This window comes from Variovorax paradoxus (assembly GCF_902712855.1).
In the GTDB taxonomy this organism is placed as follows: domain Bacteria; phylum Pseudomonadota; class Gammaproteobacteria; order Burkholderiales; family Burkholderiaceae_C; genus Variovorax; species Variovorax paradoxus_Q.
This window is the reverse complement of the sequence record NZ_LR743508.1, coordinates 726,474-781,460: the sequence shown is the minus strand read 5'-3', so window position 1 is coordinate 781,460 and position 54,987 is coordinate 726,474. Positions and strand designations below refer to the sequence as shown.

The 54,987-nt window shown below is 64.0% G+C and carries 53 protein-coding genes, 6 pseudogenes and 1 other annotated feature (2 of these 60 running past the window's edge); of the genes and pseudogenes, 24 read left to right on the top strand and 35 right to left on the bottom strand.

Translation table 11 applies throughout. The annotated features are described in order from the left end of the window. Window positions 1-108: the 5' portion of a helix-turn-helix domain-containing protein gene (locus AACL56_RS30225; protein ID WP_339093726.1), read on the bottom strand. The gene continues 183 nt to the left of window position 1, outside the view; only the first 108 of its 291 coding nucleotides appear in the window; the start codon lies at window positions 106-108; its stop codon lies off the left edge, out of view. Between the two features lie 16 nt (window positions 109-124). Next, complete coding sequence (locus AACL56_RS30220) at window positions 125-1,441, bottom strand: type II toxin-antitoxin system HipA family toxin (RefSeq protein WP_339093724.1); 1,317 nt, start codon at window positions 1,439-1,441, stop codon at window positions 125-127. Window positions 1,442-1,532: 91 nt separating this feature from the next. Between AACL56_RS30220 and AACL56_RS30215 the strand changes: the two genes are divergently transcribed. Further along, complete coding sequence (locus tag AACL56_RS30215) at window positions 1,533-2,228, top strand: hypothetical protein (protein ID WP_339093722.1); 696 nt, start codon at window positions 1,533-1,535, stop codon at window positions 2,226-2,228. A 104-nt stretch (window positions 2,229-2,332) separates the two neighbouring features. Here the strand turns inward: AACL56_RS30215 and AACL56_RS30210 are convergent, their stop codons facing one another. The 4 genes and pseudogenes from AACL56_RS30210 to AACL56_RS30195 form a co-directional block, all read right to left on the bottom strand. Next, complete coding sequence (locus AACL56_RS30210; RefSeq protein WP_339093720.1) at window positions 2,333-2,674, bottom strand: DUF2958 domain-containing protein; 342 nt, start codon at window positions 2,672-2,674, stop codon at window positions 2,333-2,335. Window positions 2,675-3,031: 357 nt separating this feature from the next. Then, window positions 3,032-3,373 (bottom strand): DUF2958 domain-containing protein, encoded by a 342-nt coding sequence (locus AACL56_RS30205; RefSeq protein ID WP_339093718.1) that lies wholly within the window; start codon window positions 3,371-3,373, stop codon window positions 3,032-3,034. A gap of 305 nt (window positions 3,374-3,678) precedes the next feature. Then, complete coding sequence (locus tag AACL56_RS30200; protein ID WP_339095281.1) at window positions 3,679-4,590, bottom strand: zincin-like metallopeptidase domain-containing protein; 912 nt, start codon at window positions 4,588-4,590, stop codon at window positions 3,679-3,681. 604 nt (window positions 4,591-5,194) lie between these two features. After that, window positions 5,195-5,624 (bottom strand): annotated as a pseudogene (locus AACL56_RS30195) (JAB domain-containing protein); the annotation flags it as partial. 576 nt (window positions 5,625-6,200) lie between these two features. On the opposite strand from AACL56_RS30195, the gene AACL56_RS30190 reads away from it, so the two are divergent. Next, complete coding sequence (locus AACL56_RS30190) at window positions 6,201-6,584, top strand: TA system antitoxin ParD family protein (RefSeq protein ID WP_339093716.1); 384 nt, start codon at window positions 6,201-6,203, stop codon at window positions 6,582-6,584. A gap of 851 nt (window positions 6,585-7,435) precedes the next feature. On the opposite strand, the gene AACL56_RS30185 is transcribed toward AACL56_RS30190, so the two are convergent. Both AACL56_RS30185 and AACL56_RS30180 read right to left on the bottom strand, forming a co-directional pair. Next, window positions 7,436-8,056 (bottom strand): zeta toxin family protein, encoded by a 621-nt coding sequence (locus AACL56_RS30185; protein ID WP_339093714.1) that lies wholly within the window; start codon window positions 8,054-8,056, stop codon window positions 7,436-7,438. A 6-nt stretch (window positions 8,057-8,062) separates the two neighbouring features. Beyond that, window positions 8,063-8,470, bottom strand: coding sequence for a hypothetical protein (locus AACL56_RS30180; RefSeq protein WP_339093712.1), 408 nt, complete (start codon window positions 8,468-8,470; stop codon window positions 8,063-8,065). A gap of 712 nt (window positions 8,471-9,182) precedes the next feature. On the opposite strand from AACL56_RS30180, the gene AACL56_RS30175 reads away from it, so the two are divergent. After that, entirely contained in the window at window positions 9,183-9,986 is an 804-nt protein-coding gene (locus tag AACL56_RS30175; RefSeq protein WP_339093711.1) for a hypothetical protein, read from the top strand. A gap of 263 nt (window positions 9,987-10,249) precedes the next feature. Here AACL56_RS30175 and AACL56_RS30170 read toward each other — a convergent pair whose 3' ends face one another. From AACL56_RS30170 to AACL56_RS30155, 4 genes are all read right to left on the bottom strand, one after another. Next, a complete protein-coding gene (locus AACL56_RS30170; RefSeq protein ID WP_339093709.1) occupies window positions 10,250-10,885 on the bottom strand; it encodes a JAB domain-containing protein in 636 nt (211 codons plus the stop codon). Window positions 10,886-11,428: 543 nt separating this feature from the next. Next, window positions 11,429-12,238 (bottom strand): prephenate dehydratase, encoded by an 810-nt coding sequence (locus AACL56_RS30165; RefSeq protein WP_339093708.1) that lies wholly within the window; start codon window positions 12,236-12,238, stop codon window positions 11,429-11,431. A gap of 402 nt (window positions 12,239-12,640) precedes the next feature. Further along, window positions 12,641-13,489 (bottom strand): DUF932 domain-containing protein, encoded by an 849-nt coding sequence (locus AACL56_RS30160; RefSeq protein ID WP_339093707.1) that lies wholly within the window; start codon window positions 13,487-13,489, stop codon window positions 12,641-12,643. A gap of 533 nt (window positions 13,490-14,022) precedes the next feature. Beyond that, window positions 14,023-14,625, bottom strand: coding sequence for a helix-turn-helix domain-containing protein (locus tag AACL56_RS30155; RefSeq protein ID WP_425337094.1), 603 nt, complete (start codon window positions 14,623-14,625; stop codon window positions 14,023-14,025). 153 nt (window positions 14,626-14,778) lie between these two features. Here AACL56_RS30155 and AACL56_RS30150 point away from each other — a divergent pair, with 153 nt between their 5' ends. The 5 genes and pseudogenes from AACL56_RS30150 (at window position 14,779) to AACL56_RS30130 (ending at window position 18,061) form a co-directional block, all read left to right on the top strand. Further along, complete coding sequence (locus AACL56_RS30150; RefSeq protein ID WP_339093706.1) at window positions 14,779-15,108, top strand: helix-turn-helix transcriptional regulator; 330 nt, start codon at window positions 14,779-14,781, stop codon at window positions 15,106-15,108. Window positions 15,109-15,183: 75 nt separating this feature from the next. Further along, window positions 15,184-15,790, top strand: a pseudogene (locus AACL56_RS30145) (IS3 family transposase); the annotation flags it as partial. After that, window positions 15,464-15,580: a sequence feature (AL1L pseudoknot), on the top strand. (Overlaps the previous pseudogene by 117 nt.) A gap of 153 nt (window positions 15,791-15,943) precedes the next feature. Continuing rightward, window positions 15,944-17,075: pseudogene (locus tag AACL56_RS30140) on the top strand (IS3 family transposase). A gap of 40 nt (window positions 17,076-17,115) precedes the next feature. Beyond that, window positions 17,116-17,526, top strand: a pseudogene (locus tag AACL56_RS30135) (transposase); the annotation flags it as partial. Window positions 17,527-17,866: 340 nt separating this feature from the next. Continuing rightward, window positions 17,867-18,061, top strand: coding sequence for a hypothetical protein (locus tag AACL56_RS30130; protein WP_339093705.1), 195 nt, complete (start codon window positions 17,867-17,869; stop codon window positions 18,059-18,061). A 67-nt stretch (window positions 18,062-18,128) separates the two neighbouring features. On the opposite strand, the gene istB is transcribed toward AACL56_RS30130, so the two are convergent. Beyond that, complete coding sequence (gene istB, locus AACL56_RS30125) at window positions 18,129-18,932, bottom strand: IS21-like element helper ATPase IstB (protein WP_339093703.1); 804 nt, start codon at window positions 18,930-18,932, stop codon at window positions 18,129-18,131. Beyond that, window positions 18,922-20,511, bottom strand: a complete 1,590-nt coding sequence (gene istA, locus AACL56_RS30120; protein WP_339093701.1) for an IS21-like element ISVapa3 family transposase — start codon at window positions 20,509-20,511, stop codon at window positions 18,922-18,924. Before istA ends, istB begins: the two co-directional genes overlap by 11 nt. 92 nt (window positions 20,512-20,603) lie before the next feature. Here istA and AACL56_RS30115 point away from each other — a divergent pair, with 92 nt between their 5' ends. The 5 genes from AACL56_RS30115 to AACL56_RS30095 all read left to right on the top strand — a co-directional run bounded on the left by AACL56_RS30115 (window position 20,604) and on the right by AACL56_RS30095 (window position 22,891). Next, window positions 20,604-20,966, top strand: a complete 363-nt coding sequence (locus AACL56_RS30115; RefSeq protein WP_339093699.1) for a hypothetical protein — start codon at window positions 20,604-20,606, stop codon at window positions 20,964-20,966. A gap of 107 nt (window positions 20,967-21,073) precedes the next feature. Then, window positions 21,074-21,253, top strand: coding sequence for a DUF3606 domain-containing protein (locus tag AACL56_RS30110; protein ID WP_339093697.1), 180 nt, complete (start codon window positions 21,074-21,076; stop codon window positions 21,251-21,253). After that, window positions 21,253-21,510, top strand: coding sequence for a hypothetical protein (locus AACL56_RS30105; protein WP_339093695.1), 258 nt, complete (start codon window positions 21,253-21,255; stop codon window positions 21,508-21,510). Before AACL56_RS30110 ends, AACL56_RS30105 begins: the two co-directional genes overlap by 1 nt. A 314-nt stretch (window positions 21,511-21,824) precedes the next feature. After that, a complete protein-coding gene (locus AACL56_RS30100; protein ID WP_339093693.1) occupies window positions 21,825-22,145 on the top strand; it encodes a hypothetical protein in 321 nt (106 codons plus the stop codon). A gap of 296 nt (window positions 22,146-22,441) precedes the next feature. Further along, on the top strand, window positions 22,442-22,891 hold the full coding sequence (locus AACL56_RS30095; RefSeq protein WP_339093691.1) for a hypothetical protein: 450 nt from the start codon (window positions 22,442-22,444) through the stop codon (window positions 22,889-22,891). 97 nt (window positions 22,892-22,988) lie between these two features. On the opposite strand, the gene AACL56_RS30090 is transcribed toward AACL56_RS30095, so the two are convergent. Next, complete coding sequence (locus AACL56_RS30090) at window positions 22,989-23,438, bottom strand: carboxymuconolactone decarboxylase family protein (RefSeq protein ID WP_339093689.1); 450 nt, start codon at window positions 23,436-23,438, stop codon at window positions 22,989-22,991. Between the two features lie 146 nt (window positions 23,439-23,584). Then, window positions 23,585-24,580, bottom strand: a complete 996-nt coding sequence (locus AACL56_RS30085; protein ID WP_339093687.1) for a sigma-70 family RNA polymerase sigma factor — start codon at window positions 24,578-24,580, stop codon at window positions 23,585-23,587. 367 nt (window positions 24,581-24,947) lie between these two features. On the opposite strand from AACL56_RS30085, the gene AACL56_RS30080 reads away from it, so the two are divergent. Beyond that, window positions 24,948-25,214, top strand: a complete 267-nt coding sequence (locus AACL56_RS30080) for a hypothetical protein (protein WP_339093685.1) — start codon at window positions 24,948-24,950, stop codon at window positions 25,212-25,214. 69 nt (window positions 25,215-25,283) lie between these two features. Beyond that, a complete protein-coding gene (locus AACL56_RS30075; RefSeq protein WP_339093683.1) occupies window positions 25,284-25,454 on the top strand; it encodes a hypothetical protein in 171 nt (56 codons plus the stop codon). 266 nt (window positions 25,455-25,720) lie between these two features. Here the strand turns inward: AACL56_RS30075 and AACL56_RS30070 are convergent. Further along, a pseudogene (locus AACL56_RS30070) lies at window positions 25,721-26,116 on the bottom strand (DUF4142 domain-containing protein). Between the two features lie 791 nt (window positions 26,117-26,907). Between AACL56_RS30070 and AACL56_RS34370 the strand changes: the two are divergent. After that, window positions 26,908-28,536 (top strand): alpha/beta fold hydrolase, encoded by a 1,629-nt coding sequence (locus AACL56_RS34370; RefSeq protein WP_425337093.1) that lies wholly within the window; start codon window positions 26,908-26,910, stop codon window positions 28,534-28,536. Between the two features lie 105 nt (window positions 28,537-28,641). On the opposite strand, the gene chrA is transcribed toward AACL56_RS34370, so the two are convergent. Next, on the bottom strand, window positions 28,642-29,895 hold the full coding sequence (gene chrA, locus AACL56_RS30055) for a chromate efflux transporter (RefSeq protein ID WP_339093681.1): 1,254 nt from the start codon (window positions 29,893-29,895) through the stop codon (window positions 28,642-28,644). Window positions 29,896-30,307: 412 nt separating this feature from the next. Between chrA and AACL56_RS30050 the strand changes: the two genes are divergently transcribed. Continuing rightward, on the top strand, window positions 30,308-30,547 hold the full coding sequence (locus tag AACL56_RS30050) for a hypothetical protein (protein ID WP_339093680.1): 240 nt from the start codon (window positions 30,308-30,310) through the stop codon (window positions 30,545-30,547). A 288-nt stretch (window positions 30,548-30,835) separates the two neighbouring features. Here the strand turns inward: AACL56_RS30050 and AACL56_RS30045 are convergent, their stop codons facing one another. The 7 genes from AACL56_RS30045 to AACL56_RS30015 all read right to left on the bottom strand — a co-directional run bounded on the left by AACL56_RS30045 (window position 30,836) and on the right by AACL56_RS30015 (window position 37,275). After that, window positions 30,836-31,207 carry a hypothetical protein gene (locus AACL56_RS30045; RefSeq protein ID WP_339093679.1) on the bottom strand — a complete coding sequence of 124 codons (372 nt, stop codon included), beginning with the start codon at window positions 31,205-31,207 and terminating at the stop codon, window positions 30,836-30,838. Window positions 31,208-31,371: 164 nt separating this feature from the next. Further along, on the bottom strand, window positions 31,372-31,779 hold the full coding sequence (locus AACL56_RS30040) for an Hsp20/alpha crystallin family protein (protein ID WP_339093677.1): 408 nt from the start codon (window positions 31,777-31,779) through the stop codon (window positions 31,372-31,374). 27 nt (window positions 31,780-31,806) lie between these two features. Then, a complete protein-coding gene (locus AACL56_RS30035; RefSeq protein ID WP_339093675.1) occupies window positions 31,807-32,244 on the bottom strand; it encodes an Hsp20/alpha crystallin family protein in 438 nt (145 codons plus the stop codon). A gap of 108 nt (window positions 32,245-32,352) precedes the next feature. Continuing rightward, on the bottom strand, window positions 32,353-32,682 hold the full coding sequence (locus AACL56_RS30030; RefSeq protein ID WP_339093673.1) for a hypothetical protein: 330 nt from the start codon (window positions 32,680-32,682) through the stop codon (window positions 32,353-32,355). A 145-nt stretch (window positions 32,683-32,827) separates the two neighbouring features. After that, window positions 32,828-33,094: a leucine zipper domain-containing protein gene (locus AACL56_RS30025; protein WP_339093671.1), complete on the bottom strand. Its 267-nt coding sequence runs from the start codon at window positions 33,092-33,094 to the stop codon at window positions 32,828-32,830. 606 nt (window positions 33,095-33,700) lie between these two features. Then, a complete protein-coding gene (locus AACL56_RS30020) occupies window positions 33,701-35,623 on the bottom strand; it encodes an ABC transporter ATP-binding protein/permease (RefSeq protein WP_339093669.1) in 1,923 nt (640 codons plus the stop codon). 353 nt (window positions 35,624-35,976) lie between these two features. Beyond that, on the bottom strand, window positions 35,977-37,275 hold the full coding sequence (locus AACL56_RS30015) for a cation:proton antiporter (RefSeq protein ID WP_339093667.1): 1,299 nt from the start codon (window positions 37,273-37,275) through the stop codon (window positions 35,977-35,979). Window positions 37,276-37,974: 699 nt separating this feature from the next. On the opposite strand from AACL56_RS30015, the gene AACL56_RS30010 reads away from it, so the two are divergent. Then, entirely contained in the window at window positions 37,975-38,154 is a 180-nt protein-coding gene (locus AACL56_RS30010; protein WP_339093666.1) for a DUF3606 domain-containing protein, read from the top strand. 8 nt (window positions 38,155-38,162) lie between these two features. Then, on the top strand, window positions 38,163-40,706 hold the full coding sequence (ligD, locus tag AACL56_RS30005; RefSeq protein ID WP_339093665.1) for a DNA ligase D: 2,544 nt from the start codon (window positions 38,163-38,165) through the stop codon (window positions 40,704-40,706). A gap of 211 nt (window positions 40,707-40,917) precedes the next feature. Here the strand turns inward: ligD and AACL56_RS30000 are convergent, their stop codons facing one another. Next, complete coding sequence (locus tag AACL56_RS30000) at window positions 40,918-41,097, bottom strand: hypothetical protein (protein ID WP_339093664.1); 180 nt, start codon at window positions 41,095-41,097, stop codon at window positions 40,918-40,920. 737 nt (window positions 41,098-41,834) lie between these two features. Here AACL56_RS30000 and AACL56_RS29995 point away from each other — a divergent pair. The 3 genes from AACL56_RS29995 to AACL56_RS29985 all read left to right on the top strand — a co-directional run bounded on the left by AACL56_RS29995 (window position 41,835) and on the right by AACL56_RS29985 (window position 43,175). Then, window positions 41,835-42,131: a proteophosphoglycan ppg4 gene (locus AACL56_RS29995; protein WP_339093662.1), complete on the top strand. Its 297-nt coding sequence runs from the start codon at window positions 41,835-41,837 to the stop codon at window positions 42,129-42,131. Between the two features lie 18 nt (window positions 42,132-42,149). After that, a complete protein-coding gene (locus AACL56_RS29990; protein WP_339093661.1) occupies window positions 42,150-42,752 on the top strand; it encodes a L,D-transpeptidase in 603 nt (200 codons plus the stop codon). 72 nt (window positions 42,753-42,824) lie between these two features. Further along, a complete protein-coding gene (locus tag AACL56_RS29985) occupies window positions 42,825-43,175 on the top strand; it encodes a hypothetical protein (RefSeq protein WP_339093659.1) in 351 nt (116 codons plus the stop codon). Between the two features lie 1,234 nt (window positions 43,176-44,409). On the opposite strand, the gene AACL56_RS29980 is transcribed toward AACL56_RS29985, so the two are convergent. Together AACL56_RS29980 and AACL56_RS29975 are read right to left on the bottom strand one after the other, a co-directional pair. Continuing rightward, window positions 44,410-44,625, bottom strand: coding sequence for a DUF3606 domain-containing protein (locus AACL56_RS29980; protein WP_339093657.1), 216 nt, complete (start codon window positions 44,623-44,625; stop codon window positions 44,410-44,412). Window positions 44,626-44,655: 30 nt separating this feature from the next. After that, entirely contained in the window at window positions 44,656-45,879 is a 1,224-nt protein-coding gene (locus AACL56_RS29975) for a zinc-dependent alcohol dehydrogenase (protein ID WP_339093655.1), read from the bottom strand. A gap of 587 nt (window positions 45,880-46,466) precedes the next feature. On the opposite strand from AACL56_RS29975, the pseudogene AACL56_RS29970 reads away from it, so the two are divergent. Next, window positions 46,467-47,513: pseudogene (locus tag AACL56_RS29970) on the top strand (SDR family oxidoreductase). 586 nt (window positions 47,514-48,099) lie between these two features. On the opposite strand, the gene AACL56_RS29965 reads toward AACL56_RS29970, so the two are convergent. From AACL56_RS29965 to AACL56_RS29945, 5 genes are all read right to left on the bottom strand, one after another. After that, a complete protein-coding gene (locus AACL56_RS29965; protein ID WP_339093653.1) occupies window positions 48,100-48,360 on the bottom strand; it encodes a hypothetical protein in 261 nt (86 codons plus the stop codon). A 112-nt stretch (window positions 48,361-48,472) separates the two neighbouring features. Further along, a complete protein-coding gene (locus AACL56_RS29960) occupies window positions 48,473-48,721 on the bottom strand; it encodes a GlsB/YeaQ/YmgE family stress response membrane protein (RefSeq protein ID WP_339093651.1) in 249 nt (82 codons plus the stop codon). Window positions 48,722-48,773: 52 nt separating this feature from the next. After that, a complete protein-coding gene (locus tag AACL56_RS29955; RefSeq protein WP_339093649.1) occupies window positions 48,774-49,097 on the bottom strand; it encodes a DUF4142 domain-containing protein in 324 nt (107 codons plus the stop codon). Further along, the gene (locus AACL56_RS29950) at window positions 49,098-49,301 is read right to left on the bottom strand and encodes a hypothetical protein (protein WP_339093648.1); all 204 of its coding nucleotides are present in this window, start codon (window positions 49,299-49,301) and stop codon (window positions 49,098-49,100) included. A 209-nt stretch (window positions 49,302-49,510) separates the two neighbouring features. Continuing rightward, window positions 49,511-50,395, bottom strand: coding sequence for an aldo/keto reductase family oxidoreductase (locus tag AACL56_RS29945; protein ID WP_339093646.1), 885 nt, complete (start codon window positions 50,393-50,395; stop codon window positions 49,511-49,513). 98 nt (window positions 50,396-50,493) lie between these two features. On the opposite strand from AACL56_RS29945, the gene AACL56_RS29940 reads away from it, so the two are divergent. Beyond that, window positions 50,494-51,396, top strand: a complete 903-nt coding sequence (locus tag AACL56_RS29940; RefSeq protein ID WP_339093644.1) for a LysR family transcriptional regulator — start codon at window positions 50,494-50,496, stop codon at window positions 51,394-51,396. Window positions 51,397-51,707: 311 nt separating this feature from the next. Here the strand turns inward: AACL56_RS29940 and AACL56_RS29935 are convergent, their stop codons facing one another. Beyond that, window positions 51,708-54,827 (bottom strand): error-prone DNA polymerase, encoded by a 3,120-nt coding sequence (locus tag AACL56_RS29935; protein WP_339093642.1) that lies wholly within the window; start codon window positions 54,825-54,827, stop codon window positions 51,708-51,710. A gap of 6 nt (window positions 54,828-54,833) precedes the next feature. Next, window positions 54,834-54,987, bottom strand: partial view of a Y-family DNA polymerase gene (locus tag AACL56_RS29930; protein WP_339093640.1) — the 3' end only. Its footprint extends 1,184 nt past the window's final position; the window shows 154 of its 1,338 coding nt (coding positions 1,185-1,338); its start codon lies beyond the right edge, outside the window; the stop codon is at window positions 54,834-54,836.

The window sequence follows — 54,987 nt, the reverse complement described above, 5'->3', positions numbered from 1 at the left end:
CACGCACGCCTGCAGCGTCCACTCCGGGTGCGAGACGACATCCTCCACGGCCTCGCGCCGCAGGGCGAGCTGCGCATGCAGCGGCAGTGCGTTGTAGCGCTTGTCCATCCCGACCTCACCCGTGCTAGCGCACGGCCTCCAGACGCCGGGCCTGGTTCTCGATCCCGCTGCGAAGGTGTGCATGGACGTCCGCCTCCATGCCCATCGCCTCCCCGTGCTGCGCGATCTCCCACAGCACCGGCGTCATGGCACGCAGCCCCTCGCAGAGCGCATCACGGTTGAGCGGCTGGTGCCGTTCCTCGCCCTGCGCCACCGCGCCCGCGCACACCGCATCGATCACGCGCGTCCAGTCCGGGCTGCCGCCGTCATTGCCGTCCCAGCGACTGCTCCGGGCGATGCCATCGGGATGCAGGTACATCGGCGCGAAGTCGAACAGCGGGGTCAGCGCGATGCCGCCCGCGAAATCGCGCTGCAGCGCGGTGTTTCGCGCGTGGTTGTCCTTGTTCCCCAATGCCACGTTGGCCACGTCGCGACGCAGGTACTCGAGCACCTCGGCCTGGGGATCCGTGCAGATGCGCACCAAGCGCCGGCAGACTTCATCGTGGCTGAGCGCGATGCCGAAGCCCGCCTTGCCGGTCATGGCGGCGAGGCTTTCCTGGGCCAGGCGCTCGACGCCGCCGGGCACGACCCGGCGGTCGAAGCGCGGAACAAAAAGCGCCCGCTCCCTCAGGACCAGCGGCGCATGCACCCGAAGGCCGAGCCGGCGCGCGAGGTCCATGTAGACGCACTCGTGACGAAGAATCTGCGCCAGGCGTTCGCTGCGGCCGCGGCCGAACTTCACGATGTAGTGGGCACGCGCGCGTGCGTCGGGCAGCGTGTGGTCGAGGTAGAGCAGACCGTCGTCCGCGCGCGTGAGCAGCAGCTTGGGCCACTCCCCCTGGACACCCGAGGATCCCGCAACGAACAGGCCGTGGCCGGCCAGGTACTCGCTGAAGTCTTCCTCGCGCGCGGCCACTTCGCCCTCCTCGAAGCCGCGCAGCGCACTCTCCTTCTGTGCCAGCCACTGTGCGGCTTCCTTGACGCGCAGATGGCCGATCGGGTTGCCTGCGCCGCACAGGAGCAGGCGCCAATCGGCGGACTCCTCCGCCGTCTGCGGCAGGTGGAGTTGCCGAAGCAGCTCCTCGCGGCCGAAGCCTTGCGGCAGCATGTCGATCAGGAACACGGGCCAGTTCGGATTCTGAAAGTCGACCACCCCCACGGGGAACCGGCTGCCGAAGGCGTGCGCATCCCAGGCACCGACATGCGCGACCGCCCACCCGGTGTCATAGCCTGCATGCGAGGGCGCTCGCCACCCGGCGCTCGCGGGCCCGGCAAGGCTGACCGCGCCGACATCACGCCAGACGCCGTTCGCATGCAGCTGTAGAGTGCAACCCGACTCCATATTGGTGGAATTTTATACAATTCGCACCCTCTAAGGAAGCTGTTTTGTATAGATAATCTCCGAATCCGGGACCCGGCCCGGCAGGCCCACGGTGGACCCGCCCCTGTCGACGCAGACACCGGCTCCGAGCGCGGCGAATGCAGAGGCGGTGCTCGACGACGTGGCGCGCATGGTGCAGGCCGAAGTGCAGCGTGCGGGCGGGTGGGTGTCCTGCGCGCGCTTGGCGCAGTTCATCGTCGCGCAGCACCCGTGGCTGGCCGCCGACTGGGCCGGGCGCGGCGCGTTCCGCAAGTTCCTCGACGCGCTGGACATGGGGCAGCTGAAGGTCGCGTGGAACGGCACGGGCGGCGTGGTCGAGGATCCGCACGCGCGCCGTTCCCCGAAGGGCGCGGCGACCGCGCAGTGGGGTGCATCGCAGCATCTGCTCGCGGTGGTCCGTCCGGTTCACATCGCCACCGGCATGCCCCTCATGGCGCCCGCGGAAGTGCGCGGTGTGCTCGATGCACTGTCCGCCGAGGCGAAGCGCGCCGTTCGCGCTTTCCGACACCGGCAAGCGGTGCGTGATCTGTGCAAGGAAGCCGGGCTGGCGGTGAGTCGTGCGGACGTGAGCTTCGTCCTCAAGGGCGTTCTGTTCGCCGGCCACGTCTTCGGCCAGGGCGAGGACGACCGGCACACGCTCGCCAGGCGCTTCATCGACAACCTGCGCATGCTCTGCGAACGCGAGCAGCTCGTGCTCGACGCGCCCCAGGAGGCAGCGCTCCTGGAGTGGGCCGCTGGCGCCAACTAGGCGGCCCGCAGGCCAGGCCAGGCCAGGCCGGGCCCAGGCTCGGCCACCTGCACGCAGCACCGCGCCGGCCAAAGAGCACGGCGCCGCGGCAGCGAGATCGCACCCTACGCCACGATGCGCCCGGCCAGGTGCGCCTCGCGCGCGTAGGCGCTCAGCGGCTTGTCGGCGATGAAGTGCAGGTCGCGCTCGATCGGCAGGCCCCAATGGCCGCGAAAGGCCTCGAGCTCAGCCAGACTCACAAAGCCGAGCTCCGGGAAGCCCATCCCGAGGTCGCACAGCCCGAAAGCAATGTCCTCGGCATCGAGCTCGCTCAACAGCCAGGTCGCGCCGGCGTTCGGCGTGAACAGCTTGACCACCGGCGGCGGATCGAAGCGATGGTTCTCGGCGGCGAACAGCGAATTGGCCCGCAGCTGCGCGCGCAGCGTGTCGTTCAGAAGTGTCGTCATGACGGTCTCTCCTTGGAAGGATGCAGGGCGGGATTGCCCGAGACCGTCACCGGCACGCCGCAGCGCAGCAGTCAGGGTTCGCAGACGGCCGCAGGCCGCCAGCGCACACGTGCGCGCAGACCTTGACGGCGAGAACGGCGTGGCACCCTGAAGGGAACAGCAAACCCACCCTCCCCTTCCCCCTCTCCGTGTCTCTGTCCTCGCGGCGGCCATCGGCCCCGCATTCCCGCAAGGACTCGGCAGCGCGACCGCCGTCTGCAGCGCAGCGGGGGGATGAGCGTCGCGCGTTCCGGCGCGCCGCCGCATCCGGACCGAACGGAGACGCACCGGCCGGGAAGGCCGGTGCCGGCGGGCTCGCTACGCGACGATGCGCCCGGCCAGCCGCGCTGCCCACGCGTAGGCGCTCAATGGCTTGGATGGAATGAATGCGGTGTCGCATTCGAGCGGCCGCCCGTCGCGCCCGCGGAGCGCCTCCAACGCCGAGAAGTGCACGTAGCCGAGCTCCGGCGACCCAAGGCCCAGGTCGCACAGGCCGAAGGCGATGCCATCGGCATGCAGTTCGCTCAGCAGCCAGACGGCGTTCCCATCCGGCAGGAACAGCTTGACCACGGGCGCGGGATCCAGCTCCGGGTTGGCGGTCAGTGCACGGCCGTTGGCCAGCAGCAGCGCGCGTTGCGCGTCATTCAGAATTGTCGTCACGTCGGTCTCTCCTTGAAAGGATGAAAGGCGGGATGGCCCGGTCCCGTCATCGGCACGCCGCAGCGCAGCGGTCAGGGTTCGCAGACGGCCGCAGGCCGCCAGCGCACACCGTGCGCGCAGACCTTGACGGCGAGAACGGCGTGGCACGGTGAAGGAACAGCACCCACCCTCGCCCCTCTTTCCCCTCTGTCCCCTCTCTCCCCTCTTTCCCCTCTTTCTCCTCTCTCCCCTGCCCCGCTCCTGCGCCGATCCCGTGGGCATCGGCACCGAGCGCAGCATCGGCCGCGACCTCCAAGCCTGGCCGCTCACCCCATCGCACCGATCTCCGGCAGCCCCCGCGCGAGGATCCAGTCGACCGCGTCATCGGCCTGCCGCGCGGCCGAGAAGAGGGCATGGTGGTCATGGCGCAGCAGCGGCAGCCACGCCGCGCGACCGTCCGTCTGGCCTTCCACAACAGCACCGACGAGACCGCAGTGACCCATCAGGCGCGACGCGCCCAGCGCCGCCACCAGCCCCGCGAAAACACACCCGTCCTCCCCGGCGCGTGGGGGCGCCTCACGCCCCAGCCGCGCGCGGTGCGCGGTCCACCGCACGAGCGCATGCAGCAGCGTGGCGCAGTAGTTCTCGGCGCTGGCGAAGCGCCGGGGCAGCGGCAGCCGGATCTCGTCCGGCCCCGGCAGGTACATCGCGCGGTCGTACCCGTGGCGCACCGTGGGGTTGCAGCCCGCCACCAGCCGCATGGCGGTCTCGACCGCGCCCCGCTCGCCCGCTTCGCCTCCGGCGCCTTCCGCGTCTTCTTTCATGGCCGCAGCCAATCCGTCGACCTGGGCCACGTTGAACAGCCACAGCGGACGGCAGCGCCACCCAGCAGGCGGCGCGACCGCGGCGGCGCCCGGACGGCCGGCGTGAGCGGCCGCCGACGAGCCCCCATCCGCGCGTGGCCCCACGCGTTCGAAGCGCGCAGAGCACCCCGTGCGTGCCCCGGCGCACCTGCCCCCGAGGGCGCAGGCCTGCGCGTAGGTCAGCCAGAGGTCGGTGGCATGGCCCTGCCCCATGGCCTCGCCCCAGAGCAGCCACGCATTCGCGCCACGGTACGGCCGTCCGGTGACCAGGCTGCGCGGAACGCCTCGCGCGAGCGCGGCCGTCCAGCGTGGCCCGCACACGTCCCCGCCTTGCGCGCGCATCGCGACGAACCGCTCGGTCACGGCCTCGCGCACCTGCGCATCGCTGCGCGCGCGCCATGGCACGCCCTGGGGTGGATGCCGACCTGCAGTGGGAGGGTCCTCGGGGGAACGGGGAACGCCCGTGCCGGCGACGCGCCGCGCAGCGCCGGCGCACCGGCGTTGGCGCGCCGCGAGCTGCGCGAAGGAAGATCGAACGCCATGGCGAAGCCTTTCTGCGGCATCACGCCGCGGTGGTGGAAGGAATCTGCTGTCGGAGCCGCCTCGACGCAGCCCGGGCGCGGGCCCAGCGCGCCGGTCCGGGGCCCGCCCGCAGGCCGCAGCCGAGCACCGCGAGGACCGGGCGAGGACGGGGCGCAGCCTTCACCCTGGAGCGGCAAGCGACCCGCGCCATGCGTCGATCCAGAGGCGGACCGACTGCAGACGACGACCGCCACGCGCACGGCCGCCAGCTGCCGCAGGCCAGTGACCGCCCCGCCTTCCACGAACGGGCGCTTCGAGCCGCGGCGCAGCCGCCATCCTCCACCACCACGCCATGCGTGCCAAGTTGTGTCTCCCTTCTGTCTCCAGTCCGACCTGGCGGCGCACACAGCGCCGCGCATGCCCATACAAAAGGGGCGCCGAAGCGCCCCTGCCTCGTTCACACGAGGCCGCGCTCGGCCATCGACACCGCCCGGTTGCCCGCGACCACGACGTGATCCAGCACCCGCACGTCGATGTGCGCCAGCGCCTCCTTGAGCTCGCAGGTCAGCCCCCGGTCCGCCGCCGACGGCTCCACCTCGCCCGACGGATGGTTGTGCGCCAGGATCACGGCCGCCGCGTTGTGCTGCAGCGCACGCTTGAGCACCTCGCGCGGGTGCCTGCGTCAGCGTGCCCCGGAACAGGTCCTCGAACGCCAGCAGCGCATGCCGCGCATCGAGGAACATGACCGCGAAGCTCTCGTGCAGCTGCCCCGCGAAGTGCAGCTTGAGGTAGTCCGAGACGGCGTACACGGAGTGGAAGGCCTCGCCCACGCGCAGCTCCTCGGCGAGCAGCTCCCGCGCCAGGCGCAGCCCGCACAGCAGCTGCGCACACCCGGGCAGCGACGCATCGCGCGCGAAGCCGACCAGCTTGTGCAACGAGCGGTCGTGCGCCACGTACAGCGCCTCGGTCTGCCCGCCGAGAAACGGGCGCAACGCCTCGAGCACCTGGCGCTCGCGCGCGGTGAAGACGGACAACGACAGCTCGACCGGCGAGGAACCGGCCACGGTGACGACGGGTGTGTTCATGGTGATGAACTCCTGTGGGATGACACAGGCGGGATTGCCTGCGAGACCCCGCCACCCCGTCGCAGCGCAGCGCTCCAGGCCGCTGCAGGCGCGCGGCACGCGCCGAGCACGCAAAGCGCGCGCAGGGCCTTGAACGCGAGAACGAGGGGGTAGCCTCAGGGCTCACAGACAAGCCCTCCCCCGCCCTCCGCAGAAACCCCGGACTGGCATGGCGACGCCTCGCGATCCCGCGGCACGCGAACGTCCCATCGCGCGGGAAGACGTCCCGCGCCCTGCGTATCGCGTGCTTCGCTTGGTTCGCACGCGCTCCGGCGCGGCCGAGGCGCTGAGCCATCACCCGTCCTTGATATGTGGCAAAGTGCCACATAAAGTCGCCGCATGGCACAGTCGATCCGGATCTCCGATGAGCTTTACAGCCTGGCGCAGTCGACGGGCTCAGCGCTGGGTCGCCCCATCGCCCAGCAGATGGAGCATTGGGCCCGCTTGGGCGCAGCATTGGAGGCCGCCGGCCTCAGCTCCATCGCCGCCATGCAGCTCCTTGGGCAGGAAAGCAAGGCGGATCAGCTCGTCCGAGCGACGCTGGGTGAGACCCCTCTGTCCGGCGCTCGTCGGCTGCGTCGACTTCAGGCAAAGGACGCCGATCAGGTCTCGCGCGGTCAGCGTTCGTCCAAGAGCCTTCATGCCTTCACCCAGAACACCCTTCAGGGATTTACGTTCAAGCGACAGCAGAACGCCGAACCTGATGAGGGCGAAGGTTGGTGAAGCCACTCGGTGCGCAGGCGCAGACACCCGCGGACGTCTTTCTCAGACTGGCCAAGGTCGCCGGTGAAGACATCTTGGTGGGCGGTCAGGCGTTGGCGATGTGGGTCGAACACTATGGGATTGCGGCACCCGAGGGCGTCGCAGCCATCTCGGATGACACAGGCGGGATTGCCTGCGAGACCCCGCCACCCCGTCGCAGCGCAGCGCTCCAGGCCGCCGCAGGCGCGCGGCACGCGCCGAGCACGCGCAGCGCGCGCAGGGCCTTGAACGCGAGAACGAGGGGGTAGCCTCAGGGCTCACAGGCAAGCCCTCCCCCCACACCTCGCGAACGTCACGAAAGCCTGAATTCAATCCCCCCAACGTCTGCGGACCAGCAGCCACCGGACACGCCGGCTGAACATGGTCAGCGAGAAAGTTCGCGGCTTCCCTGCCGGGCGCTTGGCGTCCCCAGACTTTGGGCGACGGACACCCGGACGGAGTCAGGCCTGCCGCAGGGAGATTGGCCAGAGGCAGCGCTGCGTCGAGCGCCATCGACCCTTCATCTGCGTCTTGTCACGGTCAGGTCAGATTGCCAATGACGGTGCCCCTGCGTCAGCGCGTGTCCCAAGAAGATGCTGCCCCGCGCACGCTGTGCTGTCGCGTGCTTCGGTGACCGCGAACGCGAGCCACAGGCTCAGACGACGGTGCCAACTCGGCGCGGCACCAACGCGCCATGGTGCGGCAGTGCGCGGCCCCCCGTGGCCCCCCGTGGCCCGAATGTTCCTCGTGCGGCCGCGACTGGACGAGGTCCCTGCGTCACTGCGGGTCGCGGCTGTCCACGAACGGTCCGATCGGCACGGTTCCCAAGAAAGCTAAGCCAATGCGGCGGCCATGATCGGCTTGGCCCATTGCGGCACTTGGTCCAGCGAAATGTGAAAGGCGACACGACCGCCTTCCATGTGCAGCAGCAGCCGAGGCTGGGGTTTGCATCCGGCCTTGGGATCGCCCTCGGCGCTGTTGTCGTAGAGGCGCAGGCTCGCCAGCCACGGCAGCAGGCGGATCAGGTTGGCGCGACTGGTCTCATAGCGCTCGCGGATCTTGGCTTCAGGAATGTCATGGCCTCCGGCGGCCACGCGGGAGCGCACGCGTTGCAGATGGAGTTCGGGCGAGGACAGCCCGGCGTACCAGAGGTGCACCTGCGCCCCTTGACGTGCGCCGTCGACCAGCATCTGGGGGATTGTGCGGGCGCCCAAAGTCGTCTCGAAGGCGAAGTTCTGGCCGTCGGCCAGCGCCCGCTCAAGGCCCTTGCGCCCTATTTCCCAGGCCTGGGCGTTGGCAGCCTCGGGTGCCAAATGCGGATGAGCATCAAGCAGCTCGCGCGCGGCCAGATCAGGGTTGAAATAGTCAACCTTCTTGTACAGCAGCGCAGCACCGCCCACGCTGCTCTTGCCGGCCCCATTGACGCCGGCCAACACAAAAATGCGCGCTGGCATCAGCGATCAACGGTTTGTCGCGTCGCGCACGGCGGTGGCCGCGGCCATCGCCGCCTCGCCCAGTTCCGAAGGATCCATGGCAAAGGCATCCGCCATCGCCTGAGCAGCAGCCTCGCCTTGCATGTGCGCGACCATGTCGTCGAAGCGGTGCGAGAGCGCGTCCAAATCGGGCTCTGAGGCCTGCTCCATCTGCAAATAGCGCTCGAGCGACATGAGCACCATGGCGGGCCGCTCGTGGCGCGTGATCACCACCGCGCCACGAGCCATCACCGTGGTGGTCACCGCCTGCATGCCCGACGCGAGCTTGGTCGCGGAGAAAGAAGGCAGGTTGCGCGACAGGCGCTCGATCTTTGCGGAATGGACGGACACGGGGCTGGCTAACATGAGAATCCTTAAATTCCTGGTTTTACCCATTTTAGCCATTTTCTCTGAATCACAAGAACCTTCTCTGTCGGCTTCCGAGCAAGAAACTGAGGAACTCCCTGTGGGATGACACAGGCGGGATCGCCTGTGAGACCCCGCCACCCCGTCGCAGCGCAGCGCTCCAGGCCGCCGCAGGCGCGCGGCACGCGCCGAGCACGCGAAGCGCGCGCAGGGCCTTGAACGCGAGAACGAGGGGGTAGCCTCAGGGCTCACAGGCAAGCCCTCCCCGCCCTCCGCAGCGCCTGGAGGTATTCCGGAGCCCGAATCCTTGTTCCATCGCACGTCGGCCGCAGAAGACCTGGACATGAACGCGCGGGAAAGAGAGGGGGGGCTTCCCGGCTGCGCCAAAGCGCAACCCGTGCTCCGGCGCAGCCTCCGCTGCGGATGCTCGTCGCGCTCCTGCAGTGCTCCGCGATGGTTGGCGTGTTCGTCTCTGGCGTCATGGATTCCTTGCTGTGTTCGTTGTCAGGCCACCCAGACCGGCTTCACGCTGGGGTACGCGCTGCGGATCCTGTTGTGCGTACGCTTGATCGCGCGGTCTCATAGACCGAGCGCGCGACGCTGGTGCGCTGCAGGTGGTGCCATTCCGGCATTGCGGGTCTGCACAAGGAAGAACCGACGTCGGCTGTCCTGATTGCTTTAGTTGTCATGGTGGACATGGTTGACAAACCGGCGTATCCTGAGCGACTCGCAGGAGACCCCGATGGCCAACACATCCGCCCGAACCGACACCGGACGCACGGATTCGAAAACCCGTGGCGCGACAGCGCCTGACACGAAGTCCGCAAAGGATTCGAAAGGAGATCGCGATGCAGTCCTCAAGAATGCTGTGAAGTTGGTGGTCGCAGGGGGAGGGGGTACGCGAAAAGCTGGCGGACGCTCGGACGCGTTGGCGCTGCACGGAATCCGGCAGTTCCTTGATCTGACGGAGCGAAATATTCGGGGAATCGACGTGTCTGTCGCCCTTGCGCCGGGGCCTCAGATGCGGGAGGACTGGGACGCCATCCTCAAAAAGTTGAGAAGGATAGGCGCGCGTCTCCAAGTGGTTTCTGATGCCGAGTTGCCTGCCGAGTCGGGAAGACGCGGCATTGCGCCTAAGACGCCTACCGGCTCGTCAGCAAAGGTTGAGCCCGTCCTGGGCTCCAACGAAGAGATGATCGAGCGCGGGTTCTTGCTCAATCCACAGACCTTCCAAAACCTGTTGGGATGGTCCTCGAGGCAAGCGCTTTCAAAGGCAGTCAAAGACAGTCGCGTGTTCTACGTCACGCACAAGTCTGAGCGGTATTTCCCCGCGTTCTATGGCGACGGAGCCTACGAGCGCTCGCACTTGGAGGCCGTGAGCAAGATTCTTGGCGACCTCCCGGGAGGGTCCAAGCTTCAGTTCTTCGTGACGCCAAAGCGTTCGTTGGACGGGCAGACGCCACTCCAGGCTTTGGCGGCAGGACGTTTGGCAAAGGTCAAAGACCTCGCCTCGGCGTTCGCGGAAGTGCCGGTGCCACGGAGCTGACAAGCGTGGCACTGCTTCGGCCCTCGTCTCACTTTGGCGAGCTTGACCTGAAGCTCAAGCGCATAGTGCGGTGGATGTGCCGCACACGCGCACCGACGATGTCGCGACGCTGATCGATCATGGGGGTTGGCCCTGAACCGTCGAACACCGCCTGTGCGGGCGCCCGCGCCAGCGACGCCCACGTCAGCGTGAGCGCCGTCCGCGCAGCGAACGGCTGAGACAATGACAAGAAGAAAAGAGACGCCGAAGCGCCCCTGGCCTCCTCACACGAGGCCGCGCTCGGCCATCGAGACCGCCCGGTTGCCCGCGACCACGAAGTGATCCAGCACCCGCACGTCGATGTGCGCCAGCGCCTCCTTGAGCTCGCAGGTCAGCCCCCGGTCCGCCGCCGACGGCTCCGCCTCGCCCGACGGATGGTTGTGCGCCAGGATCACGGCCGCCGCGTTGTGCTGCAGCGCACGCTTGAGCACCTCGCGCGGGTAGACGCCGGCCTGCGTCAGCGTGCCCCGGAACAGGTCCTCGAACGCCAGCAGCGCATGCCGCGCATCGAGGAACATGACCGCGAAGCTCTCGTGCAGCTGCCCCGCGAAGTGCAGCTTCAGATAGTCCGAGACCGCATACACCGAGCGGAAGGTCTCGCTCGGGCGCAGCTCCTCCGCGAGCAGCTCCCTCGCCAGGCGCAGCCCGCACAGCAGCTGCGCACACCCGGGCAGCGACGCATCGCGCGCGAAGCCGACCAGCTTGTGCAACGAGCGGTCGTGCGCCACGTACAGCGCCTCGGTCTGCCCGCCGAGAAACGGGCGCAACGCCTCGAGCACCTGGCGCTCGCGCGCGGTGAAGACGGACAACGACAGCTCGACCGGCAAGGAACCGGCCACGGTGACGACGGGTGTGTTCATGGTGATGAACTCCTGTGGGATGACACAGGCGGGATTGCCTGCGAGACCCCGCCACCCCGTCGCAGCGCAGCGCTCCAGGCCGCCGCAGGCGCGCGGCACGCGCCGAGCACGCAAAGCGCGCGCAGGGCCTTGAACGCGAGAACGAGGGGGTAGCCTCAGGGCTCACAGACAAGCCCTCCCCCGCCCTCCGCAGCGCCCTGAAGGGATTCAGGATCCCGTGGCCCTCACGCCCGAGCCACCGCAGAAGACCGGGCAGCGCCGGAAGCGGAAGCACGGGGCGTTGTCCAGTTGCGCGAAAGCGCAGCATCTGCGACCTCGCAGCCTCGGCTGCGCATCCCCCCTCGCCTTCGCGCACCGCCGTGGCGGTGCGCCGAATTTTCATGAGGAGGGAAATGACGCGCGGAGCGCGCCCCTTGATCGCCGGCGCCGGCCCTGCACCCGACGTTGAAAACGGCGCAGAGGTTGTCTCTTCCGACGGCGCCGTGGACCCTGCCGACGCCCCGCATGAGGCCCCGGGCAGCGCACCGCCGAGTGCGCCGCGCCTCAGCGGCGCGGGTAGGAGCCCAGCACGCGCATCTCCCGGTGCTGTTCCAGAAAATCCGCAAGCGCGCCCTGGCGCGCATGGCCCGCCACCTCGACCAGGTACCGGTGCGTGTCCAGCGTCCGCTTGCTCGGACGCTCGTAGATGGTCAGGATCCGGAGGCCCGCACGGCCGAAGGCGGACAGCACGTCCGCGAGGCTGTCGTCCGACGCCTCGACCGCCAGCGAGGTCTTGTCGTGACCGCTCGGTGGCGGCATCTGCCGCCCGAGCACCCACCAGCGGGTGACGTTGTGCGGGCCCTCCTCGATGCCGTCGACGACGGACACGAGCGGATAGACGCGCGTGCCCACGCGCGGGCCGAAGGACGCGAGGCCCGACGCCGCACTCTCGGCGACGGCGCGGGCCGCGGCACCGCCGCTGGCCGCGTCCACGCGGCGCACCCGGGGCATCTCGCGCTCGAGCCAGGGCCGCACCTCCTCGAAGGCCACCGGGTGCGCATGCACCTCCACGATGTCCTCGCGCCGCGTGCCCGGCTTGGCCAGCAGGCTGTAGCCGAGCATCCGGGGGTATTCCGCCACGATGGTGACCGCGGGCAGGTCGAGCACGGCGTCGAGGTACGGCGTCGCGCCGACCAGCGAGGTCGTGACCGGCACGCAGGTTTGCTCCACCGTCCCGTCGGCATAGCCCTGGAACAGTGCCTCGCGCGCGAGTGGCACGAGTTCGTGCGCACCGAAGAGCTCGAGACAGGCCTGGTGGGTCCAGCTGCCGGCCGGCCCCAGATAACCGATCGGACCTGCGCAGGCGTGGTTCATGGCGGAGAGGACGAGAAGTCCGAAAGCAACGGCCCGAAGGGCCTCGGGTGAGGTCATGATAGTCGTGAAGGTGCAGGGAAGCTGATACGGGAACACCGCAGACCGCACGGAACGCGAACGGCAGCCCGCGCACGCCGCGCGTGCCGGCACGGCACGCCCCGAGGCCGTGCCTGCGCCGGCCAGCGCCTGCGCGTCGCCGCGAAGAGATAGTTTTTCGGGGGCGAGGCGGGCCGGCAAGACGTGCACCCGGCGCAAGGTCCGCCGCCGCGGACCTGGCCTTCTGCGCGGGACAACGCCGTCCCGTTGCTTCCCACGCAAATGCCCGCGGCACGGCATTGCGACACGCCACCGCGCCGGGGCCCGATGCCGAAGGGCCGGCGAAGCCGCCGGCCCATGGCCGCCTCAGCGGCCGATGCGCCGCAGCGCCAGATCCCACAGCCCGGTGTTGAGCCGCACGTTCTCGCGGATCGCGCGGATGCCACGCATGTGCATCACCCGGCCCCGCAACGTGCGCCCGGGCAGACCACCGCGCAGCACGTGCTCCTGCACCGTGTTGAAGGTCCGCCAGACATCGTCACCGACGTCCGCCATGCGCCGGCGTTCCAGCAACTGCACCGGCGCCACCGGCACCGCGTCCTGGCCCGCGAACCGCAGCGCCAACGCCTCCCGCGCGAAGTCGAGCTGCTGCGCCTCGGTCAGCATCGTCAGCCGCATCTGCGCGACCGCCTCGCCGACCTGCGCCAGGTCCCGGGTGATCTTCTGCGCCGCGTCCACGACATTGGCCACCACGTTGCCGCGGTGGCTCACATGCACGAACCCGACGTCGCCCATGGCCGTCAGCATGCCGTTGGTGCACACCGGCCGGAACAGCCCGGCACGCAGCTGGTAGGCACTGCGCCCGTCGTGCGAGTTGATCAGCACGATCTCGCCGAGCACGTCGTCCAGCGACAGCGCCTGCACCACCGGCTTGAAGTGCAGCATGTGCCGCGCATAGCCGGCGTTGCCCGGGGCCCGCGAACGCGTCTGCTGCACCGCCGTCGGCTCGAAGCCCGCCTCCATCAGCGCCGTCACGATGTCGCGCGTGCTGATGAAGACGTAGCGCGGACCCGTGATGTCCGCCGCATGCTCGGCAAACACCGCCGGCGCCAAGCGCTGGACCTCCTGCAGCGACAGCGAGGCGCGTGCGGCGAAGGAAACGGTAGAGAAGGAAGGAGAGGAAGAAGAGGCAAGAGAGGAAGAGAAGAAGGTCATGACGATCTCCAGAGATGACACAGGCGGGATTGCCTGCGAGACCCCGCCACCCCGTCGCAGCGCAGCGCTCCAGGCCGCCGCAGGCGCGCGGCACGCGCCGAGCACGCGAAGCGCGCGCAGGGCCTTGAACGCGAGAACGAGGGGGTAGCCTCAGGGCTCACAGGCAAGCCCTCCCCCTCCCTTCGAAGCGCCCTGAAGGTATTTGCGGATCCTGGATCCCGGATCTACCGTACGACCGCGAAAGGCATGGACAGGCCCGCACGCTGACGCGAGGGGTAATCCAGCTGCGCGAGAGCGCAACGCCTGCTCAGGCGCAGCCTCGGCTGCGCGTGTTCATTCGAGTTCGCGCTCCGCCACCGGCGGAGCGCCAAATTTTGTGAGAGTGCTGCGCGCGGTCAGACGTGCGCCACTACGTCAGAACATCGACAGCCGCGCTGCAAGTGCCACGAGACGGTCCCCCGAGGCGGGGCATAGGGCGCCGGTGAGGAATGACACAGTCAACGCAGCAAGGGCCACTCCCTCCCTTCATCATTTCACTCACGCAGCGTGAAGACGATCGAAAGATACGACACAGGCCGCACGTGGATGGTCTCGATGCCGTGCAGCGCCGTGGCGTCGAACATCAACGAGTCTCCCGGTTTCGCCGAGACAGTCTTGGCGCCGTAGCGATAAGTGACCTCACCCGACAGGAAGTACAGGAGCTTGAGGCCTGGATGCTGGAACGTGACATAGGGCTTCGCCTCAGGCAACAGCGTCACGAGATACGGTTCGACGAACAGGTTGCCAGAAAGCGAATGACCCAGGAGCTCATAGCGATAGTCGGCTACTGCACCGACGCGATCGACCACGAGCCCGCGACCGGAGGGTACGTGACAAAAATCCGTGCGGCGTGACTGATCACCGAAGAAACGCGAAATCGGAACTTTCAATCCATCCGCAATGCGGTCAAGCGTCTCCACCGAAGGCGAAACCAGTCCATGCTCAATGCGCGAGAGCATCGAGCGCGAGACACCGGTGGCGAGCGAGAGTACTCCGGCCGGAGTACCAGCAGCCAAACGAAGCGCCTTAACTTGCATCCCGATGCGCACTGCTGATGCGCTTCGCGTTGCCGCCGCCGGCGCACGCGCCACAGTCATCGACTTCGGGAGCCGCAAGCGCTTGACGGTCGGAAGTGGAGATGTGGCCGCTCGAATAGACACTTGACACACCTGCAGCACGCTGAAAGTTCGGACAACCAATTCTACGTAATTCGTAGAGACACGCAAGATCGGAATTACGAATATCGTAGAGTGGAACGCAGCTCAAGCTCTCGCTCAATATTCGGCACTCGCCTCCGGATGGCACGCGTAGCCGCGGGCTTGCCGCAAGACAAATTGGGAGTTAGTGCTGGTCTTGATGAAGGCACCGCGAGCGCGCGCATCTCTCGGTACGAGAGCGGAATCCATGAACCAAATATCGCCTTTGCTAACAGATTAGCCAACGAGCTTGGAGTGCCGTTGCCCTATTTTTATGCGGCGGATGAAGAGCTAGCCAAACTCATCTTGTGGTTTGGGAAACTCAACGCGAGACAACGAAAGGCGCTGCTAACCGCGGCTGGTCAACTGGAGTTGTCGAAGTAGTTGGCGATAGGGGTGTGGACAGCAGTGAAGCGCCCCGGCTTCTCAGGATGCTCAACACCCTGAGAGGATTGAGCCATGAAGAAGTCGAACAAGTTTTCACCTGAGGTGCGCGAACGCGCGGTGAGGATGGTGCAGGAGCACCGCGGGGAGTACCCGTCGCTGTGGGCGGCGATCGAATCGATTGCACCGAAGATCGGCTGTGTGCCGCAGACGCTGAACGAATGGGTCAAGCGCGCGACGAGGTCGACAACGGCGTACGCGAAGGCGTCACGACCAGCGAGGCCCAGCGGATGAAGGAGCTCGAACGCGAGGTCAAGGAGCTGCGCCGAGCTAACGAGATCCTCAAGCTGGCGAGTGCGTTTTTCGCCCAGGCGGAGCTCGACCGCCGGCTGAAGTCCTGAGGGACTTCATCGACAAGCATCGTGACACCTTCGGGGTCGAGCCGATCTGCAAGGTCTTGCAGATCGCCCCGTCAGGCTACCGACGGCAGGCGGCACTGCTGCGCGAGCCACACAAGCGCTGCGCCAGAGCACACCGCGACGATGCCCTTCTGCCGGCGATACAGCGCGTCTGGCAGGCCAACATGCAGGTCTATGGGGCCGACAAGGTCTGGAGGCAACTGGCGCGCGAGGGCACAGCGGTGGCGCGCTGCACAGTCGAGCGGCTGATGCGGCGCCTGGGACATGAGCGTCAAATCGCCCCATCTTGATTACTGACCAGCGGCATAGAAGTCTCGTGTCCACTAACTCTTGGCGGACACGTGAACACTGACCTGCCCCCTCCCGGCCGTACCAGCGTAATGGCAGTGAAGTCCGTCAACTTGAGAATGACGGACATGAGAAAGAGCAGGTACACCGAGGAGCAGATCATCGGTTCAAGCAGGCCGAGGCCGGCCTGCCGATCAAGGAGCTGTGCCGCAAGGGCGGCTTCAGCGACGCCACCTTCTACAAGTGGCGTGCCAAGTACGGTGGCATGGAGGTGCCCGATGCGAGGCGCCTGCGTGAACTGGAGGCGGAGAACAACAAGCTCAAAAAGCTGTTGGCCGAAGCCCACCTTGACATTCACGCGCTGAACACCGCCTTCGGGGTAAAGCGTTAGCCCCACAGGCCAAGCGTGCTGCCATCGCCACCATGATCAAGCAATGCGATCTGAGCGAGCGGCGGGCATGCAGGCTTGTGGGGCTCTCACGCGACAGCTGGCGCAACCCACCTGAGATCGATGCCATGACCCAAGAGCTCAGCAGCAAGATCGTCGAGATCGCGCACGTGCGCCGGCGCTTCGGCTATCGGCGCATCCACGACATGCTGCGCCCGCACTTCCCCGGCGTGAACCACAAGAAGGTCTACCGGCTCTATAGCGCGGCCAACCTGGCCGTGCGCAAGCGCAAGAAGGCCAAGCGGCCCGACAGCGAGCGCGTGCCGCTGCAACTGGCCAGCACGGTCAATGAGGTCTGGAGCATAGACTTCGTCAGCGACAGCCTGAGCACCGGGCGGCGCATCAAGTGCCTGACGGTGGCCGACGACTTCAGCCACGAGTGCGTGAGCATCTCAGTGGACTGGGGCATCTCGGGGCAGTATGTGACGCGGCTGCTGGACCAGGCCGCGGTCTTCAAAGGCTACCTGCTGGCCGTGCGCACGGACAACGGCCCGGAGTTCACCAGCAGGGCGTTCATGGGCTGGGCGCAGACCCACGTCATCCGCCACATCCTGATCGAGCCTGGCCGACCCATGCAGAACGGCTACATCGAGAGCTTCAACGGCAAGTTCAGGGACGAGTGCCTGAACGAACAGTGGTTCGAGACGCTGGCGCAGGCCAGGTCGGCCATCACCGCCTGGCGGCAGGACTACAACGAGGTCAGGCCGCACATCAGTTGCAATCGCATGCCGCCAGCCAAGTTCGCCGAGCTGCATCGCCAGCGCGCTGGCGATGCAGCTCGGCCCAGTTCAAACACCACCGAGATCAATTAATCTTGCAACCCCGGACTTCCTCGTTATGAATGGCACGGCTAGAGGGGGCAGGTCATGCAAAGCTGTCGCCGAGATCCCCGGCATTGGTCTTCTCACAACCACGGCCGTCGTCGCCAGCGTGAGCACTTCGACAGCGTTCAATAACGCCCGGGAGTTTGCTGCATGGATCGGCCTGGTTCCGCGCCAGACCGGTACCGGTGGACGGGTACGGCAGTTCGGCATCAGCAAGCGAGGCGATGCTTACCTCAGAACATTGTTGATGCACGGTGCTCGAGCCGTCGTGATCAGATCCAAGGATGGCCCAACATGGCCATGGTTGACCGCCTTGTTGCAGCGCCGACCTTACAGCGTGGCTGTCGCCGCGGTGGCGAACAAGCTGGCACGAACGATCTGGGCGGCGCTGGCGCGCGGTCAAGCCTGGCGCCCCGAGGCGTGGCAGACCGCGCACTGACGACGAAGAGACCGAAGCAACCAGTTTGAAGGAGAGCAAGCGACCACGCGTGTGATGGGACAGACGGGTCGGACCGGGACAGGGACACTCCGATAGGGAACAAGAACGCCAAGCTCGATGTTCAGATGGGAATCCCGTCAGCGAAAACCATCAGGGCCAGCAGGCATATCCGCCTGCACAACAGGCCGGATATAAGACTGCAGCCCTGCCTCCTGAATCTTTACACAGCGAGTTCTTGTAATCCGGGGGCGCCCATATAAGACGTTCCCTAGCAAGCCCGCGCAACGGCGGCGGCTGCCGCGGGCTAGTATTCAGGGTCGGGAATCGATGGAGTAGACAGTTGCCTGATTCAACCAAGAAAAAAACCGAAAGCACCGCGCCGCCGAACGCGCGGCTTTTTCTCTCGCAGGAGCAGGCTGAGCGTTCGACCTGCGATGCCTGCGTCGTCGCGTCGCAGGATCGATGGAATGATTTCGGCTACGCGTTGATGGCCGATATCGGGCTGCGCAAGCCTGACGCTAGCCTCGAGTGTTGAGTTCCATGGAATCCTGACCCGCGATTTCCATCGAATATTGACCCACCCGCTTTGCAAGCCAGTCGGCTCACGGTGTGGATAAGTTCTTGGTTTTCTCCTTTTTAGGTTGGACTGCTTGAACGGGTTGAGCCGAGCTGTGCTTGAAGCGGAAGCTGTCGTTTCCAGTCTCCAGAATATGGCAGTGATGCGTGAGCCGGTCCAGCAACGCCGTCGTCATCTTCGCGTCGCTGAAGACGCTGGCCCACTCGCTGAAGCTCAAGTTGGTTGTGATCACCACGCTCGTGCGTTCGTAGAGTTTGGACAGCAGATGGAACAACAGCGCGCCGCCTGATGCACTGAACGGCAGGTAGCCCAACTCGTCGAGCACCACCATGTCCGCGTACATCAGTCGGTGCGCGATGTGGCCGGGATTGCCACTGGCCTTCTCTTGTTCGAGTGCGTTGACCAGTTCTACTGTCGAGAAGAAGCGCACCCGGCGGTGATGGTGCTCGATGGCCTGCACGCCCAGGGCTGTGGCGATATGAGTCTTACCCGTGCCCGGCCCGCCGACAAGTACCAGGTTCTGCGCATCGTCCATGAACTCGCATCGGTGCAGCTGACGCACCAGGGCCTCGTTGACCTCGCTGTTGGCGAAGTCGAAGCCGGCGAGGTCACGGTAGGCTGGGAAGCGAGCGAGCTTCAACTGGTAGGCCACCGAGCGTACCTCCCGCTCGGCCGTCTCTGCCTTGAGCAACTGCGAGAGCATCGGTTGGGCCGCCTCGAAGGCCGGCGACCCCTGCTCGGCCAGCTCCGCGACGGCCTGGGCCATGCCGTGCATCTTGAGTTCGCGCAGCATGATCACGATGGCGCCGCTGGCAGGGTCATGTCGCATGGCGCACCTCCGGGCTGCTCGACTTGGAGCTCAGCGGCCCGCGCAAGCCGCCAGCAGCGCTGGCACGCCCCCTGAGCGTGTCGTAGCGCAGCACATCGGCCTTCGGCTCGTTCACCAGGCGCAGTGCCTGAGGTGCCGTGACGGGCGCTGGCGCAACGGGCTTGGCATCGAGCAGTCGGTGCAACACATTTAGCACATGGGTCTTGCTGGCTACGCCGGCTTCCAGCGCCAGTTCGACCGCGGTCAGCACTGCCTGCTCGTCGTGATGCAGCACCAGCGCCAGGATCTCCACCATCTCGCGGTCGCCACCTGGCTGCTTCAGCAGCGCGGCCTGCAGCCGCCGGAAGCCCTGGGGCAGCTCGCTGAAGGGTGCTCCGTTCCTGAGCGCTCCTGGCTTACGTTGCAGCACCGCCAGGTAGTGCCTCCAGTCGTAGACGGTCTGACCTGCGGTGTCGTGGCGACGGTCAATGATGCGCGTGTGCTCGCACACGATCTGGCCCTCGGCCGCCACGACAAGGCGTTCGGCGTACACGCGCAGGCTCACTGGCCGGTTCGCGTAGGAGGCCGGAACGCTGTAGCGGTTGCGCTCGAAGTGCACCAGGCAGGTGGGCGAGACGCGCTTGGTGTGTTCTACGAAACCATCGAAGGGTCTGGGGATCTGCATCAGTAGCGGGCGTTCCTGCGACCAGACATCGGCCACGGTCCCTGGCAGCTTGCCGTGGACGATCTCGCTCCACAGCGCCTTGCAGCGGTCCTCCAGCCAGTCGTTGAGCAGCGCCAGCGTGGCGAACGCCGGCACGGGTTGCCACAACCGGTGACGCGCATCACGCACGTTCTTCTCGACCTGGCCCTTCTCCCAGCCCGAGGCTGGGTTGCAAAACTCGGCCTCAAACAAGTAGTGGCTGACCATGGCGCTGAAGCGCGCGTTGATGTCGCGCTCCTTGCCGCGACGTACCCTGTCCACGGCGGTCTTCATGTTGTCGTAGATGCCGCGCCGAGGCACGCCCCCGAGCACCTCGAAGGCTCGGTTGTGCGCATCGAACAGCATCTCGTGGGTCTGCAACAGGTAGGCGCGCACGATGAACGCGCGGCTGTGGCTGAGCTTGAAGTGCGCCACCTGCAGCTTGGTGCGTTCACCAGCGATGACGGCCCAGTCCTCGCTCCAGTCGAACTGGAATGCCTCGCCGGGACCGAAGGCCAGAGGCACAAAGGTGCCGCGCCCCGTCGTCTGCTGGACCTCGTGGCGATGCGCATGCCACGCTCGTGCAAAGGCCGCCACGCGGTTATAGGAGCCCTGATAGCCCAGCGCCACCAGGTCGGCGTGCATCTGCTTCAGCGTGCGCCGCTGCTTGCGTGACTTGGATGCCTCGCTCTTGAGCCAGCCGCCGAGCTTCTCGGCGAACGCGTCGAGCTTGCTCGGGCTGATGCGCTTCGTGTAACTGGGCGCCGCCTCGCCCTCGCGAAGGTACTTGCGGATGGTGTTGCGAGACAAGCCAGTGCGCCGGGCTATCTCTCGGATGGACAGTTGCTCTCGCAGTGCCCAACGTCTGATGACACTCAGTGTCGCCACGTCAATCACTCCTGTGCTCCTGCTGCTAAAAGCAGCAGGTTAGGGTTATCACGTGGGTCAGATTTAGATGGAAATCACCGGGCCAAGTGGGTCACTTCTGGATGGAAATCAACAACCGGGAGCTTGAACACGCCGTACACGACAGGCGAGGCGCCCTCGTACCAGCGCCTGCGGCGCGCGCGGTCCTGCAGCTTGTCGACGTCACTGCGGCCGAGCTCATCAAGCGCACACATCTCTACGTCAGCAACGTACTGCCTGCCATTCACCTGGGCCAAAGCCGCGGTGATCTCCGGAAACCACTGCGTGGCATCGGCACCGTTGCGCGAGCGCAGCTGGACTGCGCCGCGCTCGAACTCGGCCGCCCCGGGGTAGCCGTTGAACTAGATCCCGTCGTCCCAGCCCGTTTCGTCGAGCAGAGGGTCTTCGGTGAGGTGCGGCATGGCCGCACAGTCCTGCGCGCGTAGGAGAAGAACTGTCAGCCGGAGTCGCTTTTTGAGGATGGCCGGCTGCCTGCCACGGCAGCAACTTTCAAGCATTGCCGGCCAAAGGCCGGTGCTCACAGGAGATTTGCATGGCAGACGACACATCGAAGACCGCCCTCGACCGGAACGTCATTTCGCTTGAGGAGCCGCATGAAGTGCGCTCTTGGACGGAATCGTTCGGGCGCTCTGAGGCCGAATTGCGGGACGCCGTCGCAGCCGTCGGTAACTCCGCCGAGGCGGTGCGTCAGTTTTTGGCAAAGAGGCGCTGATGGCCCACATTCGCCGAATCTCAGTGCACGTCGATGAGCCGGAGCCCGGTCACTTCTATTGGGTGCTTATGGAGGAAGTCGACGATGCTTCCCAATGGAACGAACTCGAGTCGGCAGATGAGGCCTACGACCTGTGGCTCGACGCGCTGCAGGGCGGCATGAAGAGGCTGATTGGATACGCGCTGGACGAGCGCGTTGGCCCTCGCGAGGATGGCGACGATGAAGAGGGAGCTCCAGTCGGCATCCCGATTAAGTGAGGATTCGCCGTGAGACAACCGAATCTCCACGTCAGAGCGTCAACGCCAGGTGAAGCGAAGCATGGGCAAAGGAATTTCGCTGCGCAGTCGCACAACTCCGTGTCGCCCTGCGCGCCGTAGGCACTTCGACCGATCGGATGCGCACCGGCCTCACAGCGTTGAAGGGCGGTGACGCGGCGGCGCCTCCGTCAGCGCCCAGTAACCCGGAGCGCGAAGTCAGACCGAATGTGCTTTGCCGCCCTTTCCCACCACCAGCCAATCGTCTTTTGATCATGCCAAAGCGAAGAAAGCGGCCCCCAGTGATACTGGGGCAAATGCAGAAGCTATCGACGTCGAACGGTCGGCTGTTCAGCGTGAGTGTTGAAGGACCTCACCTGACCCTTGCGGACACCATGGTGGCCGCGCCCCGCTACCTTTATATCCTCGAAGCGCATTTCGATGGCGCGGCCGATCTTTTGCATTGTCTGCGTGCCTGGGAAAACGGCAGTGGGCGAAAGCCTGGCAATATGGCTGATGACCAAAACGAGCTGATCAGGCGGTGGGTCAATGCGCACGATCGAGCCGATGCGGAAGCGCGACAGTGGCTCAGCCAGCCCGACATTCAAACGTTCCAAGTGACGCTTACAAACAGATAGTGTTCATCGCTGACTTCTGACCCGGTCTTCTCGATCCATTCAATGCATTTCTGCTTGAGCTGGTCGTAAGCATCTGCTTCCGGGACGGTCGGAACTCAATACACCAGCTTAGATTGAGGTCGCCCCCCGGAAACTATGACCTCAGAAGCAGAGAGCTTCCATCGACCGCTGGGCAGCGGGTAATCGTGTAGACCAAGCCGACACGCACCGATGAACGTCTGCCGGGTTGCCGCCATGCTGCCCAGTGGAGAACGATGCGCACTGGGAGCCGCCGCGGCCGCAAGATCGTCGGCACCGTGTTGCAGCTGCTGTCCTTGCTGAACGACCACGGCATGACACTCGGACAGGCCTTCCTCCAGGCGCGCATCGATGCCAGCGGCGGCCGGCTGTTCATCGTGGACAACAGCGTGCCGGCCGCGACCCTCGCTGCGCTTCGCTCGATTCATCCCACCACCACCGGGCACCGCGCTCCGTTCCCCTTTTTTTTCGGCTGCCCCTCCGACGTAGTGCACACCACCAAGCGCACGAACGAAGGCTGTCCCGAGGTGCCCAACTGCCCAGCTGCCCAGCTACCCATCGACAATACTGGGTGGAGAACCGTATCGGTTCATCGGGCTGGCGCGCCAGAACTGGCTGTTCGGCAGCAGCCTTCGCGCGGGAACGCGGGCAACCGCTGTGATAAGCCTCCTCCAGTCCGCCAAGCTCAGCAGGCACGCTCCATGAGCGTACCTGCGCGGCGTGCCTGAGCAGCTGCCGAGGCAGCCGGCCAGCCCGATCGGGGAGCTGCAGCCGCATCCCTGGATGCAACGCACGTACCGCCAACAGAGCTGCGCTCCGCAGGCGCTAAGCCTTCGCCCGCGGCTTCATGCGGAAGCTGATGCCCATGCGGTTAATGGCGTTCATCGTGGCGATGGTGAGGGTCAGGTTCACCAGATCCTTGTCGCCGAAAACCGCCAACGCCGCCTCGTAGGCTTTATCGGACGCGTGTGTTTCGCTGACGCGGGTAACTTCCTCGGACCAGGCGAGGGCCGCTCGTTCTTGCTCTGAGAACAGGTACTCGGCTTCGTGCCACACCGGAACGAGGACTACTTTCTCCACCGACATTCCGCCAGCAATCAGGTCACGGGTATGGATGTCGATGCAGTGCGCACAGCCATTGATCTGCGAGACGCGCAGGAACACCAGATGGATAAGCTGGTTCGGCAAGGATGTGCCAGAGGTGACGAAGTGATGCAGGCCACCGATGGCCTTGGCCCCTTCCGGGGATGCTTGGAACCAAACTGCGCGGGTCATGAAACGCTTTCTTCAAGTTGAGGGTGAAACGGTTGCAGGAGCAACCTGTTCCTAAGACGCTTGAAGTGATTGGTTTGTGACAGTCGCAGGAAAAAAATTGGGCCCAGACGTCAGTTTCCTGATCGGGGCGTGCTCGGCCCCGGAACTCAGAAAGCGAGCAGCTTCTCCTTCAACCGTGCCAACTTCACCGGATTCCGCTGGATGCGAACCCGGGAGACCTGAACATCGGTGAACTCGAACGTCTGTACGGAGTCAAGTGCACCGTCGAGGTAGCGCAGGAGCGACCATTCGCCATTCAGTATGGCCGGCTCAAGTCGCATCATGGCACCGTGGCGCAGGTGCGTCGCGTAGTAAAGCTGAGCGATGCGTTGAGCTCCTAGCAAAGGCCCCGACAAGCTTGGCCTGACGTCGCCAAAGTCGCCCAGCATCTCCGATTCCTCTGCGAGCAGCCGCTTGATGCCCTCAAGATCACCGCTCGAAATTGCCTGAACGAGTCGTCGCAACAGGTCCAGCCGAGCCGCTGCTGGCATTGGCAACGGCTTCAAGCCCGTTGATTCGCGCGCGCTCTCAAGCCGCTTTTTGGCTCTATGAACAATCTGCCGGGTGGAAGCTTCACTTCGGCCGATGGCCTCGGCTACTTGCTCGTACTCTGCGTCGAACACCTCACGCAGCAAAAAGGCGGCCCTTGCTTCCGGCGATAGACAGTCCAGAAGGAGCAAGAAGGCGATGGACACATTGTCGGCGTTCTCACACGCTTGCTCAGGCGTGGTCGGCGCCTGTTCCAAAAGCGGCTCGGGAAACCACGCGCCAGCGTACGTGGCTCTTCGCAGTTTGGCTGCCCGAAGACGGTCAATCGCCATCCGCGTAGTCACGGTCACGAGCCAGGCTTCAGCATTCAGGACCTGGGCTCGGGACGACTTCGTCTCTTCATGCCACCGCAACCATGCGTCTTGAACCAGATCCTCCGCCTCCTGTACGGACGAAAGCATGCGGTAGCCAATGGCCATCAGTCTGGGACGCACGTTCGAGAACAGTTCGGTGGACGCGCACGACATGGCGGGGAAGTTTAGTTCAAGGGTCAAGCAGCAGAGCGTCGCCGCGAAAAACCAACAGAAGACCGTGCGGCATGCGGCGATGGTCAAGGTAAAGGTTTCCACCAATCGCTGACCCGAGAGGTGCGGACGAAAACCTGGACCAAGAAATCGTCCTTGTATTCCCGCGAAGATCGGATTCGAGCTCCTGAGCTCTACATCACGCATGGCAAATGCGTCAGACGCCCGATCCGTCAGCCGAGTGATCCACAAAGAATTCCCTGAAGGGCTGGTACGACGGATACCGGCAGCAGCTCCTTTTCCCAGCAGGGTAGGCGGCCCGCGACTCAAGTTCTCGCAGGAACAAAAGGCGGCGGCTATCCGACGACGTCGCGTCCTTCAAACGATGCCCCTGCGTGCCTACTTCCGGTCGCCCCAGCGGCAAGCACCCTCCGTGCAACTCACGAGGGCACATTCCATGAACAACGACATCACACCCAATTCCAACGGCCTCTCACTGGAGTACCGCGGCTTCAGATTCGAGCTTCGCGCAGAGCCGCAACAAGGCGGCTATCGCCCGGTCGTCGCTCTCCTGCGCACGCCTGCGACAGAAGAAGAGGCGCTGCTGCCTGACGACACCGAAGAGATCGTTTATGGAACCGCGGCGGAGGCCACCCGGCATGCAGAGCAACAAGCCATGCGCTGGGTTCACGACCGCACTGGCGATGGACGGGGGCAGTTCTAGGGACCGTGCCACGCGCCAGCGCCGCTGGTCGCGAGCCTGAGCGGCGTATTTGACGAAGCGTCCTGCGGCGTGCTCGCGACCGCGCCGGACAGCACCGCGACCTTCTTCACCTGGATTGGGATGCCGCGCGAGGGCCTCGTCGTGGCGCTGACGCTGACGCAGCGCAGCTTCAGCTACTCCAAGCTGACCGCGGTGGGCCTGGGGTGCTGCCGGGGCTGGTCATGCCCCTGGCCGCGGTGATCGGCGCAGTGGTGACGGGGCTGACCACCGCGCTGCTGCGTGTGGCCTGGCCATGGCAGCTGTTGAGATGCTGTGCACGATCGGTCACGAATCACTCCGAAGTCGCATCCCAAAGGCTACGAAACCCGTGCGACCACCGCCTTAATGATCGACTCCGAATCATGATGCTGCGCGACACCGCGCTGGGTGACCGGCGAAGGGTCGCACATTGAGAGCAAGGGGGCCGAGCCGCGCCAGTCCTCGCGGATCGGGCAACGGTCTGACCGCTACTTCTTGGCGATGCTGGTGTTCAGTTCTCGCGCATGCTGCAGGTGTCCTTGGACCACGGGCAGCATCTCTTCGGCCAATGCCTTCAGGTCGGCGTCCTTGGCATTGGCCTGTGTCTTCTTGAGCAGCTTCTCGGTGGCTTCGTGATCGCCCACGCCCGCCTGCTTCACGTAACGGCTGTCGAATGTGCCGCCCGGCAGAGCCTTGAGTTCCAGCCCCACCGCCTTGTGCTTGACACTCGGGCCGTCGGGCAACTCGGTGCCCTTGGCGGAGGCCAGCGCCTTCACGTCGGCAAGGCCCTAGGAATGGTCATCGACCATCATCTGAGCGGACTCCTTGATGCCGCCGTTCGGGGCTTTCTCCAGCGCGATCTTGCCAGTTTCGATTTCCGCCATGTTGGTCTCTGCGATGTCCTTGAGCATCGAGGCGTCGGCGGACGCGAGCTTGTCCGCAGCCCAGGCGGACGGAACGACATCAGCGATGCGGCAACGGCAACGGATGCCGCGAGTTGGCGTGAGAGTCGGGTCATGCAGGTACTCCAAGTTTGATCAAGGCCACAGGCTCGCCGAGCGTGCTATCTCATGCGCGGAATCGAGGTTGGAAGCCTCGCGGGTGAGCGCGATGAGCAGCCGGGGTCCGCAGACATAGACCCCGTCACCGTCCGCGGACAGACCGGCAAGGTCGCAGAGGACTTCGTCCACCGCCTGCGGGGTCAGGGCCTCGTGAATGAACACCCGACTTGCGTAGGAAGTATGCTCGAGCGAGGACACATAGGCAGCATCGCCACGAGCAGGGATGAGTAGTGAAGCTCGAAGGGCAACACCCTCTGCGTGCGCCCTCTTCGGCCATCGCGTAGATCGGCATGATGCCGATGCCGCCGGCAATCATCAGCAGGCGCGTCTCGCTCCGGTCGATGCAGAAGGCCGAGTCCGGGCCCTCGATCTCAATGGCATCGCCGACGCGCAGCGCATCTACGGCCCTGGAGCCGGCATCTTCACGTACGGCGATGCACCGGCTTCAATCTTGCTTGCCGTGGAGACCGCCGCTCAGCGGTGTCTGAGCGAACGGAGACAGGGTTGCGGAGGGTTGGCAGCGTCGTCCTCATCGGGCACATTTGCGATGGAATCGGAATTCCGTTAAGTGGCCTTTGCCCTTGTGCACGCGAACAACATGTCAATCCACCACCATGCGGCTCCTTGTCATCGAAACTGTCCTTTCCAGTCCGGAACAGTACTTTCCGCAAGCGCTGGAGGACCATGGTTTTCGCGTGCACTCCGCGCGTGACCCCGTGGAGGCCAAGTGGCTCGGCTCACATGGCGACTATGCGGGAATTCTGCTCGAGGCAGACCCCCGCGACGCCGATCGCTATTCGATCCTGCGTGCGATCCGCCGAACCAAAAGCACGCCCGTCCTCGTCCTGACGGAACGCGACACGGTGGCGTCGCGTTTGCAGGGAATCCACTTCGGAGCGAACGACTTTCTGGTCCGGCCGTTCGAGCCAGCTGAACTTGTCAATCGCGTGCACGCGCTGCTGCTCGCGTCGAAGCCAAAATCTCAACGGGTGCGTTTCGCCAATCTGGAGATAGACCTCGAAGCCCGCACATGCTGGCGGAACGGCAAATCTGTGCAACTCACGCGAACGGAGTTCGCGCTGTTCGTCGCACTCTTGCGCCGGCCAGCGCAAGTGCTTTCTCGCGCCGCACTCTTCGACGAGGTCTGGCGCACCGTTGCGCGCAGCGAAGACAATGTCCTCGAAGTCACCATGCGTCGCTTGCGCGTCAAGCTTGACAACCCGTTCGAGGTCAAGCTTCTTCACACGGTACGCGGTGTGGGATACATGCTTGACGATCGCTCGACCCGAGAACCAGAATTGACGGCTTTCCCTCAAGGTGCGCCTCATCAGGCCGCAAGGCGCTCCGCGCTCGATGGTTCGCGGTCGTCGCCAAGGGTGACGGGACGCGTGTCGCTTCAGGTTGGACAAATGGCCGAGAACAATGCTGCGAATGGAATGAGGACAGACGTATGGCGCCGCAACAATGCGTGGGTGTCGGGTAGCGGGCCCGCCACCATCATCTTCGCGCACGGCTTCGGATGCGACCAGACGATGTGGCGCCTGATGGCGCCGCTCTTCAGAGGCAGGTTTCGTACGGTCCTGTTCGACCATGTCGGCAGCGGCGGCTCGGACCTGTCGGCGTATGAGCCACGCCAATACAACACACTGCAGAAGTACGCGGACGACATCAATGAGTTGCTCGACGAAGTGGCGTCACGCCAGGTCGTCTTCGTGGGCCACTCGGTCAGCGCAATGATCGGCATGCTGGCGGACCTGGCGAAGCCAGGGCGAATCGTGGGCCACGTCATGATCGGCCCGTCGCCCTGCTACGTGAACGATGGCGATTACATCGGTGGGTTCGAGCGGGCCGATATCGACGAACTCCTCTCGACCCTGAAGAACAACTATCTTGGTTGGTCGAAAAGCATGGCGCCCGTCATCATGGGCGCGCCGGACCGGCCAGCGCTCGGGCGAGAACTTGCCGACAGCTTCTGCCGAACCAACCCGGAAATCGCCGAGCATTTCGCACGCGTCACGTTTCTCTCCGACTATCGTGATCGGCTGCCCGAGTTGCAGACGCCCAGCCTGATCCTGCAGTGCGATGACGACGTCATTGCGCCAACCACCGTGGGCGCGTTCATGCATCAGGTCATGCCGAGGAGCATCCTGCGCGTGATCGAGAACATCGGGCATTGCCCCCATCTCAGTGCGCCCGGTGTCTGCATCGAATCGATGGAAGAGTTCCTGTCGACGGTGTGTTAGCGCCAGTGCAATCGTGATCAGCGGGTTAAGATTGCATCGGTACTAACAAAGCTGACCCACCGTCCCACCGTCCCATCGTTGGCTCGTAGAAAGGGGATGCCGGGTTCAAAGCGCAAGCATCCAGCCCGCAGCCGCCGCAAGCGCCACGACCAGCACAGGCGACTGCCGCCCGTAGACCAGCAAGCCGAAGGCGGCCAGGGCCAGCCCGAAATCGGCGCGTGAATGGATGGCGCTCGTCCATACCGGGTCGTACAATGCGGCTGCCAAGACGCCGACCACCGCGGCATTGACACCGGCCATCGCACGTTGCACCCCGTCGCGCTGGCGCAGCGGCTCCCAGAACGGCAGGGCGCCGGCCACCATCAGGAACGCAGGAACAAAGATGGCAACGAGCAGCGTCAGACCACCGACCCATCCTCCAAGCGTTCCAGTCATCACTGCCCCGAGGTAAGCGGCGAAGGTAAACAAGGGACCCGGCACGGCTTGGGCGGCCCCGTATCCGGCGAGGAACGCATCGTTGGTGACCAAGCCGGTGGGTACGACGCTCGCCTGCAGCAGCGGCAGCACCACATGCCCGCCGCCAAACACGAGTGCGCCCGATTGGTAGAACGACGAGATGGCCGACAGAGCTGGCAACCGAACTGCGGCCGCCAGCACCGGCAGCAGTACGAGCAACAGGCCGAACTTCAAGAGCATCGCTGCGCCCGTTCTCTTGCTGATGCCGTAGTCGCGATGCTCCGCGACCGGCAGGTGTCCGAGTTGCACCGCCCATCGTCCTGCAATGCCACCTGCAACAATGGCACCGACCTGGCCCATCGCCGACGGAACGGCCAGCATAAAGAGCGCGGCTACGATGGCCACGCCCGCTCTCAGACGGTCCGCACAAAGCGTCTTGGCCATGCCCCATACGGCCTGCGCAACGATGGCAACTGCAACGACCTTGAGGCCGTGAACCGCACCTGATTGCGCCAACGCGGCCCATTGGGTGACGCCCAGCGCGAACAAGATGAGCGCTGCGGCGGACGGAAGAGTGAAACCGACCCATGCGCAGAATGCCCCCAGCCACCCTGCGCGTCCGAGTCCTAACGCGATGCCAACTTGGCTGCTGGCGGGACCTGGCAGAAACTGACAGAGCGCGACCAGATCGGAGTAGCTCCTGTCGTCCAACCACGCCCGACGCTCGACGAACTCGGTACGGAAGTAGCCGAGGTGAGCGACAGGCCCGCCGAAGGAGGTCAGCCCGAGCTTCGAGAAGGCGACAAAGACCTCCAAGGCAGAGCCCTGCGGTGCGGGCTCGCTTGTTGGCAAAGCGGCGGCCAACGCCGAGTCCTGCTTGTCTGCTTCTTCACTTTCGCTCATCGAATGCCGGTCCTGGTTGGCTGATACCCCGGGCATCTTAGCTATGCCACTTGAAGCCGAAAGATCAGGTCCGCCGGGCCGCGCAAGTCGCTTCGTTGGCCGAAGGGGAAGATCCAGTCAAACGCCTTACCAGCAGACTGTTGCGTGTCAAGATGGGATGACCGGGCCCTTACCGCACTGCAGAGAACTGTCCAAACGCAGAAGCTTCAATCAGATCGACAATGGAAGTCGTCCAGTCGAGCGTCTCCGACGACTTGGAAGATTGCCTGGAACCATCTGCCTCGTGATCTGGAGGCAATCAGCTTTCGTTCGGGAATCGCTTAACCTTTGCTAACGCAGTGAGTACGTGACGGGTCCTTCGGATATCCCGAGCCGCCGACGGTCGTGGCTACCGTCGCTGGCGGCCCTCGCCGTGGCGACCTTGATCGGCTGGGGTTGCCTTATGGCAGCGACCGAAGTGTTGGAAGGCCTGCGCACTGGGGCACTCGACAATCGCAAGGGCGCTGACATCCTCGCAGCAGAGCAGCCCGTCTTTTACTGGGCTCTGATTGGCTTCTACACGGCGGCAACGCTGACCGCCGCCGGCTTGGCGCTTTTGGTGGTGGCCGTTGCCGTGCGCGATCTGCTTGGTGCAAGAGGCGCAGATAAATGAATGCGCCGTCTCCGCGTATGTCGACCTGCGTGCCGGTGGTAACGAGCCTGTTGTCGGTTTTCCGGCGGCGCAGCTCTCCAAGCCCACTCACAAATGCCTGCATGGCGATGCCGAAGGGTCGCTGTTGACCGGTTCCGGCCGCCGGTTGCATTCGGCGGTGCTCGGCCAACACGGCGAGAGTGCGGTCGACCGTTCGAGGCGGGCTGGGTAACGTTGAACGTCGCGTCAACGAACGAGGAGCGTCAACCCGCGATTGTCAACGACCTCGCGGCCGCGGGCGTGGCACTGCTAGTTTGCAAAGTTGCCAAGGGCGAAAACACTGTTCGGAACGTTGGGCAGCGAAGGGGGCAAGCGATGCTGGGCAGAAGCGACTGGAGGCGGATTCATCCGCTCGTACGCGCGCAATGTCTCCTTGCCAGCCGGCAACAGGAACCACTCTGCAGGCCCCATGCGATCTCCTGGCTCGACATCCACGAGTGCCTTCGCTTTAGCGGCACGAAGTGCGCGCCGCACCTGTTCCACATCGCAGTTCAACAGTACCGCAAGTTCTTTCGCTTGAGCACCCAGCGGAAGGGACAACAGCGCACGAAGTATCGAAGCCGTCAGTGGCTTGATGGGCGGTTCGCTTTGCACAAGGACCTCAATCGACTTCTTTGACATGGCTTGCAAAATTGATCGCTACGAAGCAATCTATGCACTACAACTTGTAGCGCGCTGGTCGTCAATAGGCGAAGCTGCCGCCTTCGAGCAGCTCAACCGGCGGTGGCAGCCAGAAGGAGTCTTGGCGAGACGGCCTCGGCTCGGCGAGGCCGTCCGACCAGCTCCTACCCAGTCTTCACCTCGATGCGACGTGGCTGCGCATGCGACGCCTTCGGTATCCGCAGCTTCAAAACGCCTTGGTCCAGTTCAGCGGTCACCTTTTCGGTGTCGAGTTCCTTGCTGAGGGTGAAGACGCGCCGGAAGCGACCAAGTGCGACTTCGGTGTGGCTGATCTTCAACCCATCGGGGACCTTCAAGGACGATTCGGCCTCGATCGTCAGTGTCGAGGCCTCCACGTGCAGGTTGAGTCCTTCACGGCTGACGCCAGGCAGGTCCGCGTACAAAGTGATGCCGCTCACGTCCTCGATCACATCGACGGGAGGCGTGAGAGCCGACACCTCATAGCGGGAATTCTCGGGTGTTTCGGCGTCATGGCGGCTGGGACGGTCAGCCGATTGGATATCGCTGTTCATGATTTCTCCTTCCTGGTTTTTCGGCGTTCACTGGACGGTGATGCGGCGTGGCTGCGCGGCCACTTGGCGCTGGACGGTGATGTGAAGAAGCCCATTGCTCAGCTTGGCTTCCACACCCTCAGGATCGGCGTCTTCGGGCAGCGTCATCACGCGGCGAAAGGCGCCTTCGAACCGCTCGTTGATATGGAGCGTGGCTTTGTCTTCCGGGCGCGGCGTGATTCCCTTTCGCTCGCCGGCGATGGTGAGCAGCCCGCGCTCGAGAGTCACTTCGAGTGACGCGGGATCGATGCCGGGCGCGAAGGCGTAGATCTCGAGGGCCCGGTCGGTGCTGCCGACATTGAGCGCGGGAAAGCCGTCGCGGGGAAGGCCGCGGATGCTTGGCGACAGGTCCGCAGCCTGGCGCATGTCGCGCTGCAGACGATCGATTTCGGCGAACAGGTCGCGCGGGAACAAAGCACGGTACATGGCAAATCTCCTGGATGCAGGCACGCCTCGGCCGACCGAGGCGGCGCACGGTTGAACAACTGGCAGTTTGGAATGACGGCAAGGCGCGCTTGCCTGGGCGAAAGGCGCCTATTGCATGGGTGCGGACTTGCGAGAGTCGGCACTCGAGCGCAGCGTGCGCGGCCAGGACACTGTCTTGATGCGAGGCATCCTCAGACGCCAGCGCGGTGACCGCGATTCGGGGTAGTTGAATTTCGCCAGTTCCTCCCGGCCTTTTTGCGTGATCGCCAAGACCTGGGCCACAGAAGGCGATCCCGAAGAGGCGTGGGCCGGCGAGGGCACCATGGCGACCACAAGGCCGGCGGCGCGAAGGACTCGAACCTGGTCGATGTCCGTGGTGCGATAGAACGTCAGGGGCAAGCGAGAGCCGGCAATTTGCTTGAGCAAGTTCATGGTCATGTCGATACCTCCTTTGGCGGTGACCAGTTTCCGACGGTGAAGAAACTAGGTGCCCGAAAAAAACTTTTCAAGAGGAGGCAGACAGATTTTTTTCTGGAATTGGTTCGCTTCCGCGTGCCCCAAGCGTGCATGCGTGGACACCGCCTCAGCGCGGCCAGACTGCGTCCGGCCTGCATGGCAATGCGCCACGGCGGGCACCGCTGGCGGGCAACGCTTCGAAGCGCACCCGGTCTCCCTCGGCAATGGCGTGCGACCAGCGTCGGGGCCTGGAACTGAGATCAGCCAACCCTTGGGCCCCCTCCGGCTCGAAGGGAGCCAGCCACTTGTCGGCCGTTCTAACGCTCACACCACCAGCTTTACTGGCGGCCCTCACCGTCCAACCCTGCTGTGGCGCCCGGTTCGTCCGATCCACTTCGAGGCCATCCTCGCGAACGCTTCAAGGATACAAAAGCCGTACCGGGGCGCTAATTCGGGCCGTGCTATCGATTTCCGCGGAGCGCGAAGATCCTGAGCTCATACACGCGTCGAAGGCAGACTGCATCTGCGCATGCATCTCTCTCGTCGCGCGTCCACTGCGCATGCTTTGCTGCAAAAGCCTTCCTGTCGGAACTAGCCCGCAGCGCTACTTCGTAAATTTCCGCCATGTCAGCGTCCAGCTTTCCAAGGGCCGGGTCTGCACAGATCTTTCTCTCCGCCGACGATGAGGCGGTTGTGCAGTCGAAGCTAGGCCTGGAAGGCTGTGAAAGCACAGGATCTGGGGCTTTTCCAAGCACTGCAGTCTTCTCGAATGGAGACGGCGCCTCCTGATTGGCAGGCAGGGAGCGTGATACCTGCGGCTGGTCCAAGGGCCCGCCCGGCCGCGCGGCCATGCGATGTCCCACAAACACGATGACTGCCAACGGCACCGCGACGGCGAGACACAGGATGGACTGCCTGCGAAAGCGGGACGCGGACCTTGCAAATTTCATGTTCTCCTCCGGTGCAGAGCGCGAACGACGATCGAAGCTTGGAGAAGGCATCACGCAGCCGCTTCGACATCTCTTGCGGCCTCACTGCGCCGCGCCGCCATGTACGCATCCGCTTCCTGCAGCACCCAGCGCCCGTCACCGTCGAAGCGCAGCACCTGGGTATGGAACGGCACTACCGCCTCCCGGTGCGCAATGCTAATCAGCGTCGCCCCTTCCTGCTTCACGCGCGCATAGAGAGCCGCTTCGTTCTCGTCATCCAACGCGCTGGTCGCCTCGTCCAGAATGACAAACCGTGGGGCGTGGACCAGCACGCGAGCAAATGACAGCCGTTGCTGCTCTCCCATGCTCAAGACCTTGTCCCAGTGCTGCACCGCTTCCAGACCGCCCACACGGGCAACGAGGTCCGGGAGTTGCACTTCGGCCAGGATCCCGGCGAGGCGCTCATCGGTCACGCCTTCTATGTCTCGCGAGGGATACAGCAACTGCTGCCGGAGGCTTCCGGCCGGCATGTAGGGCCGCTGCGGGAGGAACATCAGGCTCTGCAGCGGCAGCCGGCGCACCGTGCCAGAGCCGTGATCCCACAACCCGGCGATGGCCCTGAGCAAACTGCTCTTGCCGCTGCCGCTGGGCCCGGTGATGAGCAGGCCATCGCCAGGTTTCATTTCCAGTTCGAGTTCCTGCAGCAGCACCCTGCCCGCCCCAGGCGTGCGAAGCGTGAGCGACTCGATCAACAAAGCCTCGCCTTCTTCATGCAGGTTGATACGTTGCTCCTCACCGGAGGTTGAAGCGGCCGTACCCTCCACAGGCCTGTCGGCGCGCTGCGGCAGCGCCACTGCCTTGGCCAGGACGTCCAGCCGGCCGATGCCGGCGACGAAGCGGCTGAGCGACTCGAAGTTGTCGACGATCACGGTCACGGCGGTCAGCACCGCGGCGAAGGCGGCAACGGCTTGCGTGGCGCGACCGACCTCCAGCTCGCCGCTCAGCACCGCCTGCGCCAGGATGACGACCGGGAGCACGAGCGTCAGCTGGCTGTATGCGCGCTGATAGAGATTCAGGTTGCGCTGCTTCTTGATGAGCTTATCGTAATTCTCGTAGACGTCTTCGAAGCGTCGGTCGATCTGTGCGCGCTCCTGAGGTTCGCCCCGGTAGAAGGCAATGCTCTCCGCGTTCTCGCGCAGCCGCATGAGGTCGAACCGGAAATCCGCTTCACGCTTCAGCTGCCAGAAATTGAGATGGATCAACGGTTGGCCGAAGAGCCACAGCGCGACCACGGTCCCGACGATGGCGTAGATCGCTAGAAAGCCGACGAGCACCTTGCTGATGCCCCACAGCACGGCACTGAAGGCGACCAGTTGCATCGCGGAGCCCAGCACGACCAGCAGAAAGTTGATGCTGCGCCCAGTGAAGGTGTTGATGTCCTCGGCAATGCGCTGGTCGGGGTTGTCGATGTCCGGGTCGGCGCTGAGGTGGTAGTAGCGGCGCTGGCTCAGGTATCCATCGAGGAACCGCCCCGTCAGCCACTTGCGCCACTGGTTGGCGAAGGAGTCGCGCATGAAGTAATAGAACGCATAGACCGGCACCGCCATAGCGAGAACGATGAGGCTGGCACGAACGGCGACCCAGAAGCGGTCGGCGTCTTTGGCGGCCAGCGCCGATGTCAGCTCACCTGTCTTCGCCACCAGCATGACCGCCAGTTGCGTGTCCAGGAGCATCAGTCCCATGAGCAGCGCGAGCAGCCACCATGCAGTGGAGCGCTTGTCGCCCAGCCAGAACGGCTTGGCAACGCGAAGAAACTGCTTCCACGCCGCGAGCGACAGACCCGGAGGACGTGCCCCGCGCCGACGCTTCGTTCCTACCGGCGCGATCCCGGATGTTCCGGACGTAGATGTCCCGGTCTTGGCAAGTGCGGACGCCGCAGTGGTAGTGGCCGTTGCAACTGCATCGGCAAGGGGGTCGGCGGCTCGGTCAAGCATGGGTGAGGAATCGAAAACGTGGGCGCCCGGCGCGCATCAACTGGCATGCCGGACCGCAACCATTCACCAAGCGCAGACTGCCTCCGGCCGAGGGCCATCAACGATTCCTGCCGCAATGGTTCGATGTTGCAGACCTTTGCCAGACATGCAAAGAGGCTAACTCCGCCGTGGACCGCATCCCTGTCAGACGACCGCGCGATGAGCGAACACACAGTTTTCGGGGGGCCGCGTCCTGTCTTTGCAGTCGCTGCTCGAAGCGCCCTCGGCTTGCCCCACGCGGTGACCGTTGCGACTTGCGGGCGCGAGGCGCCACTTACCCGGAAAGCCGACAAATGCCGCCACGAAGCCGGCGCTCAGCGCCGGCGCTTTGCAGCCGCCTGATAGATGCTCATGAGCGGCGTGGCCGAGATGCCGTGCACGACGACGGAGATGGCGACGGTGACCAGCACCGCACCGCCGACAGGGCCGATGTCCGGCGACGACGCGCCGTGCGTAGTCGCGTATGCCAAGTAGTACATGGAACCCACGCCGCGGATTCCGAACCAGGCACCCAGCCGGCGCTGCGGCGCGGTCCAGTCGCTGCGCAGCGTAGAGACGTAGACCGCCACCGGCCGCGCGACAGTGATCAACAGAACGGCGATCAGGACGTTCTTCCACGTCAGCATCTCTGCGCGCAGAAGGCAGCCGATCACCAGCATGGCAGCCAGTTCCACGAACTTCTCCAGCTCACGCGCAAATTCGAGCACGTCGCGCGTCATCGCATCGGCCGTATGCGCTTGCTCGGCGGCCGCCTCCCTGGCCTGAGGTGCCTCGGCGACAGCACGCACCTGGTCGGCCTCGTCCTCGACGGCGCGCTCGACGGCGCGCATGCTGAGACCAGCGACGAAGACGGCAAGAAATCCGTACACCGAGGCATGCAGCGCGATGCCGTAGGTCAGCGCGATGAGGCCCAGCGCGAGGAAGCTCTCCATTCCCAGCGCCTGCTTCTTCTCGGTTTGCAGGAATAGCACCAGGCGCGTGAACACGGCGCCGCACGTCCAGCCGAGTGCGAGGCCGCCCACGATGGCCCAGGCAACGTCCAGACCCAGCCACCGAAGAGCCAGGGGCCCGAGGTGATGTGCGCCCGCCAGCCCCAGCGCCAGCATGACGAAAGGAAAGGCAGCGCCATCATTCAGTCCGCCCTCGGCAGTCAAGCCGAAGCGCAGGTCGTCCCGGTCGTTCTCATGGCGCACCTGCACGTCGGAGGCCAGCACGGGGTCTGTCGGCGCAAGAATCGCTGCCAGCAACAGCGCAGCCGCCAGCGACATGTGCAAGGCGAGGCCTGCCAGTGTCATCAGCGCAATGGTGATAACCATGCCGAGCGTGGCGAGAAGAACAGGCTGTCTCCAATTCGAGAGCTGCATGCGGATCTGCAGACGAAGCCCCACAGCGAAGAGCGACACCAGCACCGCCACCTCGCTGATCGCCTCGATGAGGGCGGCGTCGGACTCGATGCCGATGTGCACCACGTTGAAGCCACCCGGGCCCAGCGCAAAACCCAGAGCCATGTAGAGCGCTGCGGCGCTGATCGGCAATGTCTTGAGCAAGGTGCCCGATAGCGCCATCAGTATCAGCAGCCCGCCGATTATCAGATCCCACGTAGCCGCAGTCATAAGCTGGACCCAATGAAGAATAGATCTAGAGCGATGTCCACAAATCGATGGCCCTGATCGGCAGGATTCGCGGGAATAAGCACTTCGACGGCATCTGGATCAACTGGACTTGGCCAGAAAATTCGAAACGGTGAGGCCGCATGGCGATGCTTTCCTTATGGAATCGATCTGTTTCGGGCGAAGCGCGGGCCACAACTGGCCAGCGTTGCCGAGCCAGTCGAAGTCCACCTCTTGCCCGATGCTCGCCGGGTGACTGGAATGTGAACCAGACCAAAGGTGATTGCGCCCTTCAAAAGGCTTCTGTCGCCTGCTGCCATGAATTCCTTCCGCAGAATGTTCGCGGCCAAGCCGTGGAAGCAGGGACCGGACGCCCTCCCGACAAACTCGCGCGCGGAAACGAGCTTGGTTCTATGGTGTTGAGTCGCGCCCGGCTTCGAACGTAGGAGAGCCCAGACTTACGCTGTGAGGCGGCTCCTCTCTGCGGACATGCGTGGCAACCGGCGCGTCGCTCAAAGCTGTATGCGTTCCGTCTGTTCCTCCCAAGAAAAAGGTCCGACGACTGGGCTTTTAACGCTATGAGACCAAGAATCGATCTCTTGCCAGAGACAGATGCAGATCTGCTCTGAAAGCAGCCAGGGTCTCAGACCTACAGCGCCAACCCGCTCGTGGTCCGAATGTGGCGTGTTTAAGGAGACTCGAATGACTGACAACAAGAAGCAAACAGGCCTTGATCGCACGCTCATCTCGTTGAACGAGGACTATGAGATCCGTGACTGGACCAAGAGTCTGGACTGCAGTGAGGAGCAGCTGCGCGCGGCGGTCGAGGCGGTGGGCAACTCGGCAGAGAAGGTCCGCGAATACCTCGCCGGCAAGAAGTAGGCAGCGTCATGACCAAGGGTGATGCGCTCTCGGTTTACAAGGCGAAGCGCAACTTCGCCGTCACGAGCGAGCCCGCCGAGGGCGGCAAGGCCAACCCTCACGCCCTCAGTTTTGTTGTCCAGAAGCACGCCGCCTCGAGGCTGCACTATGACTTCCGGCTCGAGTTGGACGGCGTGATGCTGTCCTGGGCCGTGCCGAAAGGTCCGAGCTTCGACCCGCAGGAGAAACGGATGGCGATCCACGTCGAGGACCACCCCATCTCCTACTCGTCCTTCGAGGGGACGATCCCGCCGAAGCAGTACGGCGCCGGCACGGTGATAGTCTGGGACAACGGGACTTGGGAGCCTGTCGGAGACCCACGCGCCGGCATGGCCGCAGGCAAGCTCGTATTTCGCCTGCATGGCCAAAAACTGGAAGGTTTGTGGGAGCTCGTGAACATCGCCAAGGGCGGCGAGCGCCAGGAGCCGTGGATCCTCTTCAAGAAGAAAGACGAGTTCGCGCGCCCGCATGCGGACTACGACGTCGTGACGGCGCTTCCAGACAGCGTCATTGCAAAGCCTCTCAAAAAGGTGGCGCGCAAGCCATCCAAGAATGCCGAGCACCCCAAGCCTTCGTCCGTCAGAAATCCCCTTGCTTCGGCAAAGAAATCCGCATTGCCCCAGACCCTGAAGCCACAGCTCGCCACGCTCGCGGCAGGCATCCCGGGAACTGGCGAATGGCTTTACGAAATCAAGTTCGACGGTTATCGCCTCATGGCCCGACTGGACAAGGGCAAGGTGGGACTCATTACGCGGGGCGGGCACGACTGGGCCCAAAAGATGCCCCAGTTGGTGGACGAACTCGGCAAGATGGGCCTGACCTCGACGTTCCTGGACGGAGAAATCGTCGTCCTGGGCCCCAGCGGCGCCCCGGATTTCAATGCGTTGCAAAACGCGTTCGACAAGCACCAAGGCACCGACCAGATCGTCTATTTTGTTTTTGACGCGCCCTTCTTCGAAGGTGCGGACCTGCGTGATGTCCCCCTGAAGGCGCGCCGTGAAGTGTTGCGTGCATTCTTCGAGGAACGGGCTTCAGAGCACGTGCGCTTCAGCGCAGACTTTCCGGCCGACCCCTCCTCAATCCTGCGATCTGCTTGTCAGTTGCAACTGGAAGGGGTCATCGCGAAGCGCGCTGACGCGCCATACGTTTCCCGTCGCAGCGAGACCTGGCTGAAGCTCAAGTGCAAGCTGCGCCAGGAATTCGTTGTTTGCGGCTACACCGATCGCAGCGATAACTCTGCGCAGATCGGAAGCCTGCTACTTGGGATCCATGACGCCAAGAGCAACCTCTTGCCTGCCGGCAGCGTGGGAACAGGATGGAGTGTTGGCGAAGCCGCGGAGTTCAAGAGGAAGCTGGTGCCCCTGGCTGCAGACGAACCGCCTTTCGATAAGGGCACGTTGAAGCCGGGGCGGTGGTCGAAGCGCAAGTCTGGCGCGGAACGCTGGGTCAGGCCAGTGCTACTGGCGGAGGTGGCGTTCGCCGAATGGACACCGGACGGCCAGATCCGCCACGCCTCGTTCATTGGATTAAGAGACGACAAGCCGGCAAAGTCCATCGTGCGCGAGCAGCCAAAGGTCATATCCGGCCCGGATCCAGCCACCCTGGCGACTGGCAAGCAGAAACCATCAGTTGGAACCGTCAAGGTTAGTCACGGCGAGCGCTTGATCGACCCCACATCGGGCGTCACGAAGCTTGATCTGGTGCGCTTCTACGAGTCGATGACAGACTTCATTCTTCCCCATCTGAAGGGGCGGCCGTGCTCGCTCGTTCGCGGGCCGACTGGCGTGGGTGGTGAATTGTTTTTCCAGAAGCACGGCGAGAAGATCGGTATTCCGGGCATCAATGAGCTACCCGAAACTTTGTGGCCGGGGCACAAGGCTCTGCTGGAGGTCGCAAGTGCCAAGGCGCTTGTCGGTGCTGCACAAATGAACGTCATGGAGTTCCACACATGGAACTCGACGGCGAAAGTGATCGAAAAGCCGGACCGAATGGTTTTTGATCTCGACCCCGGCGAAGGCACCCCGTGGGAGCACATCCAGGAAGCAGCCACGCTCGTGAGGGCGATGCTGCGAGCACTCGGCCTCGAAGCGTGGCTCAAAACCAGTGGCGGCAAAGGCCTGCACGTGGTAGTGCCCCTCGCGCCGCGCTACGACTACGAAACTGTCAAAGGGTTCTCGCAAGCTGTTGTACAACACTTGGCCAAGACGATCCCGACCCGTTTTGTCGCCAGGAGCGGGCCGAATAACCGCGTGGGCAAGTTGTTCGTCGACTACCTGCGAAACGGTCACGGAGCAACCACTGTGGCTGCATTCTCCGCACGTGCCAGGCCAGGCCTCGGCGTCTCCATCCCGGTGAGCTGGGACGATATGACACAGCTTAAAAGTGGTGCACAGTGGAACGTGCGCACAGCGCGCGAACACCTTTCATTTCAAGCTGCGGATCCTTGGGAAGCTTACTGGAAGACACGGCAGCCACTCGCAGAAGCGATGAAACGTTTGGGCTTCAAGCGTTAGGAAAGATCTACGTTCTATCCATTTTTGCGCTGTAGCGCCTGAGTCACGTCCGGACGGAGTCGACCGTTCCTTTCTTCGCAAGCCTCTCCTGAACGCCCCGCGGGTCGTTGGCTCCCGAGGCATTGCAACGCCCGTCCTGCTGATCGAACCTAGTCAGTCAGGTTCCGCCTGCGCCACCAAGTCGGGTAGCCAGAGGACAAAACTGGCACGCCTAATCGCTATCCCGGCATGAGCGGATGATCTGGTTTTTTACAGCGGCCGGCTCCCAAGATGCAGAAAACGACGCGCAGACATCAGCAGGCTGCGCGACCGCCATTGGAATTCCCAGGGCCACAAAGAAGGTCCCAACTAGAGCCAGCATCGCAGCCAGCGGCTTCAATTTCAGTTTCATACGAGAACATCTAATCTGGTGACTGATTGGTATGTTCGCGGATGAAGCGGTGCCTGCCGTCAGGCGCGCAGCGGAGAAGCTGTAGGTCTACAAGCGTTTCGAGCGCGCGCAGGGCGCCCTTTCAGCACTGGGGGCGCGACTCGAAGCGAAACGTTAGGCGGGCCTGCTTGCCTGCTTGGGCAGGATCCAAGGGCCGAGAAATCCAAGAACAAGTTCGGCAGAGCGCGAGCAACTCCATCCACCGCCTGCGCGAATAAGTGGCGCTGGCGGCCAGAACCAAGCGAATGACGCAAGGACCGAGACGCGAGGAGCTTGGGGCGGCCGTCTCCGCCAAGCAAGTGGCTGCGACGGCGCGGCCGGGCAAGCGGTCACATCTGCGCAGCGCCTAAGTCCAAGAGATCTTGTCAAAGTCACCAGCGCGTTGCCACGCAGCAGTTCCGCAGTGGTCCGATGGTTGCGCAAGACCTCGTCGCGCAAAGCAGCAGGTGATCCAAGACACCTCCGAGAGAGTTCGTGGAATGCAAAGATCGCGGTTCGCGACCGGGGCGATGGGCTTTATGCAGACATAAGCGTCGTTGTTCAACCGTGTCTCGCGCTCTCCTACGACACACCCCGCCGACAACCGACGTGGTATGTGCACAGCCAGACCAATCGTGCGGAACCGGTCGAGATCGACCGGTGGCCGAAATCAAAGGCTTTTCCGTCGAACCCACCATCAATTTACCCAGGAGACTCTCATGAACAAGACTTCAATCATCGCCGCAGCACTTGCCCTCGCCACGAGCGGCGCAGTGTTGGCTCAAGGCAATCCACCTACCACGGCGCCCGCCAACCCCGCCACGGCCGCAGGTCAGCAGAATCCCGCAGGCGGCCCGATGGGAACCACAGGCACAACGCCTCAGAACAACTCCGGCACCAGCGGGACTGCGCAAAGTTCGGGCAGCATGGCGACGGGCACCAGCAACGACACCAGCATGGCCAGCAACGGAACCGCAACGCAACGCATGCGCCCTGCCCGTGCGGACCGCAACTGATCCGTGTCAATTCCTGCAATGAGCACTCGGGCGCTTCGTCGCGTGCTTGCAGTGCTGCTCCTCGCTCCTTTCGCCGCAGTAGCGGCGCAGGGCGATGTGCAGCGCATTGCGCACGAAGCCGTCTCCTCCGGGGACAACAAAGGCGGCCCCTTTGCAGTGGTTGACAAGCGGCAGGCGCGCGTTTACGTCTTCCGCGGCAACGGCACGCTGGCCGGCTCGTCGCCGGTGTTGCTTGGGCTGGCTCGCGGCGACAAGTCGGTGCCGGGTATCGGCGAGCGGAAGATGTTGGAGATCCGACCCGAGGAACGCACGACTCCCGCAGGCCGGTTCGCCAGCGAACCTGGACGAAACTTGTCTGGTGAAGACATCGTGTGGGTCGACTACGATGCTGCCGTCTCCATGCATCGCGTGCGCCCGAATGTGAAGGCCGAGCGCCGACTCGAACGGCTCGCCACGCCCACCGCGGACGACAACCGGATCACGTTCGGTTGCATCAACGTGCCCGCCGCCTTCTACGACGCCTACGTCAAGCCCTCGCTTGGCAATCGGAACGGTGTCGTATATGTGCTGCCCGAGAAGACGATGCCCGACAAAGCCATGTTCGGTTTTTTGAAGCCTTGAACAGCCGCGTTCGTGCCGCCGCCAAGCTCACTCAATTTTCAACGATCACCTGCCCATCTCTAAGGAGAGATCATGAATCAGACCACCACGCAAAAGCAGATGTCGCCAGTCAACATCGAACAGAACCGGGCGGTCGGTCAAGACAGCTTTGCAGAGGGAAGCCGAATGGGACGCGAAGCCAACAAGGCTCACGCCTTTCCTGGCGAAGCCGAACAGATCGAAGGAGCCAGCTCTGCTGACGCCCGCGGCGATGTGCAAGACAACCGCGACCATTCGGTGCCGGAGACCTCACGCGAAGATGCCATCCGACAGGCAGCATACGAAGCCTACCAAAGACGTATGGCCTCGGGTGGAGGGTCCGGCAGCGAGATCGTCGACTGGCTCGAAGCAGAAGCGCATGTCAAGAGAGAGCGCGGCGAATAGCAGCGTCGCCCAATTCACCAGCAAGGGACTACAAGCCTTGACAGGCTCAGGGTTGTCAAAGGACGCTACGCTATTGGATAGCTTAGGCGTTCGCGTCGTTGTCGTGAGAAATGACCGGTTCGCTGCGGCTTTGTAGCTTACTGGGGCGCTGGTTTGGCAGAGGGGTCGGCGCCGCCTGCGGCCGCGCCGCTGCCGGACCTACCAGGTTCGCCGTCCCGTGTCGCCTTGCCACCGCCGATCGAGGCTGGCGGCTTGCTCGTTTGAGTGCGAGCCCTGGCCGTACTTTCGTCTGTGATGATCTTTCCGCTTTCGCCGAGTCCGCCGGTGGGCGCCCGAGTCGCTGGCGCCTTCTGCCCGTCGGCGGAAGGCGGCGCCGCAGTTCCCTTTGGGTTACCGGTGGACTGGGCCAAGGCTGGGCCTGTCACTGCGGCACCGAGGGCGCCGCATGCGAGCATTGGAGCTAGCATTCGAAGAAGTAGGTTTTTCATGGCTAAGGTGTCACGGCGAGAACAGCAGCGCCGCGTAGGACTGTCAGGTCTTTACGCGTGGGCGATACCGCCTATGGCCCTTCCGGTTTCACCTCGACCCAATCGGTGCCCAAGCTCACGCGGTAGTCCTCGACCATCGCTTGGGTGGCGGCGGAACCATGGATGGCGCGGCAGAAATCAGCAAACGCCTTCCTTGCTCACTTGCGAGTCTGATCCACCGCACCAAGTAGCGGGATCCACGGGGATGGCGCGAGTCGGGTTGAGCATAGAAACACGGATGCCGCCCGCGTGCCGCGAACATGTATGTGCACCGCGCGAGCGCCTTCGCGATCGGGACGCCGTGAGCAATACAAGACGAGTGAGTCTTACAGATGGTCAAATGCGGCTCGCAACGCGACGTAGCTGCGAGGACTTTGCCCCACGACCGTAAAGCGCGTGTGGCCCAGGCGCCGTTTGAGTGGAACGCAGTTCTCAGCTTTTGCGCGCTTGGATGAGCCCGAATGATCGACTCTGTTGGCTGGTTTGGAAGACCGAACGAACTCTCGGAGGTCCGGGCATTCACGGGCTGGGCGGCGCCAGCAACGGCGCAACCTTGGCCCAGGTAACATGCGTGCGTGGGTGCCCGCACAGCATTGGCACTTGCGCCCTTTCAGCACCGTGGCGCACCCGCTGGGTCGCATTTCCAGTCGGTTCCGCTCCAGCCTGAAGCCCTCGAAAATCGGATCCCTCGAGTTCTGAGAGGGTACCTACTTGGTCTTGGCCGCCTCGCTTGCGGTGTCCGCGTTAGTGGAGCTGCGGCTGCCCTTCAGGTACAACTCCACGTCGGCAGCCTTGTCGCCGACCTTGGCGATGGCTTGGGTCAGCTGCTCCTCGGTCACGTCGAATTCACGCGTCCAGCGCGCGACCTGTCCAGCGTCGTTCTTGTCGATGCGGGGCGCCGCGGAATCACTTTGATTTGCCATGAGATCTCCTGAACTGTTTGGAAACTGAGCTTAGAGCGGTAGGGCTCGATCAGCCTCGAGCGCGACAGGGTGGGCAGCAGGCTGCGGACCCGAAGGCGTCAGCACGACCTTGCGACAGTCCTCCTCGGCCTTCTCGAAGATGTCGTAACCACGCGCGGCGTCTTCCAACGCCATGTGGTGCGTGATGATCACCTCAGGCTTCAGGTCGCCCGCCTGGATATGCTCGAGCAGCTTGGGCATGTGCTGCTGCGCATGCGTCTGGCCCATCTTGAAGGTCAACCCTTTCTCGAACGCGTCACCGAACAAGAAGCCGTGGATGAACCCCGCGTAGACGCCCGGCACGCTCACCACCCCGCCGCGCCGCGTCGCGGCAATGGCCTGGCGAAGCGCTTTTCCGCTGGAGCCTTCGAGCTTCAGGTCAGTCATGACCGTCTCCAGAGTGCTTCCTTTGGCTTCGAAGCCGACCGCGTCGATGGAGGCGTCGACGCCGCGGAAATCCGTGCGCTCGATGATTGCGCCAGCCGGATCGTCGATGTCCTTGAAGTTGATTGGCTCCACGCCGTAAGTGGCCCGGGCGAATTCCAGTCGATAGGCATGCTCGTCGACCATGAAGACGCGCTCGGCGCCCAGCAGCCGGGCCGAGGCTGCGGCCATCAAGCCTACGGGTCCCGCGCCGAAGATGGCCACCGTCGAGCCGGGGCCCACTTCGCCATTCACAGCGGCCTGATAGCCCGTGGGTAGGATGTCCGAGAGGAACAGCACCTGCTCGTCGGCCAGTCCAGCAGGAATGACCAGCGGGCCCACATTCGCCTTGGGCACCCGCACGTATTCCGCCTGCCCGCCCGGGTAGCCGCCATACAGGTGCGAGTAGCCGAAGAGTCCCGCACCGGAGCGCACGTTCTTCTTGTTGAGAATGGCACCACGGCCCGGGTTGGTGGTCTCGCAGGCAGCAAACAGCGTCTTGTTGCAGAAGAAGCACTGTCCACAGGCGATGGTGAAGGGCACAACTACGCGGTCCCCCTTCTTAAGCCGTGTCACGCCCTTGCCGACTTCTTCCACGATGCCCATGAATTCGTGGCCCAAGATGTCGCCCGACTCCATGTCGGGAATTTTTCCGCGGAAGATATGCAGGTCGGAGCCGCAGATGGCCGTTGCGGTCACGCGCAGCAGAACGTCGTCTTCCTGCTCGAGCACTGGATCAGGAACCGTCTCAACGCTGACCTTCTTTGAAGACTGGTAGGTGAGAGCTTTCATTTGACGTCCTAGGAAAATGGGAAGGCGAAAACGGAGAGGGAATGAGCAGCTTCGCGCGGCTCTAGACGTGGGCAAGAAAAAGTAGGCTTCACGCCCTACTCTCGTTGTAGGAGCACAAGCCCTCGGCATGCGCGCCAGGGCCTTCGCAAACTGGGTCTCGTCCTCCTCAGGGTACAGCCCAATGAGAACCCTTTGGCATAGCGACCGATTACGGGCTGGCGCGCCTCTCCGGCTGCAGCGTCGGATGAACCTGGCGCAATGTTCCGCACGAGCTGGATGTGAACGCCCTTTGCGGCACTTCTCAAGGAAGAAGAGGCCCTTGCCTACACGCGACCGTTTGAGAAAGGCCAATGTTGTGTTTCTTCATACGGAGCACAGCCATGACACAGCGCCGAAGCGTGCATTCAGCCGGCAGCCCTGCCAAAACACCCCAGCCCACCAAAGGGGCGAATCCAGATGGTCGCACCCCGGTGCAGCTGCCCAGCGATGCAGCAAAGACAAAGGCCGGCGGTGCGGCACCAGTCAAGCGGACTGCGAAGTAAAGACGTTCTACCGCTTCACCCCTACCTCGCTTATCCAGGATCCCTATGCAACACCATCAAGCAGATGCAGCGCACACCGCTCACCAATCCAGCGTCGTAAAACCCCGAGCAGGGCCTCGCACCAGCTTGAATGTCGTCATCGCCGGCGCATCCAGCGGCATTGGTCGAGCGACAGCGTTAGCATTTGCCGCAGAAGGTGCGTCACTCGTCCTTGCTGCACGCCATACCGAAAACCTAGAGGAAGTTGCGCAGTAGTGCAGGGCCGCTGGCGGCATCGCGTTGGTTGTTCCCACTGATGTCACGGACGCAAAGGCAGTCCATGCTTTGGCCGAGTCTGCCCTCGCGCACTTCGGCTATGTGGACATGTGGATCAACAATGTTGGCGTGGGCGCTGTCGGCCTTTTCGATCAGACACCTATGGAAGCGCACCGGCGCGTGATCGAGGCGAACCTTTTAGGCCATATGCATGGTGCCTACGAGATCGTGCCGCATTTCAAATCACGAGGTCGCGGCACTCTGGTGAACATGATTTCGCTCGGCGGCTGGGTGCCTGCACCCTACGCCACAGCATGCACAGCCAGCAAGTTCGGGTTGCGGGGGTTCTCGGAAGCGCTGAGGGCAGAGCTATCATCCTATCCCCACATCCATGTGTGCGAGGTCTACCCAACCTTCGTCGATACACCAGGCATGTCGCACGGTGCGAACTACAGCGGTGGGCAAGTACGTCCGCCGCCACCAGTTATCGATCCGCGTACCGTTGCCGATGCGCTGGTGTCGTTGGCAACTCGTCCACGCCCCAGCACCTACATAGGCGCGCCTGCGCGCCCGGGGATCCTAGCCCACGCCTTGGCTCCGGACTTGGTTGTCCGCAGTATGAAATGGCTTACCGACAAGTCACTTCAGCGAGCGCGGCCGGCGCTGCGTTCGGATGGCAACCTTTACGAGTCCTCCCGCAGCAGCGCCATCGATGGCGGCTTTCGCGCGACGCGCGAGATCAACCCGGCCGCCGTTGCGGTCGGTGCGATCGCAGCTGCTCTAGGTGCCTTGGCGCTCGCCGGCCTGCGAGGGAGGCGCCGGCGCCAACGTGGCTGAGGCTGTCTTCGCCTTTAAGCACCGCGAAACAGATTTCGCCTTTCACAGGGCCGAGTGATCATGTGCCGCCGATTACCACTGGGACTTTGCCAGTCCCTTGGCACTTTGCGCACTTCGCTCTGCTGCAGATTTGCCGCTCCCGCCGCATTCGCTGCAAATTTGCACTCCTATACCTGGCGTCCCGGGTAGTGCCTCGTCACCTCGATTAAGCGGCTGAGCAGTCGCGGTTTTATTGACGGAATCGCGAAGGGCCGTGTTGGTTTTTTCGGACTTTTCATCGCGTGGTCTTTCGCTAGTGGTCCGCGAGGTAAACGTTGATCCAGATTTAGCAGCTAGATTTTTCAGTCGCGGCATATGCCTGAGAGGGCGGCGCTCAAGGTAACGCTCCCACAAAAACAAGCCTGGTAACGCTACCAAGTGCATCAATGCAAGAAGGAGCGCGATTGAAAACATGCAAACCGCGATCAGTGGACTTGCCGCAACCCCGAAAATGATCTTTAACATTGTTACGGACCAGCCTGCTTTTGTTTCAGGAGCTCGTAAGGAGCGCATAGCGCCTGCTCCCGCAGGCTTCTTCTCAAGGCACTTAAAAGTCGCCAGTGCCTAACAGCATCGGGTTGCTGTCTGAGTACACACTGCCTGACGGATCCAGCTGCAGAACCTTTTCATTGATGACGTGCTGATGGGAAAGATACGCGTGAGCAAGATCTCGCGGTCCCTCACCGGCCGCGAAATGGTCCACCAGCGCCTCGCGGGAAATGACGGCCGGGACCGAACCGCCGTCCGCGCGCTTCACGCGCACAAAAAGCTTGCTTCCACGGTCTTCCAAGCATGCGAAGGTTTCCACGGAATTCGTCGCCTCTCCCCTCGCAAGCTTATGGCCAGTAGCGTTCAGTTTGGAAGGTCGCATGATTTGATGCGCTCGCTTGGCCGACAGACCAGATAAAGAGAGATCGCGGTCAAGTGCGCTTGGCAATTAGGCCGTAGAGGGCCAGCACGATCACGGCGCCTATGACAGACGCAAAGAAACCTGCGGTCGTTCCCGCTGTGTACCAGCCCATAGCCTGCCCCGCGTATGTCGCGACGAGGGAGCCCACGATCCCCAACAGCGTAGTCCAGATCATTCCTAGAGATTGACGTCCTGGTAATACGGCGCGGGCGATCAGCCCTGCCAAGAAGCCGATGATGATTGTCCAAATGATTGACATAGATGTTCTCAAAAAAAGGCAACGACGGCCACTGCCAGACCACTTTGACCTATTACTTGCTTGCGGTTTTGTCAGCCAAGTCCTTGGCTTGCTGCAGGTGACCCTGAACCACTGGCAACATCTTGGTTGCTAGCGCTTTCAGATCCGAGTCCTTGGCATCAGCCTGCGTTTTCTTGAGAAGTTTCTCTGTTGCCTCGTGATCGCCGACACCCGCTTGCCTGACGTAGCGAATGTCGAAAAGTCCTCCGGACAGTGCATTGAATTCAACCAACACTGCCTTGTGCTTCGCATCTGGACCATCGGGCAGCTCCACTCCTCTGGCCGATGCCAAGGTCTTCACGTCGGCAAGCCCTTTCGAATGGTCATCAACCATCATCTAGGCAAATTTTTTAACTTCGGCGTTGCCGGATCTGTCGACATCCAGCTTTCCGCTTTCGACTTCTGAGATGTTGGCCTGCGCGATGTCTTTAAGCAGCGATTCGTCGGCGGATGCGAGCTTGCCCGCGGCATAGGATGGCATGCCGAAAAGCAGCAAGGCCGAGACTGCTGCGGTCGCGACGAAGCGAGAAGTTATGGTCATGAGAAAGCTTCTCCTAGAGTCTGTGTGCGTGCAGACTGGCATGCGCCGCCTCGCGAAACTGTAGGAACGCGCGACTTCTCTCCGCCGGCGCTATAGGGCCTCGTTGCGCCGACGCGGTGCGGCGGGCAAGCGCAGGATCGGGGCAATCGCGCAGACCCATACGAAACGCCCGTCCAAGCAGAACGCGGCCTACGAGGCCCCACGGCGATTTAGACGCCGGCAGCCACCTGCTCTAGTCGGTCCAGCGCGTCTTGCGGCAACACCAGGCGCGCCGCCGCCAGATTCTCATGCAGGTGCACGACCGACGAGGTCCCCGGAATCAGCAGGATGTTGGGTGAGCGTTGCAGCAGCCACGCCAGCGCTACCTGCATCGGCGTGGCGTCCAGCTGTTGCGCCACCGCCGACAGCCCCTGCGATTGCAGCGGCGAAAAGCCGCCCAGCGGGAAGAAGGGGACGTAGGGAATCCCTTGGCGGGCCAGTGTATCGATCAGGTCATCGTCGCCGCGGTGCGCAAGGTTGTACTGGTTCTGCACGCAGACGATGCGACAGATCCGTTGTCCTTCGACGATCTGCCGAGGCGTCACGTTGCTCAGTCCAATGTGGCGCACAAGACCCTGTTGCTGCAGCTCGGCAAGGACCGTCAGCGGCGCTTCCAGAGAGCCTTCGGCGGGCCCATGCACGTCGAACATGGCGCGCAAGTTGACCACTTCCAGTTGCTGGAGACCGAGGTTGCGCAGGTTGTCGTGCACGGCAGTGCGCAGTTGCTCGGCAGACAGCGCGGGGTTCCACGACGCGTCCGCGCCGCGCGCCGCGCCCACCTTGGTCGCGATGACCAGGTCATCGCGGTAGGGATGCAGCGCTTCGCGGATCAACTCGTTCGTGATGTGCGGCCCGTAAAAGTCACTCGTATCGATGTGAGTCACGCCGGCCTCGATGGCGCCGCGCAGCACCGCAAGCGCCGCACTGCGATCCTTGGGCGGCCCGAACACACCGGGGCCGGCGAGTTGCATGGCGCCGTAGCCCAGCCGGCGGACTGGCCGGTCGCCGAGGATGAAGGTCTGGCTGGCAGCGAAATCTTGAGAGGCGTGCGTCATTCGTGATGTCCTGTTTGGGGGTGGTGATTCAGTCTAGGGAGGGATTCGGTGCGTGATAAGTCGGCACAATCAACACAGGCCGTGCAGAACCAAGCACAATGAAATTCGAACTCAGTGATCTCGACGCCTTCCTCACCGTGGCGCGAACTAAGGGCTTCCGCGAAGGCGCGCGCGCCAGCGGTGGCAGCGCCTCGGGCCTGAGCCTCGCCGTGCGGCGCCTTGAGGCGCAGTTCGGCGTGCGACTCTTACACCGAACCACCCGCAGCGTGGTGCCCACGGAGGCCGGCCGGCGCCTGCTGGAGCGCCTCGGCCCGGCGCTGGGCCAGGTCGAAGAAGCGTTGGATGTCGTCAACAACTTTCGCGATACCCCCGCCGGCACCCTTCGACTGAACGTGCCTATGAGCGCGTCGCGTCTCGTTTTGCCGGCCCTCGTGCCAGACTTCTTGCAGGCATTCCCCGACATCCAGCTCGACGTCATCGTCGAAGATGGCTTCGTGGACCTGCTGGCCAGCGGCTGCGATGCGGGCATCCGCTACGACGAGAGCCTGGCGCAGGACATGGTGGCTGTGCCGATCGGCCCGCGAGTCCAGCGCTTCGCAGCAGCGGCCTCACCCGCCTACCTGGGCCGCTTCGGACGCCCCGGGCATCCGCGCGAGCTGCTGTCCCATGCCTGCCTTCGGGGCCGCTTCGCCAGCGGCGTCGTGCCGCCTTGGGATTTCGAGAGAGACGGCGAATCGGTGCGCGTGGACCCCACGCCCCGCATGGTGGTCCGCCTGGGCGGCGGCGCCGATCTGGCCGTGGACGCGGCGGTCGGTGGTGCGGGGGTGGTCTATCTGTTCGAGGACTGGCTGCGGCCCCAACTGGACAGCGGCGCGCTGGAGCCGGTTCTGGCGGAATGGTGGCCCAGCTTCCCTGGCCCCTATCTTTACTTCACAAGTCGCAAGCTCTTGCCCGCGCCGCTGCAGGCGTTTGTTGACTTTGTGCGCGCGCGGGCGCGCTGAGGTGCAGATGGCTCAGGCGCGTCGCGCCTGCGTCGGTGGGCATCACGCCCTTCCCGCCGGGATGGGTCGTGTCGGCGTAGCAGGCCGGCCGGTTCACCGGCGTGTGTCGGCGATGTGCTCCATGTGTTCCCGGTCCACCCTGGTGTCATAGCATCCGCCAGGCTTCACTAATTCGTAACGTCGAGATGACCGGCCGGGACTCACGGCACATGTGCGTCGCGCGAAGAACCGTCGGTGTTCGCGTTCGCTTTAGCGTTTGGCGTCCACAGATTCCAGTCCCGGCAATTGCCATCGAAGCGCTACAGCCGGGATCAACGGAAATCCCGGCTGCTCGCCGACCCCGCCAGCCTGCCCAGCAAGGGCGTGAGATCCTCGATCCTCGACGCGATCAGATTCTTCACGATCCCTTCGCGCTGCCAGGTGCCATGCACGACCATGAGCCGCGCGCCCAGCAACTCTTGGCGCTGCACCTCTCGCAGGCTCTTCCACACGATAACTTGCACCACACCGGTCTCGTCCTCCAGCGACACGAAGATCGTGCCCTTCGCCGTCTCCGGCTGCTGTCGCAGCGTCACGATCCCGCAGTGGCTCACCTGCTCGCCGTTTTCGATTTCTTCAAGGTCCTGCGCGCTCATCAACCCGCGCAGCGTCAGCCGCTCGCGCAACAAGGCCATCGGGTGCCGGCGCAACGTCAGCCCCGTCGATGCGTAGTCGAAGACGATCTCCTCGCCCTCCGGCGCTTCGTCGAGCTCGAGGAAGTCTTCGTCGACGGGCGCTTCGCGCAACAGACCGGGCGCCGCGCGCAGCCCCGCCGCCTCCCAGACCTGCTGGCGCCGGTGACCCGATAGGCTCATCAACGCATCGGCCGCCGCCAGCAGCTTCATCTCATGCAGCTCGAGCCGCGCCCGCAGCGCCAGGTCTTCCGCGCTGTCGAATACATGCAGCGCGCGTGCCTCGACGATGCGATCCGCCGAGGCGGCCTTGAGCCCACCGATCATGCGCAGCCCTAACCGCACGGCCGGCTCATGATCCAGATCCTCCAGCGTGCAGTCCACGTCGCTGTACATCACATCCACAGGCCGCACGTCGACACCATGACGCCGCGCATCCTGCACAAGTTGCGACGGCGAATAGAACCCCAGCGGCTGCGAGTTCAGCATCGCCGCCAGGAATTCCGCCGGGTGGTGACATTTGATCCAGCAACTCGCGTAGACAAGCAATGCGAACGACGCCGCATGGCTCTCAGGGAAGCCGTACTCGCTGAAGCCCTTGATCTGCTCGAAGATCGCCTTCGCAAAGCTCTCCTCGTAGCCTCGTGCCGTCATGCCGTCGACGATCCGCGAGTAGTAATGCTCAAGACCGCCCTTTCGCTTCCAGGCCGCCATCGATCGGCGCAGTCCGTCCGCCTCGCCGGGCGTGAAGCCCGCGGCGAGGATGGAGATCTGCATCACCTGCTCCTGGAATACCGGCACGCCCAGTGTGCGTCCCAGCGCCTCCTTCAGCGCTTCGCTTGGATAGGCCACCGGCTCCTTGCCCTGACGCCTGTTCAGGTACGGGTGCACCATGCCGCCCTGGATGGGACCGGGCCGCACGATCGCCACTTCGATGACCAGGTCGTAGAAGCAGCGTGGCTTCAGGCGCGGCAGCATGCTCATCTGCGCCCGGCTCTCGATCTGGAAGACGCCCACAGTGTCGGCCTTGCAGATCATGTCGTAGGTGGTGCTGTCCTCGGCCGGGATGTCCTGCATGCCGAAGACGCAGCCTTTGCGCAGGCCAATGAAGTCCAGCGCCTTGCGGATGGCTGTCAGCATGCCGAGCGCCAGACAGTCCACCTTCAGCAGGCCGAGCGCGTCAAGGTCGTCCTTGTCCCATTCGATCACCGTGCGATCGGGCATCGACGCGTTTTCGATGGGCACCATGCGGCACAGTGGCCCCTTGGTCAGCACGAAGCCGCCCGTGTGCTGGCTCAGGTGACGAGGAAACCCGATCAGCTGCCCCGTGAGGTGCATGAGCTGTTGCACCTGCAGCGACTCCATCGACAAACCGATCTCCTGCAACCGCTCCGGCCGCACCTCGCGTCCATCCCACCACTGATGCCCCTTGGCGATCGCGTCGACCGTCTCCAGCGACATGCCCAGCGCCTTGCCCACGTCCCGGATCGCGCTCTTGGGCCGGTAGCTGATCACCACTCCGGTGATGGCGGCGCGATCCCGCCCGTACTTGGCGTAGAGATACTGCAGCACCTCCTCGCGCCGCTCGTGCTCGAAATCGATGTCGATGTCCGGCGGCTCGTTGCGTTCCTTGGAGATGAACCGCTCGAACAGCACGCTCATGCGCGCAGGGTCGACCTCGGTCACGCCGGTGCAGTAGCAGACCACGCTGTTCGCGGCACTGCCCCTGCCCTGACAGAGGATGTGGCGCGAGCGCGCGAACATCACGATGTCGGCGACGGTCAGGAAGTAGTGCTCATACTTGAGCTCGGCGATCAGCGTGAGTTCATGCTCGATCTGCGTTTGCACCTTGGCGGGAATGCCATCGGGCCAGCGTCGCCCTGCCCCTTCGTAGGTGACGCGCCGCAGGTAGCCGGCCGGCGTCTCGCCATCGGGAACGACTTCGTCGGGGTACTGGTAGCGCAGCTCCTCGAGGCTGAAGCTGCAGCGCGCCGCCACCTTGAGCGTCTCCGCGAGGAGATCCGGCGTGTAGGTCTGCGCGAGCCGCAGTCGGGTGCGCAGATGGCGCTCGGCGTTGGGTTGCAGGTCCAGGCCGCATTCGGTCAACGGCTTGCCCAGACGGGTCGCCGTCATCACGTCCTGCAGCGGCTTGCGCGAGCGCACATGGAAATGCACGTCGCCGGCGGCGACCAGCGGGATCCCCGTCTCCTTGCTTGCCTCGCTCAAGCGGTGCAACCACATCTCGTCGTCGAGCAGGCGAAGCTTCTCCACCGCGAACCAGCAACGCCCGCGGAACTCGCGATACAGCCAGCGGCCGAGCCACTCCAACTGGGCAGGTGTGGCCTGACGTTTCGCGGAAGCCAGCACCACGCAGCCTTCGAGTTCAGCACCAGTGATCTCGCCCAGCGGCAGCCGGTACGTCCCCTTCTCGGAGACCCGGCGCAGCTTGGTGATGAACTCGGACAGGTTGCCGTAACCCTCCAAGTGGCAGGCCAGCACGGTCAGCGTGAACGGCAGAACGCCTTCATCCAGCGCGTCGGGCTCAACCAGGAACTGGCTGCCGATCAGCAGCTTCAGCTCATGATCCTTCGCAGCCACGTGCGCGCGCACCACGCCGGCCAGGCTGCACTCGTCGGTGATCGCCAGCGCGGTATAGCCCAGTTGCTTCGCACGCTCGACCAGTTCCTCTGGCTGGCTTGCGCCGCGCAGGAAGCTGAAGTTGCTCACGCACCGCAGCTCGGCGTAATCGGGCAGGTCCATGCGTAGTCAGGCGAAGGTGCCGTGCAGGAACCACGCCGTCTCTTCCTTGGCCAAACGCATCTGGAAGATCCACAGCACACCCGCGTGCTCACTGACCGCGACCCAGTAGTCCCGGGCGGTCTGGCGTGTCGTCTCCTGCTGGTTGTCATACGCTTCGGTG

What these genes read in the sequence shown, in the direction of transcription:
- AACL56_RS29955 (WP_339093649.1), bottom strand. Translation starts at nt 49,097, where the DNA reads ATGATGGTTGATGACCATTCGAAAGGGCTTGCCGACGTGAAGACCTTG.
- AACL56_RS30175 (WP_339093711.1), top strand. Translation starts at nt 9,183, where the DNA reads ATGGCCAACACATCCGCCCGAACCGACACCGGACGCACGGATTCGAAA.
- AACL56_RS30035 (WP_339093675.1), bottom strand. Translation starts at nt 32,244, where the DNA reads ATGTACCGTGCTTTGTTCCCGCGCGACCTGTTCGCCGAAATCGATCGT.
- ligD (WP_339093665.1), top strand. Translation starts at nt 38,163, where the DNA reads ATGACCAAGGGTGATGCGCTCTCGGTTTACAAGGCGAAGCGCAACTTC.
- istB (WP_339093703.1), bottom strand. Translation starts at nt 18,932, where the DNA reads ATGCGACATGACCCTGCCAGCGGCGCCATCGTGATCATGCTGCGCGAA.
- AACL56_RS30190 (WP_339093716.1), top strand. Translation starts at nt 6,201, where the DNA reads ATGGCACAGTCGATCCGGATCTCCGATGAGCTTTACAGCCTGGCGCAG.
- AACL56_RS29960 (WP_339093651.1), bottom strand. Translation starts at nt 48,721, where the DNA reads ATGTCAATCATTTGGACAATCATCATCGGCTTCTTGGCAGGGCTGATC.
- AACL56_RS30170 (WP_339093709.1), bottom strand. Translation starts at nt 10,885, where the DNA reads ATGAACACACCCGTCGTCACCGTGGCCGGTTCCTTGCCGGTCGAGCTG.
- AACL56_RS30180 (WP_339093712.1), bottom strand. Translation starts at nt 8,470, where the DNA reads ATGGGTAAAACCAGGAATTTAAGGATTCTCATGTTAGCCAGCCCCGTG.
- AACL56_RS30105 (WP_339093695.1), top strand. Translation starts at nt 21,253, where the DNA reads ATGGCCCACATTCGCCGAATCTCAGTGCACGTCGATGAGCCGGAGCCC.
- AACL56_RS30020 (WP_339093669.1), bottom strand. Translation starts at nt 35,623, where the DNA reads ATGCTTGACCGAGCCGCCGACCCCCTTGCCGATGCAGTTGCAACGGCC.
- AACL56_RS30080 (WP_339093685.1), top strand. Translation starts at nt 24,948, where the DNA reads ATGAACAACGACATCACACCCAATTCCAACGGCCTCTCACTGGAGTAC.
- chrA (WP_339093681.1), bottom strand. Translation starts at nt 29,895, where the DNA reads ATGAGCGAAAGTGAAGAAGCAGACAAGCAGGACTCGGCGTTGGCCGCC.
- AACL56_RS30165 (WP_339093708.1), bottom strand. Translation starts at nt 12,238, where the DNA reads ATGAACCACGCCTGCGCAGGTCCGATCGGTTATCTGGGGCCGGCCGGC.
- AACL56_RS30110 (WP_339093697.1), top strand. Translation starts at nt 21,074, where the DNA reads ATGGCAGACGACACATCGAAGACCGCCCTCGACCGGAACGTCATTTCG.
- AACL56_RS29945 (WP_339093646.1), bottom strand. Translation starts at nt 50,395, where the DNA reads ATGACGCACGCCTCTCAAGATTTCGCTGCCAGCCAGACCTTCATCCTC.
- AACL56_RS34370 (WP_425337093.1), top strand. Translation starts at nt 26,908, where the DNA reads ATGCGGCTCCTTGTCATCGAAACTGTCCTTTCCAGTCCGGAACAGTAC.
- AACL56_RS29995 (WP_339093662.1), top strand. Translation starts at nt 41,835, where the DNA reads ATGAACAAGACTTCAATCATCGCCGCAGCACTTGCCCTCGCCACGAGC.
- AACL56_RS29980 (WP_339093657.1), bottom strand. Translation starts at nt 44,625, where the DNA reads ATGGCAAATCAAAGTGATTCCGCGGCGCCCCGCATCGACAAGAACGAC.
- AACL56_RS29990 (WP_339093661.1), top strand. Translation starts at nt 42,150, where the DNA reads ATGAGCACTCGGGCGCTTCGTCGCGTGCTTGCAGTGCTGCTCCTCGCT.
- AACL56_RS30160 (WP_339093707.1), bottom strand. Translation starts at nt 13,489, where the DNA reads ATGACCTTCTTCTCTTCCTCTCTTGCCTCTTCTTCCTCTCCTTCCTTC.
- AACL56_RS30115 (WP_339093699.1), top strand. Translation starts at nt 20,604, where the DNA reads ATGGAAATCAACAACCGGGAGCTTGAACACGCCGTACACGACAGGCGA.
- AACL56_RS30015 (WP_339093667.1), bottom strand. Translation starts at nt 37,275, where the DNA reads ATGACTGCGGCTACGTGGGATCTGATAATCGGCGGGCTGCTGATACTG.
- AACL56_RS30040 (WP_339093677.1), bottom strand. Translation starts at nt 31,779, where the DNA reads ATGAACAGCGATATCCAATCGGCTGACCGTCCCAGCCGCCATGACGCC.
- AACL56_RS30090 (WP_339093689.1), bottom strand. Translation starts at nt 23,438, where the DNA reads ATGACCCGCGCAGTTTGGTTCCAAGCATCCCCGGAAGGGGCCAAGGCC.
- AACL56_RS29935 (WP_339093642.1), bottom strand. Translation starts at nt 54,827, where the DNA reads ATGGACCTGCCCGATTACGCCGAGCTGCGGTGCGTGAGCAACTTCAGC.
- AACL56_RS29950 (WP_339093648.1), bottom strand. Translation starts at nt 49,301, where the DNA reads ATGACCATAACTTCTCGCTTCGTCGCGACCGCAGCAGTCTCGGCCTTG.
- AACL56_RS30030 (WP_339093673.1), bottom strand. Translation starts at nt 32,682, where the DNA reads ATGACCATGAACTTGCTCAAGCAAATTGCCGGCTCTCGCTTGCCCCTG.
- AACL56_RS29940 (WP_339093644.1), top strand. Translation starts at nt 50,494, where the DNA reads ATGAAATTCGAACTCAGTGATCTCGACGCCTTCCTCACCGTGGCGCGA.
- AACL56_RS30100 (WP_339093693.1), top strand. Translation starts at nt 21,825, where the DNA reads ATGCAGAAGCTATCGACGTCGAACGGTCGGCTGTTCAGCGTGAGTGTT.
- AACL56_RS29985 (WP_339093659.1), top strand. Translation starts at nt 42,825, where the DNA reads ATGAATCAGACCACCACGCAAAAGCAGATGTCGCCAGTCAACATCGAA.
- AACL56_RS30210 (WP_339093720.1), bottom strand. Translation starts at nt 2,674, where the DNA reads ATGACGACACTTCTGAACGACACGCTGCGCGCGCAGCTGCGGGCCAAT.
- AACL56_RS30185 (WP_339093714.1), bottom strand. Translation starts at nt 8,056, where the DNA reads ATGCCAGCGCGCATTTTTGTGTTGGCCGGCGTCAATGGGGCCGGCAAG.
- AACL56_RS29975 (WP_339093655.1), bottom strand. Translation starts at nt 45,879, where the DNA reads ATGAAAGCTCTCACCTACCAGTCTTCAAAGAAGGTCAGCGTTGAGACG.
- AACL56_RS30220 (WP_339093724.1), bottom strand. Translation starts at nt 1,441, where the DNA reads ATGGAGTCGGGTTGCACTCTACAGCTGCATGCGAACGGCGTCTGGCGT.
- AACL56_RS30000 (WP_339093664.1), bottom strand. Translation starts at nt 41,097, where the DNA reads ATGAAACTGAAATTGAAGCCGCTGGCTGCGATGCTGGCTCTAGTTGGG.
- AACL56_RS30155 (WP_425337094.1), bottom strand. Translation starts at nt 14,625, where the DNA reads ATGACTGTGGCGCGTGCGCCGGCGGCGGCAACGCGAAGCGCATCAGCA.
- AACL56_RS30045 (WP_339093679.1), bottom strand. Translation starts at nt 31,207, where the DNA reads ATGTCAAAGAAGTCGATTGAGGTCCTTGTGCAAAGCGAACCGCCCATC.
- AACL56_RS30010 (WP_339093666.1), top strand. Translation starts at nt 37,975, where the DNA reads ATGACTGACAACAAGAAGCAAACAGGCCTTGATCGCACGCTCATCTCG.